Genomic DNA, 57,671 nt, shown 5'->3' on the forward strand with positions numbered 1-57,671 from the left:
TGGAAAGATTGTATGGAACTGGAATATTTGCCGGCATTATTCAACTTAAAACAGCAGATAAAACAGCAGGCACAACAATGGAAAAAAATTTCAATGCTGGCTCGCACTCACGGGCAACCTGCCTCACCTACTACTTTGGGTAAAGAATGGATGGTTTTTGTAGAACGTATAGATAGTCAAATTGCACTATTTACGCAAATTCCTTATACTGCTAAATTTGGTGGTGCTACCGGTAATTTTAATGCGCATGTTGTGGCATTCCCTCATAAAAACTGGATTCAACTGGGGAATGAATTTGTTGATAAAAAATTGGGCTTGCAGCGTCAACAGTTTACCACCCAAATTGAACATTACGATTGTTTGGCTGCTCATTTAGATGCCATACAACGCATTAATAACATATTAATAGATTTCTGTAGAGATGTTTGGACATACATTAGTTTAGATTACTTTAAACAAAAAACAAAACAAGGTGAAGTTGGCTCGTCTGCAATGCCCCATAAAGTAAATCCTATTGATTTTGAAAATGCGGAAGGTAATTTAGGAATGGCTAATGCTATAGCCAACCATTTAGCGAATAAATTACCCATTTCACGTTTGCAGCGCGATTTAACTGATTCAACAGTATTAAGAAATTTAGGTGTACCTATTGCGCATACCATGATTGCCCTTCAGTCAATTGCCAAAGGAATGAGTAAGTTGGTATTGAATGAGGCAAAATTAGCTAGCGATTTAGATGCCAATTGGGCTGTTGTTGCTGAAGCTATTCAAACCATTTTACGAAGAGAAAATTATCCCAACCCTTATGAAGCCTTAAAGGCTTTAACACGAGGAAAAGAAGGGATTAATCAGAAAACCTTGCATCAATTTATTGACGAATTAAAAATTTCGGCAGCATTAAAAAAGCAATTGAAGTCTATCACCCCACATAATTATATTGGTGTAGCACCTGGCTATTAGATTTTTTAAGTTCTACAATCAACCATAACATTCAAATCTTTGAATTTGGGTTTTGGGTGAAATGATTAGAAAAAGGCTGTCTTCAATGAAAGTGAAAGACAGCCTTTGCGTTTATATGAACGGAGGGATTACTAATCTATTTTCAATACAGCCAAAAAGGCCTCTTGCGGTACTTCTACATTACCAATTTGGCGCATACGTTTTTTACCTTCTTTTTGTTTTTCCAATAATTTACGCTTACGACTAATGTCACCACCATAACACTTAGCGGTTACATCTTTTCGCATGGCCGAAATGGTTTCTCTGGCTATTACTTTAGCACCAATGGCCGCTTGTATGGCAATTTGAAATTGTTGTCTGGGTAACAATTCTTTTAATTTTTCACAAAGCTTTCTACCAAAGTCTTGTGCCCTACTGCGGTGAATTAATGCACTTAAGGCATCTACTTTATCACCGTTCAATAAAATATCCATTTTCACAATATCAGCTTCGCGATAGCCAATTGGGGAATAATCGAATGAAGCATACCCACGAGTGCTGCTTTTCAGCTTATCATAAAAATCGAATACAATTTCAGTTAAAGGCATTTCAAATATTAATTCAACCCTTGTTGGGGTTAAATATGACTGGTTAATAAGAATGCCTCTTTTACCCAAACATAAGGTCATGATATTACCTATATATTCCGGTAAAGTAATAATTTGTGCTTTAATAAAAGGTTCTTCAATTCTGTCTAAACGTGTAGGATCGGGCATTTCATAAGGGTTATTCACCACTATCTTATCGCCCTTTGTAGAATATGCATGAAAACTTACGTTAGGAACGGTTGTAATTACGGTTTGATTGAATTCTCGCTCTAAACGTTCCTGAATAATTTCCATGTGTAGCAAACCCAAAAAACCGCATCGGAAACCAAAACCAAGTGCCTTGGATGTTTCCAATTCAAATGTTAGTGATGCATCATTCAACTGCAGTTTTTCCATGCATTCCCGTAATTCTTCAAAATCATCAGTATTTACGGGGTAAATACCTGCAAAAACCATGGGTTTAACTTCTTCAAAACCCTGAATCATTTCACCCGGGTTGGCGGCTAATGTTATAGTATCACCAACTTTAACTTCTTTTGCGTTTTTAATTCCGGTGATTATATAACCCACATTTCCTGCGCTCAAAGAATCTTTGGGTACCATGTTTAATTTTAAAATACCCACTTCATCAGCTATATAGTTTTGTCCGGTTGAAACAAATTGAATTTTATCTCCTTTGCGTAAAGTACCGTTCATTATTCGGAAGTAAACAATAATACCTCTAAAGCTATTGAATACACTATCAAAAATTAAGGCTTGTAAAGGGGCATTTTCATCACCTGCCGGAGGTGGAATTCTTTCAACAATAGCATTCAAAATATCTTGAATGCCTATGCCGGTTTTACCACTTGCCAACAAAATTTCTTCGGGCTTACAGCCAATTAAATCAACAATTTGGTCGGTTACTTCGGGTATCATAGCGCCATCCATATCAATTTTGTTGATAACGGGAATAATTTCCAAATCGTTGTCAATAGCCAAATAAAGGTTACTAATAGTTTGAGCCTGAATGCCTTGTGTAGCATCCACCAACAATAATGCACCTTCGCAAGCTGCTAAAGCGCGGCTAACTTCATAACTAAAATCAACGTGACCGGGGGTATCAATAAGGTTTAAAATATAATCTTCACCCTTATGATTATAGTTAATTTGAATGGCATGACTTTTTATGGTAATTCCTTTTTCACGCTCTAAATCCATATCATCCAATACCTGGTCCATCATTTCTCTCGACCCAATTGTTTGTGTTTCCTCTAACAATCGGTCAGCCAACGTACTTTTCCCGTGGTCAATATGGGCTATAATGCAAAAATTTCTGATATTCTTCATACAACTGCAAAGATATAAGGATAGCGGTCAACTAAGCAACTACCTGTATTTTTTACATTTAAATTACCTGCTTATCCAAAAAAGGTTCATATAAAGTCACTATTTGCGATGCAATTACTGGTTGTGCAAATTGCCTTACTGCAGATTTAGCTATGGCAAAACGATTGAACTTTGCATATTCTTGTAACATTTGCCTGCAAGCATTCAACAAAGCTTTTTCATCACCCGGTGGCACAATTATTCCATTATTTTCATTAATAAAATCGGCTGCACCACCGGCAGAGGATGTAATAACCGGCAATCCGCAACATAATGCTTCAAAAATGACACATGGCGCATTTTCCTGCCAACTAAACAAAACCAATGCATTGGCTTGTTGCATGTAGGCAGCAACACTTTCATAAGGTATGGCATCGGTTAAATGCACATATGCTGATAATTGTAGTTGCTCAATTTCAGCTTCAATAACCGACGATTTTGGCCCGACAATCACTAATTGCCATTGTTGAAATTCATTTTTTAAAAGTGCAAATGTTTTCAGTATTCCGGTTAAATTTTTTTGTGGCAGCAATGATGAAACATGTAAAAAAGTAAACTTATTGGATTGAGTTTCAGCTTTAAATTGGAAATATTGGGTATTCACCAAATTGGGAATAACTGTTACGGTTGATAAATTGAATATTTTTTGTATTGAATTTGCCACGGTGAATGAAACGTTGGTGACAACTGCTGCTTGTTGCATTACTTTACGTAACGCATTTTTATACCAAATAGGCTTTTGGAAATAACTATCTATTGCTGTTTTTGCATACATAGATGCATGTTCTGAAACGATATAAGGCAAGTGCATTTTTTGGCACCATTTTCTAGCAATGATACCTGCACGCATTGGGGCATGCACATGTACAATAGATGGTTTTCCATAGGCCGTTAAATACTTTTTTAAAACTTTTTTATAGCATTGTTTATAAGCACGTTGATACAAAAAAGTATTTAATTTTTTAATAGGTGTAGGCTTGAAAGTAAAATAAACAATCCATTCTTCCAGTTGCTGCTGCTTGTTGATTTCAAATTTATATTTTGAATGAATATTACTGCCTGCCTGCAAAACATGTATAACAGTAATTGGCATTAGCTCAGCAACGGCCCTGGCATTGCGTTGAATGAAATCGCCATTATAAGGTTCAAACGCATCCGGATACCAACTTGCCAACCACAATACCTGCATACTTTAGTTTTTTGTTCGAAAAATTAGCGCAAACTTTCGCCAGTCAAGCTTTTTGAAAAAAAATACATTAACGTTCATTTTTTTAAAATGATACAAAGACCATATTCCTGCAATTGCATAGGCAAATGAAGTAATAGCTGCAGCCCAATAAATATGATAGTAAGGTATAATAAGTATATTTCCTACCAAAGTAATTAATGCTGCCATCGCAGCGCCTTTTATGTTGATGGATATTTTATTCAGTCCACTAAAGTATGCTGAAAGCAAGTTTAACCCCGCCAAGAAAAACAATCCGGGCATTAAAATAAGCATAACATTAGCAACTTTCGAAAAACTATTGCCAAACACTAATGTAATAATTGCATTCCCAAACAACATCAATAGTAAAGCAACAAGAAGAAAAAAAAGAAAAAAAAGTTGAATAATTGTGTTGATGAAAACCGGAAGTTTATTATCCTGCTTCATGGCAGATGCATTAAAAATAACGGGTGCCATAAATTGAGGTATTAAAATAAATATTTGTGCTAATTTAGATGCCTGCATATAATTACCCGCATCAGTGGCTGAAGTAAATTTCTGCACAAACCAATAGTCTAATCTGTACACCAAAAAGAATAATAAATTAGCACCTAATGCTTGTAATGCATAACGATAAATAAGCTGCTTATTTTTTAGTTGTTGGTTATTAAATATTTGCTCATTTTTTATAAACACCAAAGCCATAAACAATAATAAGCCATTTATTCCTGCAAAATAGAAATAGGTTTTAAATAGCACTTGGGCATGGTTGTTATGGAAATATAAAATGCTAATAAATATAATGCATGCTATATTTCCAACTGTTTGTAACAAATTAGGTAATATGAAATGCTGTGATGCGAATAAAGCCGCCGTACAATAGTTTGTCATGAGTGTTCCGGCAATAAAAACATAAAAGCTAACGCGATAATTATGACTAACATTTTCAAAATATTGAGGAAAGAATATTTGCATTAGTATCAATAGGAATATTACACCCATTAACTGCCAAAAACTTAGGGTAATTATTTGTTTTTTTGATATAGCTTTTTGCACTGAATAATAAGTAAAAGCACTTTCTAAACTCATTCCGCCCACCAATACAATGAATGCACCAATTGCTGTAATGTAAAGTAGTACCCCAATTTCAGCAGCATTTGTAAATCGGGCTAAACAAATATTTACCAGTAAAGAACTAATTACCAAAAAAGTTCTAGCAATAATTTGTTGCATTAATTGTTTGGTAATATTCATCGATAAATAATTTGCACTTTTTAATGTACTGTAACTTTTTGTTGGTTCAAATATAAACCCGGTGTACTGCATAAATACATTATTTTCGATAATAAATTATTGGCTAACATGCTATTTTTAAAACATATTAATAAAAAGGCTAAAAGCGAAACAGATACCGGATTAAGTACCGTTAGCAGCTTGGTTGGTGGGCGAATGTTAAACAGGGATGGATCGCCTAATTTGCAGGTGAAGGGAATGCGTTTTTTTGAGCGATTAAATATTTATCATGCGCTATTATCCATGCCGCTTTGGCGTTTTTTGTTGATTGTTGTTATATTCTTTATTGTAATTAATGTTTTGTTTGCCGGTGTTTATTTATGGATTGGCCTAGAACATTTAGGCGGCATTGAAACACATTCGACCACCGAAAAATTTGGTGAAGCATTTTTCTTTAGTGCACAAACATTTACAACAGTAGGCTATGGAAGAATTAGTCCCGTCGGATTTATGGCTAGTTTTGTTGCTTCATTAGAAGCGCTTTGCGGGCTATTAAGTTTTGCCATTGCAACAGGCTTAATGTATGGACGTTTTGCTCGTCCTAAAGCCTACATTCAATATAGTGCGCATGCTTTATTTGCGCCTTTTAAAGATGGCGTTGCGCTAATGATGCGTTTAGTGCCTTACACCAAAAATTATTTAGTAAATGCAGAGGCTCGTTTTACCATATCAATGAAGGTATTTGAAGAAGGTGTTGTGAAAACGCGCTTTTTTAGTGCCGCTTTAGATATAAACAAAGCATCTACACTAATGTCTAACTGGACTTTGGTTCATCCAATTAATCATGACAGCCCGCTTTATGGACTAAAAAAAGAGGATATTGAAGCAGCAGAAACCGAGTTGTTGGTATTTTTAGAAGGATTTGATGAAAGCTTTTCTTCAACAGTTGTAACAAGAACATCCTACACTTATCGAGAATTTGTATATGGTGCCAAGTTCAAACCCATGTATCATCCATCAGAAGATGGAAACAGTACCATTTTATATTTAGATAAGTTAGATGATTACGAACCGGCTACCCTCAATATTCAATTTGTATAAATATTTACTCCCAAAAATGAATCGGATATTGCAAACAATTATGTTCTTCTTCCTGTACTAAGGCTTTTCCAATTTGTTGTAAAATGTTACTGTTGATTGTGTTTTCAATATGCGGGAATAGAATCCGTTCTTCAAAACGTACATGTTTTTCCAATAAATTCACATATTCCGTTAAAATAGCATAGGTAACATGTATTTTTATTTGGTTCATGTATTGTTGTAACGCTGTATGTTCATCTTTCATTTGCAATAAGCCGGATTGCAATACAGGATATGTATTTCCTAAAGAATACAGCAAATCCTCCTCTAATTGAAAATGATGCATTAAATCGTTTTCCCAAAAAGAAATACAAAAGTCTTTCATTACGCTATTGTCTGCCTTTTTGGCTATACCTTTTTTCAATAACAAACAAAACAATAATGCATTGTGGTGTTGCCGCGAAAGCGGCTGCATTGCCTCACTGCGTTTAATAGGCATTAATCTAACGATTGAATAATGGTAATAAATTCTTCCGCATTCAATGAAGCGCCACCTACTAAGCCCCCATCAACATCAGGTTGTGAGAATAAATCTTTTGCATTTGCAGCTTTCACACTTCCACCATACAAAATAGAAATGGTTTGAGCAATGTGATGACCATACTTTAATTCAATTTGTTGGCGAATAAAAGCATGCATATCTTGAGCTTGTTGTGTAGTAGCTGTTTTGCCGGTTCCAATAGCCCAAATGGGTTCATAGGCAATTACAATTTGTTGCAATTGATCGGCAGTTAAATGATACAACGATTGTTTTAACTGCTCGGCAACAAACTCTTTTTCTTTTCCTTCTTCCCGAATAGACAGCGGTTCACCGCAACAAAACAAAGGTTTTAAACCATGGCTTAAACATTGATCAATTTTCTTAGCTAAAACTTCGTTGGTTTCATTAAAATATTCTCTTCTTTCGCTATGGCCAATTATCACATACTGCACACCAACGGATTGTAACATAATTGCAGAAGTTTCTCCGGTATAGGCGCCTGATGTTTTATCGGAACAATTTTGTGCGGCAACAAATACGTTGTTATGCTCAGCACACTTTTTAACTGCCATAGATATATATGGGAAAGGAACAGCAAAAATAATTTCCTGGCCGGGCTTAAGCGCCAGTTTAGTATGTAGTATTTTGGTCAATAATTGATGTGCTTCATCAGCATTTAAGTTCATTTTCCAGTTAGCTGCTGCTATTTGTTTACGCATGGTTGAAAAGAATTAATTATAAAATACATTTATGTAAGTTGTTCAAAGATATGCTGTAACACTTTTATTTCCTGATTTGTAGTGGAAGAATTTTTAAAGCTTTTCCACTGCTGAATTTCTTTTAAAGCCTGTTCAATGGAATACTTTTTTTCAATGCCAAATGAAAAATGTGGGAAATGACGCGGCAATAAACCTGCTCCAAATACATTGCAAGCAATGCCGATAGCTGTTGCAGTGTTAATAGACGCATTAATGGCAATACGGGTATAATCGCCCATTAACACACCACATTTTTGCACAGGGGTACTGTACTTTTTTAGGCTATCATTCCAAACAGTAACCTGTTCACCACTATTTTTTATATTACTGTTACTGGCACCGGCCCCAATATTACACCAGTTGCCAATAATACTATCGCCTAAATATCCATGATGTGCTTTATTACTAAAATCCATGATTATACTATTTTTTACTTCCCCCCCTACTGTGCAATTATTACCTATGCATGTTCCGCCATAAATTGTTGATCCCATTTTAACCACAGAATTTTTGCCAACAACAATGGGGCCACGTAAAAATGAGCCTTCCATAATTAAAGCATTATCTGCAATATATATTGGCCCATCAGCAGCATTCAGACTCACATTTTTTACTGTTGCTCCGGAAGCAATATGAATAGCTTCAGTATTTTCAACATAATTAGAAGGATGGATGATATTGTTTTGCTGTTTAGCAATAACAAATTGAAAATCGGATGCAATAATAGCAGCATTTTTAGCAAGCAAATCAATGGCAGAATTAATACAGATTAACGTTCCATTGAAAGGAATATTTTTTTCAGAGGTACTAATTGAATTTGTGTTAAAATAAGCTTTTGCTTCTTCTAAATTACCTCTATAGGCAATTTTTTCTTTTGCATAAATTAAACCCTGCTGTTTTGATAATTGTTGCAGAGAATTGATTAATTCCATATTAGGCAATACATTCGCAGCAACAAAAACAGCTTCGGGTTGTGTTGGTGGTTCATACAAAGCCGATAAATAATCAATGGTTTGAATATAAACCTTAGTACCTGTTAATTTTTCCCATCGCTCATACTGGGTATAAATGCCATACCGTAAGTCAGCGATAGAATGATTTACAGAAAAAGGATAAAATTCATCTCTCCATGTTGCATCATCAAATAAAACTATGGGTAAATTCATATGTACATTTAATTCAGTGAGTAGCCTTCTAACATAAACAAACTAATCCATCGTTTTCTGTTTTTGTATAATTCCATGTCAATCACCAAATCCTTTCTACTAAGTTCAGTAAAATTTGGAAGCTTCTTTCCATATTTTTCTGCTACTTTTTCCAATTGTTCAATAGCCAAAAAACCTAAACAATACACTGCTGCTAAGGTATAATTAAAAAAACGTTTATTTCTCGGATTGGCTTTTACTTCACGGATGGCATTCTTCAGAAGTTGTACTTGATTGTTATACGCAGTTTTAATATCTGTAACCGAATCGGAATGATTAGCAAAAGTATAAATTCCGGCACGACTGTCTTTAAATGTATCAAACAAATCATTAATCATTTGTATTATGGTGCCTAATAAATACCAACATTTTTTTTCTGCTTCACTACCCACAACTTGCAGATAGTAATAGCACATTAAAACGGCATATCCGCCTTTTCGATGGGTAATTGACAGTAACGTTTCAGTATCAATATCAGCATTAAATTGTAAAAGAGAATCTTTTTGTGCTGTAAACATATGCTCAAATAAACTCAGGTAATCGGTTTTATTATTTACCCTTGCCAATAAATAACGATGAATGGATTGAATTAACATCTCATCTAATGTTTTCGGCATATAAGCATCACCCAAAAAAGTTAGCTTTTCTATTGTTTCTACACTCATTTCATGATGATCAAAAAAATCATCATACATCGAGGCCATTACAAAATAATAAACCAACAATTTTTGTTCTTCTTGTGAAGTAAATCTTTTATGTAATTGGGTGAAAGCATCACAAACAATGGGATTATAAATTGCAAAACTTGTAATTGTTTTTTTTCTGACTTTTTCACTAACGGTATGGCAATAATTTTTTTCAATTTCTGTTATGGTAGTTTGGGCAAATTGTTTTGCCTTACGCCTACTAATGATAAAATGCGTTACTATTCTAAAAACGATTGGTAAGGATGCTATGTATGGCCTAAAATTTTTCACCATTTACAAAGAAACTATTATTTAGCATACTATTTATACTTAACATGAACAATGCCTTTTGTTACTTATTAAACAAAACAAGTTTAGTAACTTGCACTTTCATTATAAAACCAAGCACCATGAGTTTAGGCACATTTCATTATCCAATGCCGGCAAATGAACCGGTTTTACAGTATGCACCCGGTAGCAAAGAAAGGGAATTACTAAAAAAAGCAATAGCAGAATTAAAGGCACAAACAGCCGATATACCCATGTATATTGGTTCAAAAGAAGTAAAAACCAATAAAAAAATTGCTTTACATCCGCCCCATGAAATAAAACATACTTTGGGCTATTTCCATATGGGCGATGAAAAACATGTTCAACAAGCTATTGATGCTGCATTGGCTGCTAAAAATGACTGGGCAGCTATGCCTTGGGAAGACAGAGCCGGCATTTTTTTGAAAGCAGCCGATTTACTGGCAACAAAATATCGTCCTTACATTAATGCAGCTACTATGCTTGGCCAAAGCAAAAATGTTTTTCAAGCTGAAATTGATAGTGCCTGCGAATTGATTGATTTTCTACGTTTTAATGTTCATTATTTAAGTGAAATATATAAGCAACAACCCAATAGTGCGCCGGGAATGCATAATCGTATGGAATACAGGCCATTAGAAGGATTTGTGGTAGCAGTTACCCCTTTTAACTTTACGGCTATTAGCGGCAATTTACCAACTTCGGCTGCCATGTGTGGCAATGTGGTAGTATGGAAACCCGCCAATACCCAGGTATTTGCAGCACAAATGTTTATGCAAATATTGCTTGAGGCAGGATTGCCTCACGGCGTTATTAATTTAATTTATGTGGATGGGCCTGTTTTAGGTAAAATTTGTTTTAACCATCGCGATTTTGCCGGTGTACACTTTACCGGTTCAACCGGTGTATTTAACACAATGTGGGAAACAATTGGCAAAAACATGGCGAATTATAAATCTTATCCACGTATTGTTGGTGAAACCGGTGGTAAAGATTTTGTTTTAGTACATAAATCTGCCGATGTTGATGTAGCCGTTACTGCATTATTACGCGGTGCTTTTGAATATCAGGGACAAAAATGCTCTGCTGCTTCTCGTGCCTATATACCATCTAATTTGGCAGAAAAAATAAAGAAGAAATTAATAGCGGGGGTAAATAGTTTTAAAATGGGATCGGTAGAAGATTTCTCCAATTTTATTAATGCTGTTATTGATGAAAGAAGTTTTGATAAAATCAAAGCTTACATTGATGGCGCTAAGCGTTCAAAAAAAGCAAGTATTTTAGTGGGCGGGGAATGCAGCAAAAAAGAAGGATATTTTATTCAGCCTACCATTATATTGGCAGAAGATCCCAAGTATGTTACTTTATGTGAAGAAATTTTTGGCCCCGTACTTACTTTGTATGTATATCCTGCCAATGAATTTGAAGAAGTATTGGAATTAGTTGACACCACTTCACCTTATGCACTAACCGGTTCTATTATTGCTAAAGATCGCTCTGCCATTGTACTGGCAACTGAACGATTAAGAAATGCTGCCGGTAATTTTTACATTAATGATAAACCCACCGGTGCAGTAGTTGGTCAGCAACCCTTTGGCGGTGCAAGGGCAAGTGGTACAAATGATAAAGCGGGAAGTATTTTAAACTTATATCGCTGGTTAAGTGCCCGTACTATAAAGGAAACATTTAACCCACCGGTTGATTACGGATATCCATTTATGCAGGAACCCTAATCACTAATCAATTTATCTTTATTGCAAAAGCAGCTTTAAATAAGCTGCTTTTTTTATCTTTGAACGTAATAACTGTCTTTTTAAAACAGATAAAAACATTGTAACTTTAAGCAATAATAGTACATTATGGAAAATACTTCTTCTAAAAAATTAAATGAATTACATCAACAATCTGTTGAAGCAGTGAATGATATTTTAAAAGAAAAAAAAGATAAACTTTCTAACGAACAACATGCTGCTTTGCATGAAGCTCATAACGAATGGCAAGTGGCCTGGAACAAACTGTTAAATGCACTAATGGTAATTGACAAATTAGAGATATAAATTTTTTCTAACCATTGTCCATATTCCCGCCCGGATTTCCATTGTCGGGTTTGTCTTTATCATCTTTTTTAAATTCTAACTTTCCAAACTTCCAGGTGAAGTTTAATCCAAACGAACGGAAGGGTACTTGTCGTAAATTATTGGTAGTAAAGTTAGGGCCGCTTAAAATTGTGCGCATATTCACATATTCATTAAACGGATTTACAGCTGTTAAAGCCAAACTGCCTTTTTTATTCCAAAACTGTTTGCGAATAGCTAAACTGTATGTAGTAAATGATGGATAACGCCCCTGAACTTCATTTCTTGCAGAACGGAAATTACCAAATGCCTCGGCTGCCAAATCCTTTTTAAATTGATAACTGGCATTCAAATTAATATGGTAGTTGAAACTATTTGCATTATAACCCGGATCTAGTTGATTAATTTGTTCGCGATAATAAAAGAACATATTGGTGCGTAAATTAAGCGCATTTGAAACATCAATACTGGCGAATAAATTCATACCCATATTGCGTTCAATGCCAATATTTTGACGCGTACTTACAGATACATTGGTAAAAGTTGAGTCGCCCACTTTGTATGTGGGATAATAATAAACATAGGGTTGAATATCATGATTAGAATTTCTGTAAAATGCAGCCACCATAAATGAACCAACATTATTGATTTGTTTGTTGTAAGCTAATTCATACCGATTACCGATTTGGGGTTGTAAATAGGGATTTCCGGTAGTAATATTTTTGGGGTCGCTGGTATTCACAAAAGGATTTAAATCCTGATAACTGGGCCTTTCAATGCGTTTTGAATAACTTAACTTAAGAGTTGAGTTACCAGATAATTTTCTGATGAAATAGAAACTTGGAACAAAAGTATTATATCCGGGCGTTTTAACTTGCGTTGTAGCATTGGAATAATAATCGTTAATTTCAGTTCGTTCATAACGACCACCCACTTGTGCATCAAACAAAGTTCCAACCGGGAAGCTTAATTCACTATACACTGCATAGACTTGTTGATGATAATCTAAGTAATTAGATTGAGAGGAATCATAATAATAAGCTTCGGTGTATGGGTTTAAAGAGTGAATAGTGGCTGTACTGTGTATATCAGTTAAAGTAATTCTGCTACCGGCACCAAATTTTATTTTAGAAGTAAATGGTTGTGTATAATCAATGGTCATTACATGCACATTATTGGTACCGGGATTATCATTTTGTGTTCCAAAAAACTTGGTATCTGAAGGCACATAGTATTGTTCACTGTTTGAATAACCATGATTGGTACCAAAACTTGAATTCCAAGCAATGTCCAATTCCTGATCGGGTTTTGAGAACTTACGTTTATAGTTCAAATTTGCATCTATATTGTGGAAATGAAATCCACCATTTGAATTACTTAATGAAGCAATATTTGATAACAAGTTACCACCATTTAACATGTCGGTGGTAATTTGAGTTTGATTAACATAGCCTGTTCCGGCATAACCAAATAAGTTGTAGTTTACACCGCCGGTTAAATTATTTAGGGAATCTAAATTCCAATCAAAACCTAAACCGGACTGCATGCCGTGCCGAGTAAATTGTGAGGCCCCATTTTGCAATAGCTGAACATTGGTTTTCGCACTCGTATCAATTGAATTTCTATCTACCGAATTGGGTGTTGTAGAACGTAATCTGGTTCCACCACTTATAAAAGCATTGACCCCAAATTTATTTTTGCGTGCTGTAAGATTAAATGAACCATTTTGCAGCAAACTTCCTGCAGTTAATGATAAGTTGCCATTTACACCTTTCGATTGGTTATCTTTCAATATTATATTGATGATACCACCCAAACCGGAAGCATCGTATTTAGCTCCGGGGTTAGTTATTACTTCAATACTTTTTATTTGGCTGGCCGGTATAGCCTGTAATACATCTGAAATATTATTTCCGAAAGCGGTTGAAGGACGACCATTTATTAAGAACTGAATGCTGGAACTACCTGCTAATTGAACGTTTCCATCTACATCAACTGAAACCATTGGAACTTTTTTCAATAAATCTGTTGCTACACCACTTTGAGAGGTTAAATCCTTTTCAGCATTAAAAACCATTTTATCAATTTTATTCTCAACTAACGGTTTTTTGGCACTAACGGTAACGTCTTGTAGTACGTTTTCTTGTTTTGTTAATTCCACTACCGGTAATTGAACAGGCGTGTTTTTTTGTACTGTTACTGTATTAATCGTATAGTCTTTATAACCAAGTGACTGAATTTTAAAAATATAATTACCCGGTGCTAACCCTTTTATAACAAACGAGCCAGTAGCGTCAGTAATCGTACCATTCACTGTGTTTTTGGTGCTTTTGTTTAGTACCGTAACGGTGGCATATTCAATAGGTTGTTTTGTTGCAGCATCAATTACTTTCCCAGTAATATTATTGTTTGAATTGTCGTAAAAAGCATTAGCTTGAAAAAATGAAAATATAAATGCAAAAATTGCCAGTAATTTTTTGTGCATTATGTAACTAATTTGGGTTGCTTAAGAAATTGCAAAATTACTTTGCTATTTTGAAGCAAATCTGTTTTTATTGGGTTTGCAATGTTAAAATGGATGAATGGTAAATTTTATTTGATGTTTATCAAATGCTTCATTATAGAACATAAAAAAAGCCACTTTGGTTTTTAAAAGTGGCTTTAAATGAAAAACAGTTAAGTAAATTTTAAGCAGACTCTTTTTTCTTCTTGGCTGTTTTGGGTGTCAACATTAAAAACATTCTTTTACCTTCTAATTTTGGCAAGCTTTCCGGCTGACTTATTTCAGCTAAGCGCTCTGCAAATTTCAATAAAATTAATTCCCCTCGCTCTTTAAATTGAATAGCTCTTCCTTTAAATTGAACATAAGCCTTTACCTTATTGCCGTCTTGCAAAAACTTTTCCGCATGTTTTGATTTAAAATCGAAGTCATGATCGTCAGTGCCTGGCGTAAAGCGAATTTCTTTTACCTCGCTTTGCTTGGCATTGGCTTTCATTTCTTTTTCCTTCTTCTTTTTTTCGTATAAAAACTTCTTATAATCAATTACTTTACATACAGGGGGGTCTGCATTGGGTGAAATTTCTACTAAATCCAGCTCTTGTTCTGCTGCTATTTTTAATGCTTCTTGTAAGGGATAAATACCAACTGTTACATTGTCGCCTACTAATCGCACTTGTGAGGCCCTGATTCGTTCGTTAATTCGATGTTCTGCTTCCTGATTTTTTTGAAAACGCGGATTCATTTTTCCTCCATTTCCGCCATTGTTACTTCTTGTTGATAATGCCATTAAAAATGGGTTTGATTTTAAATTTTGGTGTAAAAATAATGATTAAAAATTGCCAAGCAAGCTATTTCCTTTCCATAATTTCTGCTACTATGTTCTGAACAAAATTGTCAATTGAAACTGTACCGGTATCACCAACACCCTGTCTGCGTACAGAAAGTTGTTGTTCGTTCATTTCCTTTTCGCCAACAATCAGCATATAAGGAATACGCATCATTTCAGCTTCACGAATTTTTTTGCCTATTTTTTCGTTCCTTTCATCAACCGTTACCCTTACACGTTTAGCTTTTAATTTTAAAGCTACTTCATTTGCATATCCTGCAAATTTGTCGCTAATAGGTAAAATAATAACTTGTTGAGGGGCCAACCATACCGGAAATTTACCGGCATAATGTTCCAATAAAAAGCCAATAAACCTTTCATGGGTTCCTAAAGGTGCTCTGTGAATAATGAGCGGAATATCAGTATCATTATTGGCTGTTGTATATGTTAATGAGAATTTTCTACCAGAATTAAAATCAACCTGATTGGTTGCAAGGGTAAATTCTCTGCCTATGGCACTCCAAATTTGAACATCTATTTTGGGGCCGTAAAATGCTGCCTCATCCGGCACTTCAATAAATGGTGTATTGGTTTCCTGCAACACTTTACGAACCATGTCTTCTGTTTCTAACCACAGCTTTGGTTCATTCACATATTTTTGGCCCAATTTAGCAGGATCATGCAATGACAAACGCATTACAAACTTATCAATGCCAAACAATTTAAAGTATTTTAAATACATATTGTTTACGGCCTTAAATTCTTCCGCAAACTGCTCTTTGGTACAATAAATGTGGGCATCATTCATGTGTAAACAACGTACACGCATTAAACCAAACAGTTCACCACTTTGCTCATATCGGTAACAAGTACCATATTCTGCAATACGATACGGTAAATCGCGATAGCTTTTGGGTTCTGCCGCATAAATTTTATGGTGATGGGGACAATTCATGGCTTTTAAATAATATTTTTCACCATCCATTTCCATGGGCGGAAACATACTATCGGCATAATAAGGTAAATGTCCGCTGGTTAAATACATGCTTTCTTTTGCAATATGCGGTGTTACCACGCGTTTATAACCTGCATCTTCTTCGGTTTCCTTGGCCAATTTTTCTAATTCTTCAATAATAATGGTTCCATTGGGCATCCATAAAGGTAAACCTGGCCCTACATCATCATCCATGGTGAAAATACTCAGTTCTTTCCCTAATTTTCTATGATCGCGTTTTTTGGCCTCTTCCAGCATGGTTAAGTATGCATCTAATTCTTTCTGATTAGGGAAAGTAATGCCATATATTCGGGTAAGTTGCTTATTGTGCTCATCGCCTTTCCAATAGGCACCGGCTATATTTGTTAGTTTAATAGCCTTTATAAAACTTGTATTGGGAATATGGGGCCCACGACATAAATCGGTAAAATTTCCTTGTGTATAAAAAGTAATTTCACCATCGTTTAAATTTTGAAGTAAATCTAGTTTATACTCATCGCCTTTTTCAGTAAAATAAGCCACTGCTTCTTGTTTGGGCATTGCTTTTCGAATATAAACATTGCCCTGTTTAGCTAATTCATTCATTTTCTTTTCCAAAGCCTGCAAATCTTCTTCCGAAATTTTTCTATCACCCAAATCCATGTCATAATAAAATCCATGATCAATGGCAGGGCCTACCCAAAACTTTACTCCAGGAAACATAGATTCAACAGCTTCTGCCATTAAATGTGCTGATGAATGCCAAAGCGTTTGTTTCCCCTCTGTATCATCCCATGTAAGCAATTGTAATGTAGCATTTTCTTCAATGGGGCGAGTTGCATCTATAACAACGCCGTTTACTTTAGCGGCCAAAACTTTCTTTGCTAATCCTTCACTGATTGATTTGGCAATTTCTAATGCAGTAGTGCCTTTGGGAAATGAACGTACGGCACCATCTGGGAAGCGAATTTCTATCATATTTAATTTTAAATGTATTTTTTGCGAAGAACAAAGGTAACAAATTGCATGCAGAGATTTTTTTTTGCTTTAATTTACCTAAAAAAACTTAACGGTTTGTTATGTCATTATGGAAATAAAGAGGCTTAGTTTTGTAAATATGTACCGTTTTGTTGTTTTATTTATTGCTGCCTGTTCAAGTATCATTGCCTTACCTGCACAAAATTTAACGGGCATTTGGCGTGGTTTTTTTATACAAAAAAATTATAATCCATTTTCAGGGCAATTTGTTGAAGATCGTTATAAATATGAAGTTCAAATTAATGAATTACCCAATAAGGCTTTAGAAGGGGTAACCTATTCATATAAAACAACCGTTTTTTACGGAAAAGCGGCATTTAAAGGATTGTTTACACCTTCTACAAAAAATATTATTATTAAAGAAACGAAAATGCTGGAAATTAAAGCCAGCGATTTAAGTGTGCCCTGTTTAATGACCTGCTATTTAGATTACAGCAAGGATGGTAAACAACAAATTTTAAGTGGTACATTTTCAAGTATAGGTGAAAAAGACAAAAATGATTGTGGCAGTGGTACGGTTTATTTAATGAAAGTTGCAGAATCAGATTTTGAACCGGCACCTTTTTTAAAACAAAATCCTCAAGTAAAGCAAAATAATAATTCTGATTTACCAACTGGAAATACTGCCGATATTGCGAATAAAAACATACAAAAAATTCAACAAGCATTAGGATTAACTCCCGATGGCAAATGGGGACCCAAAAGTAAAGCAGCATTAATGAGTAAATTACCCCAATTTCAGGGTGAATTAAATTTTGCCAATACAAACGCCATTAATGCTATTATTCAACAAATTGAAAACATTAACAAGTCTAATTCACCAAAAAAACAAACACAACCCAACTTGGCTATTCAACCTAAGCCAAACGAATTAAAATTGAATTTAATTGATACAACCCACCCAGAAACTAAAAAAGAAGTGACTTTGCCCCCACCCGCAGAAATAACTACAAGGAAAAATAAATTAGTAAAAGAAATTTTTGTAAATGCAGCAGATGTTAAAATTGATTTTTATGACAATGGGGTTATTGATAATGACAGCATAACTGTATTTGATAACAATAAATTGGTTGTTAATCATGCCCGATTAAGTGAAAAACCCATTACTATCAATTTGCATTTATCAACTGAAGCACCAACTCATGAAATTATTACTTATGCCAATAACTTAGGAGATGTTCCACCAAATACCGCATTAATGGTAATTACGGCAGGTAACGAGCGACATGAAATATTCATTACATCCGATGAAAGTAATAATGCCAAAGTAATAATAACTTATAAACCCAAAACGGTACAAGTACAACGAACTTATTGAATAAATAACAATTTTTATTGATTAAATTTTAAAGAATCAACCAAAGTACCACAAACAATTTTACTTCCGGGTAAGTACGGATTTTGAATGGTTGTTGAATTACTTAACCAATCTGCACCCGCATTGTTGAATGCTTTATCACAATGAAAATGATAAACCGGAGCTTTGCTGTATTGAACAGTTCTAACAAGGTCGTACAATGCTTGGCTTATCGTAGCAAAATCTTTTAATTTTTCTTGCAAAGAGGTTTCAGCAACCAATCCCTTTAAATCAGCCTGTATTCCGGTAACATTTTCTTTCGCAGTTTCAATAATAATTGAGTCTGCTTTAAGTAAGTTAAAAGGCAAACTATCACTTGCTATTATCATATTTTCTGCAGCAGCATTGGCATTGTTTAATTGCTGATTGTATAAAGCATTTGATATGTCATAATATTGCTGAAGAAAATTAGTAAAAATTGAATCAAACTGTGTTTGGTGCTTTGAAACCATTAAAGGCGAATCTACATTTGGAGAAACATCAACCTTCTTGTCCTTTTGCTTACAGGCTATTAATCCTATTAAAAGCATTACACTTAAACAACCATTAACTACTTTGCACATAATCTTACTTTATTTAAAGGTTAAATTCAAATGTAGGAAAATAGAATCATAAATATTACATAAAATAATTCCAATATATAAATTTACATTCGCTTCATTCCTACCCTAAATATATCTTTGCCGAAATCATACTGTTTTAAAATGCTGATAGGCTTACAAAATGTAACATTTGAATTTGGTTCAAGAATAATTGTTGAAGATGCTACCTGGCATATACAACCCGGTGACAGAGTTGGATTGATTGGGTATAATGGTACGGGTAAATCAACACTTTTGAAAGTATTAGTGGGTGAATATACTCCTACAAAAGGGGTGGTTGAAAAAGGAAAAGATACCACCATTGGTTACTTACATCAAGACCTATTAAGTTTTGATACGAATGATTCTATTTTAGAAGTTGCAATGGGTGCATTTGAAAAAGTAAAACAACTGGAAAAAGAAATTGAAGCCATTGCGAAACAATTAGAAACAACGGAAACAGAAGCATTACTAATGGAATATACCCATAAATTGCATGAGTTAGAAGAAGCGGGAGGATATACCATTCATCATAAAACGGAAGAAGTATTACAAGGCCTTGGCTTTCAAAACTCCGATTTGCAAAAACCCTATAAACAATTTAGTGGCGGTTGGCGAATGCGGGTTCTGTTAGCCAAAATGATTCTACAACAACCTGATGTTTTGTTATTGGATGAACCTACCAACCACCTTGACTTACCTTCTATTGAATGGTTAGAAAAATATTTAAAACATTACCAGGGAAGTGTGGTAATAGTAAGTCACGATAAATATTTTTTGAATAAAATGGTGAATAAAATTGTGGAGTTATACCAACAACAGCTCCACATTTATGCGGGTAACTTTGATTATTACGAAAAAGAAAAGGAACTACGCATTGAATTACAGCAAAAAGCATATGAAAATCAGCAGGATTATATTCGACAACAAGAACGTTTTATTGAGCGTTTTCGATCGAAAGCCACCAAAGCTGCGGCAGCACAAAGTGCCATAAAAAGATTGGAAAAAATAGATCGATTAGAAAACGTGAACATAGAAAGGCCAAACATTAAAATTAATTTTCAGATAGAAAAACAACCCGGTAAAATTATTTGTGAACTCAAAAACATTCATAAAAGCTTTGGCGACATAACATTATTAAATAATGCACATGCCGAAATTGAAAGAGGCGACAAAATTGCTTTAATAGGCGCAAACGGAAAGGGAAAATCCACTTTACTTAGAATTATTGCCGGAACGGAAACCCAGGAAGGGAATAGAATTTGGGGGCACAATGTTCAAGAAAGCTTTTATGCCCAACATCAATTGGAAGCATTAAACTTAAACAATACTATTTTAGAAGAAATGCAATCCTGTGGGAGTAACAAAACTGATCTGGAATTGCGCAGTTTATTAGGTTGCTTTTTATTTGGCGGTGATGATATTGATAAAAAAATTCGTTTGCTCAGTGGAGGTGAAAAGGCACGTGTAGCATTGGCCAAGGTAATTGTTAGTAGAAGTAATTTTTTAATATTAGATGAACCTACCAACCATTTAGACATGCATTCGGTTGAACTGTTGGCAGAAGCTTTAAATAAATATGAAGGAAGTTATTTGTTGGTGAGCCACGACCGTTTTTTTATTGATAAAACTGCCAATAAAATTTGGGAAATTGTTGATCAACAAATAAAGGAATTCAAAGGCACTTATCGTGAATGGCTGGATTGGAATGAGCGAATGGCTAAACAACAAAATTCAGCTAAAAATTCAGCCCAGGAACCCATAAAATCAACTCCTCCAAAAAATACTGATACAGAGCAGAAAAAACAAAATACCGGTAATGCACAAAAAAAGGAATATGCACAAGTTCAAAAAAAGTTTCAACAAACAGAAGCTTTACTGGAACATTTAAATGAACAAAAGTTGGAACTTGAAATGTCATTGGCACACCCTAATATTTATAAGGAACCTCAAAAAATGGCTGAATTAGAGAAAGCGTATCAAACTGTTGTACAAAAATGGAATGAAGCGCAAGCTAACTATGAAAGCTTGTTTGAAAAATTAATGGAATTAGAAGGTTAATATCCCGGCATTGCAAATTCCAAAACAATTTTATATTGTAGTTTTGAAATAGTTGCATACTGGTTTGTTTTAACCAATTGCATGGTTACAAAAGGTGCATTGTCTTTATCTATATCTGAAAATTTTACAAAAGTTACTTTAGGTTCATTGCTGGTATGTGTTCTTTGTAAAAAGTACACATAACCATTACCCATTGCGGCCTTTACGTTATCAAAAGCTGCCTGATATTCATTAATTGCGTCTGCTAAACCATCAAATCCTGTCTTGGAGTAGCTATAAAACATGGTATCATTTTGCTGTCTTTGACCATCGCATTGAAAAGGCATAATGTCAACCGGACAACCTGATTTTTGAATGGTGTTTTCAATATGATTTACGCCTGATTTAACAGCTAATGCCATATTAAAACTACCTATGGGCTGTTGTTTCAAAACCCAATAATAATAAACAGGTTTAGGCGGTACAATTTTTAATATTACCTTATAACTACTATCCGCACTATTCTTCTTCAACTGCAAAAACATATTAAAATCGAAAAAACCGTTATTAACCGCATAAGCCATTTTTTTCTCAAAAACCAAATTGCTTTCCGGTTGATAATTGCCATTTTTAATAACTAATTTTCTATTTAACGCCTTATACATTTGTGCAGTCAACCTCTTAATTTGCTCTAAGCCTTCATTAATGGAATTGGTATGTGCAAATGTATATTCAACCCAAACTTTACTTTGACTTTCAGAAAAAAGGTAGCCTTGTAAGGCACCGGGTAAAATTTTTTTCAGTTGAAATAAATGAACTTTAAAAGCATATTCTTCCGGTTGTTGCAACACCGGCTTAAATTTATATTGATTGAATTGGTTATTGCTGTTATTTAACACATTCGCCAATTCGGCGGCAAAAGCATCTTTTTTGGCAAAGTTATCTACATAAAACCTTTGCGCATCAGCAATACCAATTGAAAACAATAGCATAAGTATGCTTAAAAATGTTTTCATTGAAAGGCAAATAGGGTGAACGGATATACAAAGATATTCCTATTTTTCAATTCATCCTACTTTTTATCCACAATATTAGAACTGGGCAAGCATGGCTTTTACGAAATCTGAAACCAAATAACTGAGCAACTTTCCGGTAGTATTACTTTGTCTGCCATCCTCCATTCGGGTGGCAGCCTCACATATGTGCAAATAAGCCGGCCGCGTATTCCAAGCCATAAAGTTCAGGTATTGGCGAGCATGAATTGGGCTAATTCCCGAAGGGCTTCCGGCACTACTTAAAGTATTTTCAATAGCATCAACGTCAAGTTCAATACCGCATAATCCGCCTTCAGTAAAAGCAGCAGCATGTGCTAATGCTTGTTGAAAACTTCTTTTTTCATGCAAAAAAATATCTTCATAAGTAATACAGTCAATAAATGGATTGTTTACAATATCCATCCATATATTCTGTGAAATATAATTTTCGTGTAAGCCCAGAATACAATATTTTTCTAAATAACCGTCTTCCTCTGCGTAACGAAAAGCATTACCGCTATGTCTACCTTCCATGGCCCTGTAATCGGCGTGTGCATCTAAATTCACTACATTAATTTGCGGCAAATCAATTATACCTGCTTTATACCAGCCTTTTGCTGCACCTTTTATACAAGGATAGGCATTATTATGACCTCCGCCAATGATGATAGGTATTTTTTTTTGTTGTGTTATTTCATGAATATATTGCTCAACCGTGTCATCAATTGTGTTTACTGCATGTCGGTAGGCATCAATTTTTTCTTCATAATTAAATGCATTTATTTCAATCACATCAACCAAAGAAGAAAAATCAAAATATCCTGCCATTAAAATTTCACGACCATCCAAAAAATCGTTGCTTTGAATGTTTAAAAATGATTGCAGAAAAGCATTCCATGCGGTATTGGTTCCCCCTACTCCTTCATTTGCTTTTACACCAATATCTTCAGGAATTCCAAGTACAACAAAATCCGCATCGGAATCGGCAATAGCATCTCTGAATTGTGCACCCGACAAAACTGTTTGTACGCGTTCACCTAATTTTGTTTCATACCTACGAATACGCACTAACGATAAAATGTCTTCTTTTTTAAACAAATGAAGGTAAGGCATACACTAATTGATTAGTTGTTATAAAATTAGGCGAAACCTATTGCATAATCAATCTTTTTTCTTTTTGAAAATCAAATCAATACCTTTTCCAATAGAGGTTTCAATTCCCTTAGCAATAGGTGCTAACGGAATTCCATCATATTCATTTTCCAGATGAGTATTATTTTGTTCAGGATAGATGATAATTTTATTATTGGCTTCAAAATATTTTTCCAATTTATAAGGTATGTTTTCCAGAAATGGATTATATGACAAGGAGCCTTTTCTTGAAGATACAAATACCAATAAATCTGTTTTCGTAATATTTCTGGAAAGAATTAAAAAGTCTTCCCAATTCAAAAACTCTTTAAAGGCCGGAATAAAATTAATTTTATGGCTTGCACAATATTCTTGAATGGCTTCATAGGTTTTATTGGTACCAAAAATCAATACCGGTATAGTCAATTCTTGTGATAAATAAATTATTTTTTTTAACCATGCACTAAATCCGGTTTCTAACTCTTCCAATGCAGGGATAATTAGTACTATTCTTTTATTGTAAACAAAGGGAGTAGCTAAATGCGTAATGAAAATATTTTTATTGATTTTGCTTAAAATATTTTCAAACTTGTCACTAATTAAACTTTCTAAAATACCATTTTTGTGAGGCCAGCCAAGTATAACATAATCGGCTAACACTTCACGTGTAATTCGCGAAATACCACTTGATACATTGTGGTCAATTGTAGTTAAGGTATTTACTTTATTTTCTGTAGCAGAGGCTTGTTGTATATATGCTTCTAATTTGTTTTTTGAAAGGATAATATTTTTTTCAGCCGTTTCATCATTAGGTACAACTGTTAAGATAGTAATTGGATTGCTTGATTTTTTATCCTTAATTAATAATGCAAGATCTAAAATTCTATCTACCGTTTCAACATTAGCAGTAGGAATTAAAATTTGCTCACTATTCATACTGCTCGATTCCAATATGGCTTCTTCCGTCATTTCTTTATTCAGCAATATTTTCTTGGCAGCTTTTTCGGTAGCAATGGTGGCAAAAACACAGGTTGCTAAAATTAATAATATGGTACCGTTTAAAATATTTTCATCAATAATATTTGCTTTAAAGCCTATTAAAATAATAGCCAGTGTTGCTGCGGCATGCGAGCTGCTTAAACCAAAAATTAATTGTCGTTGCTCTTTGGAATATTTTAGTATGAGTTGCGTTAATAGTGCAGCAAGCCATTTACCCGATAAAGCAACGGCAATTAATGTGCCTGCTACTATTAATGCTGCCGGGCCATGCGTAATTACACTAACATCCACAACCATACCCACTGAAATTAAAAAGAATGGAATGAAAAGTGAATTGCCCATGAATTCAATTCTATTCATTAATGCAGAAGAATGTGGAATTAATTTATTTAAAGCCAGCCCGGCCACAAAAGCACCTATAATTGGTTCAACGCCTGCCACTTCGGCTAAGAAAGCAGCAAAGAAAACAACAGCCAATACAAAAATATAGTGTGAATGTTTTTCACTTTCCAAAACCCTGAAAAACCATTTGGCAATTCGTGGAATTAATAAGAACATGATTGCCGAGAATATTGTTAAAGAGACTAATAATCTTATCCAAAAATCTGCATTCAAGGTTCCGGCATGATTGCCCATAATAATGGCAAAAATGATAAGTACCGCAGTATCTGTTAATACTGTTGCACCAACGGTAATGGCAACAGCCTGATTTTTCGCTATACCCAGTTTACTAACAATTGGATAGGCAACTAATGTATGTGTTGAAAACATACTTGCAGTTAAAAAACTGGCATTAAAATCATATCCCAACAAATAATGGCAAACAGGAAAACCAATACCCAAGGGTACTATAAATGTTAAGAATCCAAATAAAAAACTTTTGTTTTGATTGGCTTTAAACTCATTAATATCTAATTCTAAACCTGCAATAAACATTATATACAACAAGCCAATGGTGGAAAATAAATCAACAGCAGAATTTTTTTCCAATACATTAAAACCATGTGGCCCTATTATTACACCCGCAATAATTAGTCCGATAATACCCGGTATATTTAGTTTTTTCAGTAAAAGAGGAGACAATAAAATGATAAATAATATTAACGAGAATATTAATACAGGATTGTGTAAAGGCAGATGAAACTCATGAGCAAAATGCTTAAAAAAATCATTCATAATGCTAATATTATTAAAATAAAATCTGTGTGTTTCAGCAATATAATTGAAAAAACTTAAAGAAAAATTTGGAAAAATGATTTTAACAATAAAGTATTACAAAAAATCATATCCAATTTCCATTAATCATAACCTTATCAATTACAGGCGTACCAAAATGATAGGGAATATAAGCAACTGACGGTATGGGTTTGGTGAAGATTAAGTTTGCTTTTTTACCAACAGTAATACTACCCAATTCATTTTCAATATTCATTGCAAATGCACCATTAATTGTTGCTGCATTAATTGCCTCTTCAGGTAAGAATTCGTTTTGTATACAAGCTAATGCAACTACAAAATTCATATTACCACTGGGCGATGAACCGGGATTATAATCTGATGCCAAGGCTAAAGCACAATTCTCATTCAACATGTTTCGAACAGGTGCATATTGCATACGTAAGAAAAATGCAGCAGTTGGCAAAATTGTACCTATTGTATTAGAATTGGCTAATGCATGTATGGACTTTTCGTTCATATCTTCTAAGTGGTCAACTGATAGGGCTTTGTGTTTTACCCCCACTTCTACTCCGCCACTTACAGATAATTGATTGGCATGTATTTTTGCACGCAAACTGTATTTATATGCGGCTTCTAAAATAATTTCCGTATCTGTTACTGAAAAAAAGTTATGTTCACAAAACACATCTACAAAATCAGCTAATTGTTCTTTAGCTATTATGGGTAACATTTCATTTATAACCAATTCTATATAACCTTGTTTATTGTTTCTATGCGTTAAGGGAATTGCATGAGCCCCTAAAAATGTTGCTTTTATGGGTATTGGTAATGATGCTTTTAATTGTTGAATTACGCGTAGCATTTTTATTTCATCAGCAACAGTTAATCCATACCCGCTTTTAATTTCAATTGCTCCAGTACCTAATTGCATTACTTCTTCAATACGCTTCTTTGCTGCTTCATAAAGTTGTTGTTCGGAGGTAGCTTGCAAGGCGGCTGCAGAGTTTAAAATTCCGCCTCCTCGTGCTGCAATATCGGCGTAACTTAATCCGTGCAGTTTGTCAACAAATTCCTGTTCACGGGTTTTGGCAAAAACAATATGGGTATGGCTATCGCACCAAGTTGGTAAAACAGAAGCATGTTTCGCATCATAAACAACATCAAAATGCTTTTCCGGTACATTGTTCATGCTACCCATTTCCTCAATAATACCATTCTTAATTACTAAATAGGCATTTTCAATTGTGGGTAATTGCTGCATTTGTTTACCCCTAAGCAATTCATTACTTTGCCGAACATTTAATAAGTAGTGTATGTTAGTAACTAATATCAGCATGTTATATAATTTATGATAATTTTTTTAGCATACAATTATACTTTAATAGCAAATACAATCAATAAATGTTATAACCGGCCGGCCTATGATTTGCTTTTTACACATTGTAAGATACCCAAAAAAATTTGCTTTTTTCGGTTTACTTTCAATGGCAGTTTTCCGAATACCCTTAAGTTTTAACAAACAAATTCATTTTTATAAATTAATGGGTTGTGGTAAAAATGGAAGTTTTGATTTGCAAGCCGATTGGCGCCAATGGGCTGTATTAACTGTTTCAAAGCATCAAAACATAGGCAATAAACAGGTAGGAAAATTTTTAACGCTTTGGTGGAAAACTTTTCGATGTGAAATACTGCAAATTGCTTTGCAACCTATTGAAGGCCACGGCACTTGGGATGGCAAACTTTGTATGGGTAAACTTCCGCCAAAATCAGATTATGATGGGCCTATTGCCGTGTTAACACGAGCTACGCTTTTTACAAAAAAAGCCAAACGTTTTTGGCAGCATGTAAATAATGTTTCAATGGAGTTGAAGCATTCACCTGGATTAATCTTATCTGTTGGGTTAGGTGAAATTCCCTGGTATCGGGGTGCAACGCTAAGTATATGGAAATCAAAAGATGCGATGCGACAATTTGCTTATGCACAGCCATTTCATAAAGAAGTAATTACAAAAACAAGAAAAGAAAACTGGTATAAAGAAGATATGTTTGTTCGTTTTATACCCATAAAATCAACAGGAACTTTAAAGGGAATTGATCCATTTGAGGGAAAGTTGTAAATTGCGCACAAATGGTTATACATAATTACACTATACTACCCTATTTGCTGCACTTTGCATGGATGTATCGTGGGTTAAACCCAATGCCCGATCATTAGCTTGGTTTCACCTGTATTTTACTAAAATTATTCTTTTAGTTTTTTTCTTTTTTAAATTAATTTCTTTTGTTGCTATTATAAAAGCGCAACAACTATTATTATTCATATTAAACTATTTATATATGCAAAATCATAATGCTTTATTTGTTAACTCTGAAATTGGCACTTTAAAACGATTATTGGTACATAGCCCTGACAGCGGATTGGGAAAAGTAGTGCCCTCTAAAGCTCAAGATTGGTTATTTGAAGATATTGTTCACTTAAATACAATTCGAAAAGAAGAGTATGATTATTATACTAAAATTCTTCTACTGTTTTTAGATCCGGAAAAAGTAAAAAATAAAATTCCGGCCATTGATGCAGAAGAAAATAACCGAAACTTTTATAAGCCGGAACATCCTGACTTTTTTCGCTCTGATAAAGTTATTGAGCTGGAGTGGTTGTTAGCTGAAATTTTAATGAATGATTCAATAAAACACAGCTTGGTTGCTTCCGTTTGCGCAATAGAAGGTTGTACGTTTAATACACAAAATACATTGATGCAATATGATGCCGCTTCACTTGCCAAAACATTTATAAGCGGGGCCGCTAAAAACAAAGAAATGCTGTTCGCACCAATTCCTAATTTTATTTTTACACGCGATATTGGCATAACTATAAAAGATCATGTATTATTGAATAAGCCTGCGAAAAAAGCACGTACACGTGAAGCATTATTAGCTAAATACATATTTTTTAATCACCCATTTTTTAAAGATTATCGCAACAACATCATAGAGTTAACAGATTCCTATCAAAATTTACTATTACCCAAAGAAGAGGATGAACGTAAAATTACTTTGGAGGGTGGCGATATTATGGTTATCAGCAACAATCATTTATTGGTGGGTGTAAGTGAACGTACATCGGCTGAAGCTGCTGCAAGAATTACACACACTGTTTTTGAAAAAAACTTAATGGAAAAAGTTACCATTATTAAAATTCCCAAAAAACGTGATTACATGCATATTGATACCGTTTTTACACAGGTAAAACGAAATGTTTGGGTGATGTTGGGTAATTTTTCAAAAAAAGCAGTTTTGCATGAAGATGAAGACATGATTGAAAGAACATTAGAATTAAAAAAAGAAGAGAAAATAAAAATTAAACAATTCAAAAAATCCGATCCCAATAATAGCACACACTTTGATAGTTTGGAAGAATTATTGATAGACATAAGTAAAACCGATTTTCATTGCAAAGAAGAGGACATTAAGATTATTTTTTCAGGGAACAATGAATTTCCATACAGTGCCAGAGAACAATGGACTGACTCGTGCAATTTATTAGCCCTAAAAGAAGGTGTTGTTTTAGGATATGATAGAAATGACAAAACAGCTGAAGCATTTAAAACCGCGGGTTTCAATGTAATTCATGCTAAAGAATTAATACCTAAACTGGTTGCCGGTGAAATAAAAGTTTCTGATATTAATGACACTTTAATTCTAATGCCATCAGCCGAATTATCACGAGCCAGAGGAGGATTTCATTGTATGAGTATGCCCTTGTTACGCGAACAAATAAATTAATTGAACTATGCAAAATACGAATCATCTTTTAATGATAAAACCTGTTCGTTTTACATTTAATGAACAAACAGCTGTGAATAATGCTTTTCAACAAAAAGAAGCGGATAGCGCAGTTGCCATAAGAGCTGCTAATGAGTTTAATCATTTCGCTGAAAAACTTATACAGCATGGTATTGATGTTACCATTGTAGAAGATACACCTGAACCGCATACACCCGATTCAATATTCCCCAATAATTGGATCTCTTTTCATAGCAATGGTACAATTGTATTATACCCCATGTTTGCACCTAACAGACGATTGGAAAGGAAGCCGGGGGTTTTACATGCAATCAGTAAAAAATTTAGTATCCGGCATCAAATAGATTTATCCTACTTAGAAAATCATCATCAATTTTTAGAAGGAACTGGTAGTATGGTATTAGATCGTGAGCATAAAATTGCTTATGCCTGTTTATCACCCCGAACAAACGAACATGCTTTAAAAATTTTTAGTGAAAAAATGGGATATTCCATTCTAGAATTTCATGCAAACGACAAAAATAATATGCCCATTTATCATACCAACGTTATGATGTGCGTAGCAGATAAGTATGTTGTAATTTGTTTAGATAGTATTACCAATAACGATGAAAGAAAAAAAGTTGAAGAAGTTATTCAACAAACCGGTAAAAAAATTATTCCAATTAGTTTTGAACAAATGGAACATTTTGCAGGCAACATGTTACAGGTAATGAATGAAAAAGGGAATAAATTTCTAGTAATGTCAAGCCAGGCTTATGAAAGTTTAACTAAAGAGCAAATTGAAGAACTCAATTCATTTAATACTATTATTCACTCCAATATCAATACAATCGAAAAAAATGGTGGGGGAAGTGCAAGATGTATGTTGGCAGAAGTTTTTTTGCCTTTAAAAAACTAATTTTTTATTTACCAGTTGAAACCGGCATCTGCTGTTGTAGCAGGTGCCTTACTTGTTTTTCGCGCTGTTGTAAGTTACTATATAAAACTAATTGCGCTGCACTTAAATGTTGTTGCAAATCTTTATCAATATTTTTTTGGGCTTGAATGGCTGCAAAATAATCTTCAATAATTATCAAATCATGCCAATTACCAATAGCTTCTTGTAAATGATTAAAATAAGCAAAGTTTACTTCCTCCATTTCATCGCTTTCTGAATTAACCCATCGAATAGCATTCATCCATCGCTTTATTTTTTTTCTGTAATCGTGCCATTCTTCAATAGCTATATTTTTTCTTAATTGTTCTAACAACTCAACTTTTAATTTCTGCATATACTGTTCAGGCAATAATGCATTGGTTTCTTCCACCAAGGGTCCGCATACATCAATTACCTTTTGCAAGGTATGTTTATGTTTAGGAATGTGTTGCAAAAAAATATGCTGTGCATAAATTATTGATCCTTCTAAACCTAAAATGGTTTCCAATTCCGGCATTTTACTTTGTTGCAGCCATTGCTGTAACAATTGCATTTCACGTAAAGTTCCCGCTTCATCGAATATAGATTCTATTAATTTAATGGCTTTTTTAATTCGATGTTTGGGATAAACTGTTTTTAAAAAATGAATAATTGTCCTAAATTTTTTCAATTCTATTCTTAAATCATGTAAAGCTGTATGGCTTGAAGTCAATTCTACCTCATATAAGTTATTAAACAAATTTTTTACCCTTAGCGCATAGTATTTTTGAAAAGGGGAAGCCATAAAACTTAATTTTTCGCTATTAAGTAAATGTTCACATTACAATTTACAAAATTGTATTAAATATACCTATTTTATTGTCGGAAATGAAGAAATATTAATATTTATTTAGCACCAATAAATATAAGTTTCAAAGCTTTTGAAAAATCGGTGGGTTCAAATTGAAACAATCTTTGGGCTTTTTGAATATTTAATCCACCTTTTTTTGTACGCATAACAGGTTCTTTAAAATTTTCACCGGTTACTGGTGTAACAAGTGTATTGGGCATTTTCAGTAATTCCAACATTTTTAAAACCATTTGATATGGAGTTAAATAATTACTGCCTGAAATGTGAAAAATGCCTGTAATATTTTCTTGAATAATGTTATGCACAGCTAAACAAAGGTCATTGATATAGGTTGGAGTTCGAAACTGGTCGTTAACAATGTTAACAGGCTGTCCTTTTTGCACTTGTTGCAAAATAGTGTGTAGAAAATCTTTTCGTACATCATTTATTGAGCTTCCATAAATAAAACTGGGTCGAATAATTGAATAGGGCAATCCGCTTTCCATAACAATTTGTTCAGCCATTAATTTGGTAGTGCCGTAAAAATTAAGTGGATTTTTAGGGTCATCCTCACAATGCGGTCCACCTTCTCCAAACACAAAATCAGTAGAAATATAAATGAAGTGTACAGCATGTGATAATTTTTGGGCAGCTTGTAATAACCTATCAGTTCCCGAAACATTCACCTCTATGGCATATTCACGATTAATATGACATTCATCGGGTTTGCTCAATGCCGCAGCATGCAGAATAATTGTGGGAGAATACCATTGTATAGTTTCATTGATTTTGGTAGTATCTGTTATATTCATCATCCTATAATTGATGGAATTATAAGAATGAATGGATGTTGGCCTGCTTCCGGTTGCCAAAAAATCAATATTCTTATTCAAAAAATATTGCACCAAATGTGATCCAACAAAGCCATTTGAACCGGTAATGAGAATTTTCATAATGCTTTTTTTCAAATAAAACGCTGTTAAGTTGTACTGTAAAATAAGTTTAAAAAAATGGTTTTAAGTAAAGCATATTTTTTTGACAAAAATCAACTATCCCTGCTATTAAGCCCCCAATTGAAACAAATAAAGTTGGCCAATATGAAACATAAATTAAACCTTTATCGGTTCGATGTTGGTATGCCGCTAATTACTTACTTTTGCATCTTCAAATGAAAAAGCATTGTGCTTTAAAAATTATTAAAAAAATCATACTTAGACGATAATTTTTCAATTTAAAATGACAGAGAAGAAAAAAGTTACAAAAATTGGTGTATTAACTTCCGGTGGTGATGCCCCCGGTATGAATGCTGCCATTAGAGCAGTAGTTAGAACCGGCATTTATTATGGATTGGAGGTTTTTGGTATTATGCGGGGTTATAATGGAATGTTGGAAGATGACATTATACCCATGAATAGCAGAAGTGTTGCAAACATTATACAACGTGGTGGTACTATTTTAAAAACTGCCCGCAGTAAAGATTTTTTTGAAACGGAAGGCAGAAAAAAAGCCTATGCCAACTTAAAAAAATATGGCATTGATGGATTGGTAATTATTGGTGGTGATGGTAGTTTTAGAGGAGCACAAAAATTTGCCAATGAATTTGATATTCCCTGTATTGGCATACCCGGTACTATTGATAAAGATATGGCGGGTACAGATTATACAATTGGTTTTGATACTGCTGTGAATACTGCAGTGGAAGCAATTGATAAAATTCGCGATACAATGGATGCACATGACCGTTTATTTATTGTTGAAGTAATGGGTCGTGATGCGGGTTACATTGCTTTGCACAGTGGTATTGCAACGGGTGCTGAAAATATTCTAATACCTGAAACAAAAACAGATATTGAAGCCCTCATTCATTCTTTAACAGAAAAAGAAAAAAGAAAAAAACTGGTTAACTTAATAGTTGTAGCTGAAGGTGAAGAATTTGGCGGTGCTGAAGAAATTGCAAAAGTGATTAAGGAGCGTGTGCCCAATGCCGATACTCGGGTATGTATTTTAGGACATATTCAACGAGGCGGGGCGCCCAGCTGTCATGATCGTTTAGTTGCCAGCCATATGGGTTATTATGCGGTTGAAAGTTTACTGATTGGCCGTCATAATGTAATGGTTGGTGTAATAAATAATAAAATACATTATACTCCTTTAGATATGGCCGTTAAAGAACGGCAAGCCATTGGCCAGGAATGGATGAAAATTGTAAAAATTCTGGCATCATAAAATTTAGCTAAGCAAACAAACCTACCATATGTCAAAAAACATTCAAAAATACCTGTACACCAATATGAACAAAGAGGCAGGTATTGAACATGCTTATCATAGAACAAAGATTGTTGCCACAGTTGGCCCGGCCTGCAATACTTATGACAAATTGTTAGAATTGGTTCAAGCAGGTGTTAATATTTTCCGTTTAAATTTTTCGCATGGCACGCATGAAGACAAGCTGGAAGTAATTCAGCATATACGCAAAATAAATGCAACACAACCCTATAATATTGCCATTTTAGGCGATTTGCAAGGCCCTAAATTGCGGGTTGGTGAAATTGAAAACGGCGGATTAGAAATTAAGGCAGGCGATATACTTACATTTACCTCAAAGGAAAAAGTAATTGGCACAAAAGAAAAAATTTATGTTTCCTATCCCAATCTGCATAATGATGTAGAAGTTGGAAACAAAATTTTAATTGATGATGGAAAAATAGAAGTGGTAGTTGACTCGGTTACTGCTAATGGCGATGTTAAGGTTAAAGTTACTTACGGCGGTGTTTTGTTACCCAAAAAAGGCGTTAACCTTCCTGACACTAAAATTTCATTACCCGCTATGACAGAAAAAGACATTGCCGATTTTGAATTCATCGTTGCCAATGAATTAGATTGGATTGCACTTTCGTTTGTTAGAAAAGCAGAAGATATTATTGACCTGAAAAGAAGGGTTAACGAAAAAAAGAGCAAGATTAAAGTAATGGCAAAAATTGAAATGCCCTCCGCGCTTGCCGATTTAAGAAATATTATTATTGAATCTGACGGAATAATGGTTGCTCGTGGTGATTTGGGTGTTGAATTGCCAGTTGAAAAAGTACCAATGGCTCAACGTGATATTATTCGCAAATGCATTCACAGAGCTAAACCTGTAATTGTTGCTACCCAAATGATGGAAAGCATGATGGACAGAGTTAAACCTAACAGAAGTGAAATTACCGATGTGGCTAACGCTGTACTAGAAGGTGCTGATGCCGTTATGTTAAGTGGTGAAACCGCTACCGGCAATCACCCTAAGTTGGTAGTTGAAACCATGCGAAAAATTATCACTGAAGTAGAAAATACGGAATATAGATACAACCGTGAAGAGGATTTAAAACCACAACCCCACTCACCTTCTTTTTTAAGCGATGCAGTTTGTTATAATGCTTGTAAAATTGCAGAAGATGTAAACGCCCAAGCTTTAATTGGAATGACACAAAGTGGTTATACCGCATTTATGTTGAGCAGTTACAGACCCAAAGCACCACTGTATATTTTCACTAAAGAACGATCATTGGTAAATCAACTCAGTTTAAGTTGGGGAGTTCGTGCTTTTTATTATGGTGAAGAAGAGAGCCTGGATGATATTATCTTCGATCAAATTAATATTTTAAAAGAACGAGGATTTATTAAGACCAATGATGTAGTTGTAAATACAGGCAGTACACCGGTTGACCAACATTTGCCTACCAATGTTTTGAAAGTTACAAAAGTTGATTAATATGTTATAAATCACTCATCATAAAAGATTCTTCATTCGAAGAATCTTTTTTATTTTTAAACAATTCATAAACCTAATATGCCATGCGAAAAATTGTATTACTACTGCTGTTATTACCCGTATTTTCTATTGCCCAGAATGCCGACTCTGTTTGGATTGTTCAAAACTATATAAAAAAAGAAGTTTACATACCTATGCGTGATGGAATAAAATTGTTTACTTCCATATATATTCCGAAAGATAATACCGAAAAACATCCCATATTAATGACACGTACTCCCTATTCATGCGCACCCTACGGTGAACATGAATATAGAAAGTTCTGGCGCAATCATTATAAAACATACCTGAAAGAAAACTTTATAATGGTTATACAAGATGTGAGAGGTAAATGGATGAGTGAAGGTGAATTCGTAAATATTAGACCTTATAATCCCAACAAAAAATCGAAGAATGATGTGGATGAAGCCTCTGACACTTATGACACAATTGATTGGCTAATTCACAACATTGAAAATAATAATGGAAACGTAGGGGTATTTGGTATTTCATATCCCGGATTTTACACAGCTATGGCAGCACTGAGTAATCATCCTGCTTTAAAAGCAGTAAGCCCGCAGGCCCCTGTAACCGATTGGTTTATGGGCGACGACTTTCACCACAATGGTGCTTTTTTTGCAATGGATGCATTCGCTTTTTACTCTTCCTTCGGAAAGCCGCGACCCAAACCCACTACCGTTGGCCCTACCCCTTTTAACTATCCCATTAAGGATAATTACAGGTTCTATTTAACTACAGGTGCATTACCTAACTTAACCAAATTATTAGGTGATAGTGTAGCATTTTGGAATGACTTAATGAATCATCCCAACTATACTCAATGGTGGCAAGAAAGAAATGACAGAAACTTCATGCAACATATTTTGCCAACCACTGCATCGTTAGTTGTAGGTGGCTTATTTGATGCAGAAGATTGCTTTGGCGCATGGAATTTATACAAAGCCATAGAATTAAAAGCCAAAAACAATAATAAATTAGTAATGGGGCCTTGGTATCATGGACAATGGGCAAGCGGTGATGGTACACATTTAGGGAACATTTATTTTGATAGTAACACAGCTGATTGGTATGCTACCAATATTGAAATACCATATTTCAATTATTATTTAAAAGGAACCGGCAGCATTGATAAAATTGCAGAAGCTAATATATTTTTTAGTGGGGAAAATAAGTGGCATCAGTTTAATGTATGGCCGCCTGCTAACATTCAAACATCAAAACTTTATTTACAACAAAATGGGAAATTGAGTTTTGAGCCGGCTAAAACTTTCAATATTTCATTTTCAGAATATACCAGCGACCCCGCAAAGCCGGTACCGTACACAGATGGTGTGCATGAGTATAGAACCAGGGAATACATGACAGATGATCAACGTTTTGCTGCCACTCGTCCCGATGTATTGGTATATGAAACACCTACTTTAACCAACGACGTAACTTTAGCTGGTCCATTAACTGCACATTTAAACGTTAGTATTTCAACAACCGATGCAGATTTTGTAGTGAAATTAATTGATGTTTTTCCGGAAGACTTTGAATACAACAATTCATCTACTTATCCAATGGGTGGCTATGAAATGTTGGTTAGAGGCGAAGTAATGCGAGGCCGTTATAGAAACAGTTTTGAAAAACCGGAACCGTTTAAGCCAAACACACCAACCATTGTTCAATATACTTTACCCGATGTTGCACACACCTTTAAAAAGGGTCACAAAATAATGGTGCAAATTCAAAGCAGTTGGTTTCCGTTAGTGGATAGAAATCCGCAACAATTTGTAGATATATATCATGCCAAAGACAGCGATTTTAAAAAGGCAAATATTCGCATTTACAATAATGATTCATATTTATTGTTACCTGTTTTGCCTAATAATCAGTAAGCTGTTTTACCAACCAATTATTAATTATATAGTACCCAAACTAACGATTATGAAAAAATACTTGCCATTGTTATTCATAAGCTTTTTGTTTTCGAAAAACATGTTAGCGCAGCAAAACATAGTATCCATTATACCCGAACCATCGAACATACAATTAAAAAAAGGAACATTTAAATTAACAACTAACACTCCTATTATAGTAACAGACGATGGCGATTTAAACACGGCGCATTTTTTCAATGATTATCTTTTAAAGTATTACCATTTTAAATTACCCATTCAAAAAAACAGAAAATCGGAAGGTATAATTTTTCAAACCAAAAAGTTTATTCAAGTACCGAATAATCCGGAATATTACAGTTTTCAATCTTCCCCACATAACATAATCATTTCAGGCAATAGTTATGCAGGCACATTTTATGGAATGCAAACCCTTATTCAACTTTTACCTGTAAAAACCAATAAACCATTAACAATTCCGGCAGTTGTAATTGAAGATGAACCACGGTTTGCTTATAGAGGTATGCATTTAGATGTTGGTCGCCACTTTTTTTCTGTTGATTTCATTAAACAGTACATTGATTTAATTGCCCTGCATAAAATGAATACTTTTCATTGGCATTTAACAGAAGATCAGGGATGGCGAATAGAAATAAAACAATACCCCAAATTAACAACGGTAGGGGCTTATCGTAACGGAACAATTATCGGACATGCACCCGGCACCGGAAACGATTGTATTCGTTATGGCGGCTATTATACACAACAAGAAATTAAAGATATTGTACAATATGCCGCTAATCGTTTTATTACCGTAATTCCAGAAATTGAAATGCCCGGACATGCCTCGGCTGCCATTGCTGCTTACCCTGAACTAAGTTGTTTTCCTGATAAGAATACCCCTACCCCCGCCAATAAAAATTTATGGTGCGGCGATACCACCGGTAAACAAGTTCAGCAAGGTTGGGGTGTTTTCGATGATGTTTTTTGCCCTTCAGAATATACTTTTCAATTTTTACAAAATGTTTTAAATGAAGTAATGGATTTATTTCCATCTAAATACATACATATTGGTGGCGATGAATGCCCTAAAACATACTGGAAAGCTTCACCTTTTTGCCAACAATTAATGAAAGAACAAGGACTAAAAGATGAACACGAACTTCAGAGTTATTTCATTCATAGAATAGAAAAATATTTAAACAGTAAAGGCAGGCAAATTATTGGCTGGGATGAAATTTTGGAAGGAGGGCTTGCCCCCAATGCAACGGTAATGAGTTGGCGTGGCGAAAAAGGCGGTATTGAAGCTGCACAAATGCATCATAATGTAATAATGACGCCCGGTGCCTGGTGTTATTTTGATCACAGCCAAAACAAACCGGAAGATTCCTTAACAATAGGTGGTTATACACCGGTACAAAAAGTGTATAGTTATAATCCGATACCCAACAATTTAAGTGTTGATGAAGCAAAATACATTTTAGGTGCACAAGGGAATGTTTGGACAGAATATATGAAATACAACACTAAAGTTGAATACATGATTTTGCCCCGTATGAGTGCATTGAGTGAAGTTTTGTGGACAAAACCCGATAAAAAAAATTGGAAAAACTTTGCAACAAAACTTCAATTAGCAACCAACAGATATCAACTATGGAATGTTCATTACAATGAAAAATGGCAACAAAACGCTAATTAACTATAATAACTGCAAACGTTTGCTTTTATTTTTCTGTTACGATGGATAATTTGTAAATTTAACCTGCAAAAAAACGCAAAATCATATTTTATGTCCACAACTACCAAACCACACAAATTCAATGTTGATTTAATTGACAGTTTTGAAAAAATTCCCGTTCAAATATTCGACAGCACAGAAGACGGTTCATTATTTGTTGCCAGGGAAATTGCTTCATTAATTAAAGAAAAACAAGCTAAAAATTTACCTTGTGTTTTAGGATTAGCTACCGGTGCCACTCCTATTCGCCTTTATGCGCATTTGGTTAACTTACATAAAACGGAAGGGTTAAGCTTTAAAAATGTTATTACATTTAATTTAGATGAATACTATCCTATTGAAAGAGATGCTTTCCAAAGTTATTGGAGTTATATGCATCGTCATTTATTTGATCATGTAGATATTCCAAAGGAAAACATTCATTTACCCAACGGTGAATTATCAAAAGAAGAAGCCAGAAAAGCTTGTGAAACTTATGAACAATTAATTGAAAATGCCGGAGGAATTGATTTACAAATTTTAGGCATTGGGTCCAATGGACATATTGGTTTTAATGAGCCCGGTTCAAGCATTTACTCAAAAACAAGATTGGTTTCTTTAGATAATACAACACGCATCAACAATGCTTACGAATTTCAAAATATTTCCGAAGTTCCCAGAATGGCCATTACAATGGGTATAAGTACCATTTTAAAAGCCAAAAAAATTATTTTAATGGCATGGGGTTCTAAAGCCAGTATCGTTGCAAAAAGTGTGGAAGGACAGGTTACCGAACAAATACCTGCCAGTATATTACAACAGCACAACAATTGCACTTTTGTTCTTGACCACAATGCAGCAGCTGAATTAACCCGCATTAAATCGCCTTGGTTAACGGGTGAAGTTGAATGGACACCTAAAGTAATTAAACGGGCAGTTGTTAATATGGCACTTAAATTAAATAAGCCTGTATTAAGCTTAACAACGCATGATTACAATGAAAATGGATTAAGCGATTTATTGGTTGAAAAAGGTGATGCTTACGACATTAACTTACAAGTTTATTATATGCTTCGCGATAGCATTACCGGTTGGCCCGGCGGAAAACCCAATGTTCATATTCCGGGACATCCGGAAAGAAGCACCCCTTACCCCAAAACCTGCTTAATTTTTTCTCCTCACCCCGATGATGATATTATAAGCATGGGCGGAACCTTTATGCGTTTACACGATCAAGGACACGATGTACATGTAGGTTATCAGGCAAGTGGTAACATAGCCGTAACGGATGAATTTGTTACCAGATTTTTAGATTTCGCAGTGGGTTTTGAAGACTTATTCGGCATTGACAAGAAAAAAACAGAAGCCATTTTGAGTGAAGCCAAACGCTTTTTAGCTACCAAGAAAAAAAATGAAATAGATACACAAGAAATTCGTGCAATAAAAGGATTAATAAGGCGCTGTGAAGCCAGAGCCACTTGTCGTTATGTAGGCATTGGCGACAGTAATGCGCATTTCATGAACTTGCCTTTTTATGAAACCGGTACCATCGAAAAAAATCCATACTCCGAAAAGGATATTGAGATTACAATCGACTTATTACAAAAGCTGAAACCACATCAGGTATATTGCGCCGGCGATTTAGCAGACCCACATGGAACTCATAAAGTATGCTTAGATATTGTTTTAGAAAGTCTAAAACGCATTAAAGCTTCCGGTGAAAAATGGATTGAAGATTGTTGGTTATGGTTGTATAAAGGTGCATGGCAAGAGTGGGATATTACCGAAATTGAAATGGCTATTCCTATGAGCCCCGACCAAGTAATGAAAAAAAGATATGGAATTTTCATACACCAATCACAAAAAGATATGGTTCCTTTTCAAGGCTCAGACAGTCGCGAATTTTGGCAAAGAGCAGAAGACCGTAATGCAACCACAGCACATTTATACGCAAGTTTAGGACTAACACAATATGCTGCTATGGAAGCCTTTGTAAGAATGCATTATTAAAATAAAAACTTATCTTGCAGGGGTGAATACAGAAAATAATGCTTTACCCCTAATATGGAAAAATGCCTGGCAACAACCCACCTTTAAAGCTAAATTATTAATAGGCGTTGCGGTGTTGACAGGCATTTTAATTATTTTCCCCTATTTTTTTCAATTTATTGAAAGTAGAGACGGCTTTGTATTACCCGATAGAATATTAAACGATTTACCTTCAGTAAACTTATCGTTGCCAATATTTTTCGTTATTTGGGTAATGGTTTTAATACTAATTATTGAAGCAATTCGCGATCCTGAAATTTTCTTACTTTTTTTATGGGCTTACATTTTCTTAAATATATCAAGAATAATTACCATTAGTCTAATCCCTTTAAATCCACCTGATAATCTTATTCCGTTAACCGACCCTATTAGTAACTATTTTTATGGATCTGGTTTTATTACAAAAGACTTGTTTTATTCCGGCCATACTTCCACCCAATTTCTAATTTTCCTGGTATTGAAAAAAAACAAATTAAAAAATTTGGCCTTATTATCAACCATGTTAATTGGTGTAATGGTATTAATACAGCACGTTCATTATACAATTGATGTTGTTATGGCGCCTTTTTTTGCTTTTTTGGTTTATAAATTAGCTCAATATTGGGTTTCACCCACATTTCAAAACAATTACGCTGATTAGTTTAAAAGGCTTCGCCTAGTTGCAAATAAAATCCCTGATTATTTCCCTGTCCAATACCATAATCTAAACGCAAGTTTAATTTTTCACTTTTGGTTAGTTGAATACGCAAACCACCACCATAAGCATATTTTAAACCGCTCAAATTAAAATCACTAACACTTTTTCCAACTTCACCGGTACTGCCAAATATTACCATACCCAACCTTTTATATAATGAAAACCGATATTCAGATTGAAAAACAAAAGACTGTTTATCGCGATAACGACCACTATAATAACCTCGCATACTATTAGCCCCACCTAAAGAAGCCAAACTTCGTAAAGGAACAGCATCACCAATATTTGAAAAGCTGTATAACTGAAATGCAAATACCTGCTTTGGAAATGTTTGTATGTATTTTCTTATATCCACTACAACATTTGTATAATTAAATGAGGAACCTATTAAATTATCAAAATGATTGAAATAAGCTTGTGCAAACATGCCTTTATTAGGTGCAAAAGCATCATTTCTGTTATCGTAGGTAAAGCTCATGCCTAAACCACTTACCGTATATCCATTTCTACCGGCAATATTTTCTTTATCAAATAAGCCTCCGGGTATATATTGAATATTGTAAACATGTTGCATTTCGTATAATACGCCACCAAAGAAATGATGTCCTAAATGCTTAAGCAAATGCAAATTCACATAGTACTGATGAAAACTATAATTCTCAACTGACGAGTCAGGTGAATTATTCCCTAAACCCCAAAATTTATCAGGAAAGGAACTGAAAGAAATTTGTTCATTAAGGATATACTTTTCGTTTTTAAAATATTCAGCACCATTAACAGCCGCTACAAATTGTTGTTTTAATGAATACAATAAGATTGATTGTAAATTCGAAGTACGAGAAATAGTATCCGATTTTGACAAATGAAAGGTAGCAGAACCGGCCAAACCAAATGACCAGCTAGTTTCAATGGATTTTGCTATAACAGGAAAATAAAGTATCCTTTTTGAAAAAAGACTGTCCTTTTTACTCTCCTGCGCAAATAAAAAATGGCATATCAAACAATTTAGTAGAAGGATCAGTAATGACTTTTTGAGCATAAATAAGCAGTAAATATAAGCGCAAATACATAATTAAAAGAAAAGCCTACAATTTTGGAAGAATTAATTTATTTTTAGTTCACACAATGGTCACAATTTTATAATAATTAATTAACATTGCAGTTACTTTGATAAATAACCCTCGAATGAACAAATGGAATAGTAACTTTGAATTAGGTGATACTATAACTGCGGAGCAAATGGATTTTTTTGACAAACACGGCATCATCGTGTTTCGTAATTTTTTAACTCCCGAAAAAGTATCCCTTTATTTAGATGAATTAAAAAAGCTTGAGTATGCCTGGCTTGCCGAAGGAAAAGAAAAAATAAATGGTATTCCTTTAAAATTCGGTAAAGATGAGCATAATAACAAAACCATTCAACGGCTTTGTTTTACTTCTTTATTTAGTAAACCTTTACATGAATTATTAGAAGATAAACGCTTAAAAGCACTAATTAAATTATTGGGCAACTATGAAGGAAGAATTGCCGAAAATGAAAAAGATGGTTTAGTTATTAACAATTACATCAATACTCCTAACAGCACATTTACGCAAATGGGATGGCACACCGACAGCCCACGTGATTTGTTTTTAGGCCAAAAAATTATGCCAATGCTCAACGTAGGTATTCATTTAGATACCTGTTTATTTGAAAATGGCGGATTACGTGTACTCCCGGGTACACATAAACAAAATATTTTGCAACTTTTGTTTGGAAAGAAATATTTTGTTGATTACAGTGATGACCCAAGAGAAGTTGGTTTTGATATTTATGCCGGCGATTTAACCGTTCATGATGGTCGTACCTGGCATAGGGTTAAACAATCACCCTTGGTAGGTGAGGCAAGCCGAAGAAGAGTAATGTATGTACCCATTATTACAGGCAAGTTTAAACCCAAACACGAAAAAAGTAAAACTCCCTTTTACCACAGATTTACCAAAGTAGTTCATCATTAACAAATTCAATGTAATGCTTAACAAACATCACATTGGCTAAGTTGTTAAAAGTTATTATGCTTTAACATCAATGCGTATGCATGGTTATTTTTTAGTTACAGGTGCTAGCAAAGGAATTGGCAAAGCCATTGCTGAAATATTAGCTGCTGAAAAAAAGAATTTAATACTTATAGCAAGAAGTGAAGAAATTTTAGCCAATTTAGCGGAAACACTTAAGCAAAAATATGCAATTGAGGTACACTACCTGGTATGCGATTTAGCTAAAGAAAATGCAGCTGAAGATGTATATAATTGGATTAAGGATCATCAGTTTAGTATTGCAGGTTTAATTAATAATGCCGGTTATGGTTTAAGCGGTGCGTTTGAAAAATATCCATTAATGCAGCATGAGGACATGATGCGTTTGAATATGTTTGCACCCGTTCAATTAACATATTTGCTTTTACCCTTGTTAAAACAACAACCGAAAGCTTATATATTGAATGTTGCAAGTGCCGCTGCTTATCAAGCTGTTCCGGGCTTAACCTTGTATGCTGCAACAAAAGCTTTCTTATTAAGTTTTTCCAGAGGTTTGCAATATGAACTAAAAAATACAAACATCAGTGTTACTGCTGTTTGTCCCGGCGCAACCGATACTGATTTCCCAAACAGGGCACAGGTGAGTGAAAAAGCCCAAAAAGCCGCATCTAAACTGAATATGTCAGCAAATGAGGTGGCAAAACTTGCAATTAAAGCTATGTATGCAGAAAAAACAGAAGTTATAACAGGTTTTGTAAACAAATTGGGGGCATTTTTTGCATGGCTCCTTCCTAAAAAATGGGTTGAAAAAACAGCAGCCGGAATTTATAAAGAATAAATTTTTGTTTTTACGTTTTGCTTTTCAGTATTAACCTATTATATTTGCAACCCAATTAATAAAACACTGGCCCCGTAGCTCAACTGAATAGAGCATTTGACTACGGATCAAAAGGTTTCAGGTTTGAATCCTGACGGGGTCACTAAAAACTGTAACTTGCTGGTTACAGTTTTTTTTATTTATATATTATGCAACCTCTACCCATGTGTGGTCCGCTAACAATTGCACAGAAGCTATAAATTGTTTAAAAGGTCCCAAACCTGCTCCCCATTCTTTAGGAGCTACCAATGAAAGTAAATAGTTTCCATCTTTCTTTTCATACAAATGGTACACTTGTCCAATTTGTGGTTTAAAATTTATTTGGGCATCATATATCATTAAACTAAGCTCTTTTCGCTTTCGTATTTCTTGTGCTTGCTTTGCCAACAGTTCAATTTGTTGTTTAATTTGTTCCAACTGCATATTGGTTTGTTCTTCCATTGCAGTTAATGCTTTATGTTTTATAACACCTTGCTTTGTTGGCTTCACCACTACACTGCCTACTGAAGATGCATAAGGTAACACACTCATTTGCTTGTAATAAACTTCTTTATTCACAAAGGCATCACCGTTGGGTTTAACCCCGCTATTCTGCAGCAACAAGTAGCCATTAGGTAAAATAGTATGATGAACAGTTAATACCAATTCTTCATTTTTAAAAAACTGTGTAATAAAATTTGACGCATCAGGTATTTCGGCTTGTATGGTATCGGCTAATTCTTGGTAGTCACATGGTTGTTTACTTCCATCGGGAATTACTGAAAATTGTGCATAATAAGCATCATTTTCATGCGTAATCCAGTTCATGCTTATTTGCAAAGCTTTCCCATTATTTATTGATTCAATTTTATAATGGCCACTTTTGGGAACTATTCCAAATTCATAATTACATTTTTCGGGGAATAGTTGCCAGCTGGCTAAAAAATTATAGGCTTGTACCATAGTGCTGAATAATTAACTGCAAATATTACAATTCAACAATTAATTGGTTGCTTTTTTATAAAGCAACTTTAATAACTACTTTTTTCACCAAACATTTTTTCTGCAAAAAAATACCGGGCATATGTACATCGTGCGGAAAAAATACAGCAAACATTCCCTCCATTAAAGTTGAATAAAATGAAGGTTGTGCATCATAAATAATGCAATCATTATTAATATCAATATGTTTTTGCTTGGGCATTGCCTGAAGAAATCCATGCCCTATTTGTTCATTACCTTTTATCACATAATGCACATCAGTGTATATTAAGTGCGATTCCATATTTTCTTTCTCAGGCTCAACTGTTTCATAACTATTGATAAGTGCAAAAATTTTTGAGCCTTCTATTTCATGTTTCCCTTCAGATAAATTCTGTAAATCATTATTTTGTAAAAATTCGAAGGCTTTAAGCAATGGTGTTGAAAACTTATAATGATTTAGATTATGAAGATAGTCAATGATCATAACGATTAATTTACTGTAACAAAATCAGGTTTTTTTATGTATTGGCTATTGTATTTAAATTGTAAGTTTGATTGAACACCAATATTCCAAGGTGACATTCCTATTGTTGTTCTTGGGAAATATTGAATCCTCAATTCTATTGTTCCAAAAACTAAGTTTTCATTTCTTGTTCTTACTCCACCACCCCAAGCCGTATAAACATCACCATAACTAAATCCTTCGCCAATTGGTTTTAAGTAAGAAATATTTCCAAATGCAAAAGGTGCAAAGCTAAACCCAAAAAACTTCCAAGTATTATAAAAAACCGATTCACAACTACCAGTTACTCTACTAGAACCATTATACCCAATTATATTGTTGAATGAAGGAATACCAAATTGGCTATTTACCCTTAACGGTTCATTTAAAAAAGTATTGATTTGCTGAGTAAAACTTCCATTAATAAAATGACGTACCAACCATCGGCTATTGCCCAACCTGCGAAGGCGTGAGAATGACTCTAAGCTTGCTAAGAAACTAATGTCTTGAAAACTTCCATTATTAAAATATCCACCAAATTTTAGTTCATAATTAAAAAATGCCTGCTTGGGTGTAACTACATATTTCTGCAAATCAACCCCTGCATATGGGCGTGTATAACCCTGCTTGTTTGTCCAACCAAACAAAGCCGATAGATTATAACCGGCAGGAATATCTTCGTTTCTACCAAAACCGTAAATGAAATTGGTTCTGTAATAATCTTGTTTAAACCTGGTAAATGCGCCTAAAACACTTACTAAATTGGCATATTGAAAATTATATTGCGTTTCATATAAATTCGGAATTTCCAAAAAATCGTTTTTTACCAATCGAAGTGCAACAAAATCTTTAGGTTTTCTTGAATTTGTTTCATGTAATAAACGTCTTGCAGAAACGTTGTAACCTGCCCACATGTCATATGAAGCATACCTATACTTAAACATTTGATTATACAATGAATCGCTTACATACTGATTGGTGGTATAATGTAAAGATGCATTTAATGAACCTGTCCACAATGCATAAGGACTAACAAGCGGTAAATCTAATGAAGTATAAACTTGTGTTTCTTCTCTTCTACCGCTATTAAATGCGGGCGCATTGCCTTGATAACCAACTGTAAAATTGGCAAACGTACCGGCAATATTTCTTCGCAAATACTCTGCACCAAAAGCATAACGTGTTCTACGAGTTAAATCATATAAATTTTCAATTTTAACCCTTTGTCCATTCCCTAAAAAGTTTTCATCTTGAACCTCGGCATAAATACTTTGTCCATTTCCACCATCACCGGAACCACTTATAGGGAAGACATCTTTATAAAAAACAGTTAAATCAACAGAGTCATAATCGGGTGAATTACCGGTAATAATAATTCGGGCATCCTGCAAATAGGGCTGATCGCGTAAATAACGTTCATTGTCGGCTACCAAGTAAGGTGACATGGGTTGCCCTTTCTTAAAAAATAAATTTTGGGCTATGAATGATTTTCTTGTTTTTAAATGGATAGAGTTACCTATTTCATCAAATAAATTTTTCTTTTTCAGGGCTGTATCATTTACGGATTCCCCAAATCGAACATCAACAAAATGTATGCTTCGTATAATTGCACCATTGTATAAAGCAAATGGTGTAATGTTATTAATGGTTACAATGGCGGTATCTTCAGGCGGCGGTGTGCTATTCACAATACTTTTTACCAATTTTTCAAAAAGCCCTTTATGAGGTGTTAAAAATTGTAAAGTAGTATCTAACTGCGATTTTTTTTCTTGTGCTAAACAAAAATTACAGCTACATAACCAAATGCACACACATAGAATAAAGGGGCTTATTATATTATATTGAGTAAGCCGCATTGACAGATTTTGGTGATTTTTAGCCAGGCAATATAACCATTTGAAAGTTAAGACAAATAATAAAGTTTGAAAAATTTAGACATGAGTAAAATTTAAACGCTTAACAAATAAAAAAACTCCGAAATAATATTTCGGAGTTAAATGAGGTATTTAAAAAATATTATTTTACCATGAAGCCTACACTTACATCGCCCCATAATAAACTAACTTCACCTGAGGGTGCAATAGTGAAAGTCATTCTTTCCGTAAAAGCATGCTTTAATGGTTTAGCAGTAAAACGCATAACATCATCTTTTTGATTATACTCAGTTCCCCATTGATTCCAGGTTTTATTAAGAATAAAAGTCCATTCATCTTTACCTGGAATACTGTATAAGCTATACTTACCGGCCTTAAGTGTTTTACCATCAATCGAAACATCTTTATTAATTTGAAATACAGTTGCTTCATTAGCACCGGTGCGCCATACTTGTCCGTAAGGAGCAATATCTTTACCAAGGGTTCGTCCCTTAATGGCAGGTTGACTATAATCAATAGTAATGGTTACGCCATTGTGGGTTGTAACGGAAGCTGAAGCGGGCGGACTGGGACGCTTACTTTTGTCTTGTGCACATGCCTGAAAGGCTATAAATGATAGACAAAGTAATCCCATCAAAAAAATAGCTTTTTTCATATATTTTATTTTTGTTGAACAATTGGATAGTGGTCAATGGTTTCAAAAACATTTCGAGGATCTTGTTTTAATAATTGAATAAATGCATTAAGTGAATCAACATATTGCGGTTTTGCAAACATTCTGTCATGTGCCAAAATAACCATCATATTGGGTTGATTGGTATAACCAATATCGAATTTATTATTCACTTCCTTAGCCAACTCAGTAGCACTTTGCTTAGGAATATTACCTTTAACAAATTGCCATTCTACATCCCATCCAATAATTTTATATCCTAAAGAATCTAACTTTTTGGCTACTTTTTCGCTTGTTTTAGGCCCGCGAAATTCTCCATTTCCCGCCCATGTATTTCTGCCGGGAAGGCGAACAATTTTTAAAGGAATTTGCATATCCTGTTGTGCCTTCAAAATATCATTTACTGCACTATCAACATGCGTGTAATAAAAATTATAATTATCGCGAAATGCATGTGTATAACTATGATTGGCCACTAAAAATTGTGGATATGATTTCTTTAAACTATCTAAAATTCTTTTGCGCAAAGGATCAATATCATAGTGTGCGGCAACAGCAAAAAATGTAGCCTTTACACCTTGATTACGGAATGTTTGCGCACAATTTTGTGTACCCGGCGGTTGTGGCGAATCATCCCATGTTAAAAAAATATATCTTTTGGAACTGTCATATTTAATTGGTGTACCAGGAACCAGTGTATTAACAACTGTTTTGCCGGCAGTTGAATCGGAATTTTGAACAGGCTTTTTCCCATTATTACAAGAAAACAATAATAAACTGCCGGTAATAAAGCAGCCATTTAGCAGGTGTTTCATTAATTTCATAAATAAAAAAGTATTAATTTATTAAGCAACTTATAAGAACATGTAAATATATTTCATTCCAATTTGTAACTACTGCTAAAGTTAATATGTGGATAGTTAAAAAAAAAGGCATAATTTTAGAACATTCGGTATTTAATAAAACTTTGGCTTATGACTATTAGCAGAAGAAATTTTTTAGTAAGCAGTTCAATGGCTGCATTAGGAACAATGATATTACCAAAATATGTAAGTGCTTTGGGGAATACAAATAAAATTGTAACCGGTATTCAACTTTATTCAGTACGTGATGACATGAAGGCAAATCCTTTACAAACCTTGCAACAATTAGCATCAATGGGCTATACACAGGTAGAACATGCCAATTATGTTGACAGGAAATTTTATGGTTATTCTGCTAAAGCCTTTAAAAAAATACTAAGCAATTTGGGTATGAATATGCCCAGCGGCCACACAGTTTTAAAACCCGAACATTGGGATGCTGCAAAAAAAGATTTTACTAAAGAATGGAAACACACCATTGAAGATGCTGCCATTGTTGGGCAACAATATGTTATTAGCCCTTGGTTAGACGATTCCATGCGAACAAATATAGATCAGCTAAAAAATTATATGGAAGTATTTAATAAATGCGGGCAACTATGCAAACGCTGGGGTTTAAAGTATGGTTATCATAACCATGATTTTGAGTTTAAAGAAATAACACCCGGCACCACCATTTATGATGTTATTCTTCAAAATACAGATCCCGCTTTAGTTACACAACAATTAGACATTGGCAACTTATATAATGGCAATGCTACTGTTATGCCTATTTTAAATAAATATCAGGGCAGGTTTGCTTCTATGCATGTTAAAAATGAAATTCTTTCTTCAGGTGGAAATGAACATTATGAAAGCAGCTTATTAAATAATGGTGTTGTGCCGGTGAAGGAAGCCATTGATTATGGAAAAGATAAAGGCGGCACTCATTTGTTCATTATTGAACAAGAGTCATACCAAGGAAAAGCGCCACTTGATTGTGCAAAAGAAAATTTAGCCATTATGAAAACATGGGGCTATTAAACAAGTATTTTGTTAAGTAAATAATTCAATTAACTTAATCAAATAAATCGCTTGATAAATATCTGTCACCTCTGTCGCAAATAATACATACAATTAATCCTTTATCTAATTGAGCGGAAAGTTGTTCGGCAGCATATACAGCACCGCCACTGCTCATTCCGGCAAAAACAGCTTCCTCACGAGCTAAACGTTTGGTCATTGTACGTGCATTTTGCTCTGAAACATCTATTAAAGCATCTACTCTATTTCTATCAAAAATTTTGGGTAAATAAGCTTCTTGCCATTTGCGAATACCCGGAATTTTGGAACCTTCCGTGGGCTGACAGCCAATGATTTGAACTGAAGGATTTTGTTCTTTTAAATATCGTGATACACCCATAATGGTACCTGTAGTACCCATTGATGAAACAAAATGCGTTACTTTACCCGCAGTATCACGCCAAATTTCGGGGCCGGTAGTTGCATAGTGCATTTTATAATTATCTGGATTAGCAAATTGATTGAGCATTAAATATCCCCCTTCTGCAACCCTTGCATTTGCATAATCAATTGCTCCTTCCATTGATTGTGCTTTGGGTGTAAGTGTAACCTTTGCACCATATGCCTGCATGGTCAATACCCTTTCGCGGGTAGCATCTTCAGGCATTACCAGTTCTATATCAACATTAAACAAACGAGCAATCATTGCCAATGCAATACCGGTATTGCCGCTGGTAGCTTCAATTAATTTCATACCAGGTTTAAGTTCACCACGTTCTAATGCCCCTTTTATCATACCGTATGCAGCACGATCTTTTACACTTCCACCCGGATTAGTGCCTTCTAACTTAGCAAAAATTTGGACATTTTTATTTTTTGAAATATGTTTCAATTCAATCAAAGGTGTATTACCTATAAAATCTAATAATCCTGCCATACATTTTATTTTGCCATTGCAAGTTAGAAAATGAGTGGATAAATCACACGTTAATTTTACTAATTAGCAAAATTTAATATTGGAACAAAAAAAGCCCGATGTAAAAAACATCAGGCTTTTTTGAACGAATTATCATTATGATTAATAACGATACATTTCTGCTTTAAATGGCCCTTCTTTGGAAATACCCAAATATTTAGCCTGAACATCGGTTAAGGTATCTAAACGAACACCTATTTTACTTAAATGTAAACGAGCAACTTTTTCATCTAATACTTTAGGAAGCACATAAACTTTGTTTTCATATTTATCAGCATTATTCCAAAGTTCAATTTGTGCTAAAGTTTGATTGGTAAATGAAGCACTCATTACAAATGAAGGGTGACCAGTAGCACAACCTAAATTCACCAAACGACCTTCCGCTAACACAATCACATCTTTATTGTCAATGGTATATAAATCAACTTGAGGTTTAATGGTGTTTTTAGTATGTCCATAGTTAGCATTTAACCATGCCATATCAATTTCAATATCAAAATGGCCAATATTACATACAATAGCTTTATCTTTCATTTTACGGAAATGGGGTTCCGTAATTAAATCGCGACAACCTGATGCGGTAACAATAATATCAGCTTCTTCAACAGCTTCAATCATGGGTTTTACTTCATATCCGTCCATTGCAGCTTGTAATGCACATATTGGGTCAACTTCAGTAACAATAACACGGCAACCTGCACCACGTAATGAAGCGGCAGAGCCTTTACCCACATCACCATAACCTCCAACTACTGCTACTTTTCCTGCCATCATAACATCGGTAGCACGACGAATGGCATCTACTAAACTTTCTTTACAGCCATACTTGTTGTCGAACTTTGATTTGGTAACTGAATCGTTTACATTAATGGCGGGAATAGGCAAAGTTCCTTTTTCCATTCTTTCATATAAGCGATGAACCCCTGTTGTAGTTTCTTCCGATAACCCACGAACATTTTTAACCAATTCAGGATATTTATCGAATACCATATTGGTTAAATCACCCCCATCATCCAAAATCATATTTAAAGGTCTGTCTGCGCTACCAAAAAATAAAGTTTGTTCTATACACCATTCGGCCTCTTCAACAGTTTGACCTTTCCATGCAAACACACCAATACCGGCAGCAGCAATTGCAGCAGCAGCATGGTCTTGGGTTGAAAAAATGTTACATGAACTCCATTTTACTTCAGCACCTAAAGCAACCAATGTTTCAATTAAAACAGCAGTCTGAATAGTCATGTGTAAACATCCGGCAATACGTGCACCTTTTAAAGGTTGAGAAGCACCATATTCGGCACGTAAAGCCATTAAGCCGGGCATTTCAGCTTCGGCTAATTTTATTTCTTTACGACCCCAATCAGCCAAGCTAATATCGGCCACTTTATAGGGTAATTTAAAATCAATAGCGTAAGTAGTAGATGACATAATTTTTTATTTAGGATTGCAAAGATAACCTGGAAGCATAAATTTCCGAATTAAACCAATAATTTCAGGAAATATTTAAGAAATATAGCCGTTATTTAGTAAAATTTGCTAAAAACTAAAGACTATGCCGAAGCAAAAAGGACAATCTACCGATTATGAAATACCCAATGGATTAGATGCGGTAGATTTAGAAATTTTACGACTTTTGGAAACCAATGCCCGATTAACCATTAAAGAAATTGCAGACAAAGTTCATTTAAGTACATCACCCGTACACGAACGCATAAAAAAATTAGAACAAACCGGTGTTATTCAACAATATGTTACATTGTTAAATGCCGCAAAAATTAATAAAGGTTTATGGGTAATTTGTTATGTTTCATTAAAGCAACACAACAAAAATGCCGGATTGAAATTTATTAAGGCCATACAGGCAATGCCTGAAGTAAAAGAATGTTATAGTATTTCAGGCGAGTTTGATTTTATGTTAAAAGTGGCTGTTAAAAACATGGAAGATTACTATGATTTTCATGTCAATCAATTAAGTGAAGCAGAAAATATAGGGCATGTGCAAAGTGTTTTTGTAATGGGTATTGTAAAGCAAACGCATACGCTTCTTTCTTAATTCAAGCAAATATTTTATTAAAATGAGCGCTGCATTACATAATCATTCATAAAATAACCGTTACCTATGTCATTATCTTCTTCTCTAATTATTTGAAAACCCATTTTAGCATAAAAAGACAAAGCATTGTTGTGACGATTTACATTCAATATTAAAGCAACTGCTCCTTTTGATTGTATTTCTTGAATGATATGATTCAATAAAAGCTTTCCTAAACCTGTACCCTGCGCTTCGGGTAAAACATATAATTTTTGAAGTTTAAACGTTTGAGGACTGATTTCATTAAAAGCTGCAAAACCAATTGTTTTATCTTCATTAACCGCTAATAAATATTGGTAACCATTTTGAATTTGATGCTCCAGCTCACTTGTATTATACATTAATTGAAGCATATAATTAATTTGAGCCTCGCTTAAAATAGCACCATAGGTGTTGGGCCAGGTTTTATATGCTATTTGCTGAATAATCGGTACATCAGCAGTTGTAGCTTGTTGAATTTTCACACTCATAAACCACCTTTATTTTTGTGCTCTTTTTTACGTTGAAAATATTTTTGAGTAAGCCATCTTCCGGCATAAGCACTTCCTGCACCAATAATAGCAGCTGTTAATACATCACTGGGATAATGTTCACCCAAATACAATCTTGAATAACCAACTGCAGTAGCCCAGGCAAAGGCAGGAACGGTAACATACCATTTTTTAAACGTCAATGCCAAAGCCGTTGCATTAGCAAATGCCAAAGAAACATGGCCTGAAGGCATGGAATACCCGGCTTCACTTGCATCATAAGGATGCACTAACTGTGGGTACGTGGTATAAGGCCTTGGACGGTTTACTGATAATTTTACTGCTTCGGCCAAAGCTGCAGATATGATTACACTTCCACCAACCGCATAGGCTTGCTGCCGTAAAGATTGATTATTTTTTAAGGTGGCATAAAACCAAATTCCTGCAGGAACGCCTACACTTAATGGATAAGCAGAACTTGTTGCCCCTCTCCACACAATGCTATTGGGTTGATTAGGATTAAGCCTTGTTAACAAATCAATATCAACATTTTGAGCATAACTGCTATGCAGTGTTCCTAATAACAGAAATAAAAAAAATAATTTTTTCATGCCGCTTTACTTTGTTGCATTTACTGTAATGATTTCAACGATTCTTCAATTGTTTGAATACGGGCTAAGGCATCGGCTTTTTTCTTTTGTTCCATTGCAACTACAGCAGGCGAAGCGTTTTGTACGAATTTTTCATTATTCAATTTCTTCTCAACACTTTGCAAAAAATTCTTCTGATAAGCCAAGTCTTTCAACAAGTTTTCTTTTAATGCAGTATTATCAATAGCCACAGTTGATACAATATATAGTTTATGCGTTTCAACAGCTACCACAATGCTGTTTGCAATAGTATTATTTACTATTTGAAAGCTAGAAGCATTTACTTGCTTTGAGATAAGGTATTGAATGTTGCTAAAAACTTGAGCGTTGGTTGTTTCTACAAATAGTTCTATGGCATCTTTAGGCTTAATATTATTTTTTACTCTTGCCTCGCGAATAGCAGTTATTACTTGCTTCAACAATTCACCCTCTTCCAAAACTTTTTGATTGTGTTGTAAGATGGGTAACATTAGTTTTACACACAGGTCGCTATTTCTGTTAGCTAACTGATGATAAATTTCTTCAGTAATAAAAGGCATGTAAGGGTGCAACAATTGTAATAATGCATCAAAATATTCAACTGTTTTTGTGTATACTTTTTTAGAGATGGGCTGTTCAAATCCGGGCTTAACCCATTCTAAATACCAACTGCAAAAATCATCCCATATTAAAGAGTAAATAACTTTTAATGCCTCACTGAGTTTAAACTGTTGCATTAAATATTCCACTTCTTGCTGCACTTGTGCTAATCTGTTTTCAAACCATTGCAGCGCAAATGTGGTATCGTTGGTATTTATTTCATTATCGGTAATCCTTACTTCCCACAACTTCACTAGTTTAAGGGCATTCCAAATTTTATTGTTAAAATTTCTACCTTGTTCCAAACTGGCTTCATCAAACAAAATATCATTACCAGCAGGTGAAGCAATCATAATTCCAAACCTAACGGCATCGGCTCCATAAGTATCAATTAATGCTAATAAATCGGGTGAATTTCCCAGGCTTTTACTCATCTTTCTCCCCAATTTATCACGTACAATACCCGTAAAATATACGTTTTTAAATGGCAGTTGATTCATAAATTCATAACCGGCCATTATCATTCGTGCTACCCAAAAGAAAATGATTTCAGGCGCAGTTACCAATGTATTGGTTGGGTAATAATATTGAACGTCAGCATTATTCGGTTGGCTTAATCCCTTAAAAACTTCAAAAGGCCATAACCAAGAAGAAAACCAGGTATCTAAACAATCTTCATCTTGATGAATTTGCTGTAAGGTTAATTGGGGATTATTTTTTTGCAATTCAATTAATGCCTCTTCAGCAGTAGCTGCAACAGCATAATTTCCCGAAGCATCATACCATGCAGGAATGCGATGCCCCCACCATAATTGCCGGCTAATACACCAATCCTTAATATTACTCATCCAATGGTTGTATAAGTTTTTAAACTTTGCCGGATGGAAAGCAATATCATTCTCCATTACTGCCTGCAATGCAGGTACAGCAAGTTCTTTCATCTTTACCCACCATTGCAAACTTAAACGCGGTTCAACAACAGCATCTGTTCTTTCTGAATATCCAACTTCACTGGTATAATCTTCAACTTTTACAATATGGTTAGCTTCTGTTAATTTTTCTACTAATAATTTTCTGGCTTCAAAACGATCTAAGCCCACCCCTATTTGCGCTAGTTCATTTAATGTACCATCATCATTCAAAATATCAATAACAGGTAAATTATGTTTTATACCCAAGGCATAGTCGTTAGCATCGTGTGCAGGGGTAATTTTTAAAGCACCGGTTCCAAAATCCATTGCTACATACTCATCAGTAATAATGGGTATTTCTCTATGAATTAAAGGAACAAAAACTGTTTTACCGTGTAAATGCTTATAACGCTCATCATTCGGATGTACGCAAATTGCAACATCGCCCATAATAGTTTCAGGCCTTACTGTTGCAATAGTAATATATTCGTTTGTTGCTGCGCCATTATTAATAGCGTAGCGGATGTAGTATAATTTTTGGTGTGTTTCTTTTCTAATTACTTCTTCATCACTCAATGCAGTTTTAGCTTTTACATCCCAATGTATCATTCTTTGACCACGATAGATATACCCTTTTTTATACAAATCAATAAAAACTAGTATTACGGATTGATAATAATCATCGTCCATTGTAAAACTGGTTCTATTCCAATCAACACTGCAACCCAGTTTTTTTAGTTGCTCTAAAATTATACCTCCATATTTTTCTTTCCATTCCCAAGCGTATTCTAAAAATTTTTCACGAGATAAAGATGATTTAGCAATACCTTTTTCCCGAAGCATGGCCACCACCTTTGCTTCTGTGGCAATAGAAGCATGGTCTGTACCCGGAACCCAACAGGCATTTTTGCCCTGCATTCGCGCTCTGCGTATTAAAATATCCTGAATGGTATTATTTAAACAATGCCCCATATGTAACACTCCTGTAACATTTGGTGGAGGCATTACTATGGTATATGGCTCACGTTTATCGGGTACACTGTTAAAGTACCCTTTTTGCAACCAATGTTGATACCATTTGTTTTCAATTTCGGTAGGAATAAAATTTTTACTTAATTCAGACATAAATTAGTTACATTGAAATGCTGCAAAAGTAAGGAATTGCAACGGCCATCTGTTAGTAATTGAACGGAATTTGATGCGAAGTTTAAAAAATTGTAATTTCACCCTCACATGTTTGCAATTGTTGATATTGAAACTACCGGAGGGCATGCACACAATGGTGGCATTACTGAAATAGCTATTGTGTTATTTGATGGCAAAAAAATTGAAGGAGTTTACGAAACTTTGATTAATCCGCAAATGCCCATTCAGCCCTTTGTGCAAACACTTACCGGCATAACCAATGCAATGGTAGCCAACGCACCCCTATTTTCGGCTGTTGCGCCACATATATATCATTTATTGAAAGATCGCATTTTCGTAGCACACAACGTAAATTTTGATTATGCTTTTGTAAAACAACATTTAAATGCCTGTGGAATTGAATTAAATACACAAAAGCTGTGCACCATTCGTTTATCGAGAAAAATTTTTCCCGGATTACCCAAATATGGTTTAGGAAGTATTTGTAAAACCCTTCAAATTAATCATAGCCAGCAACATCGGGCATCGGGCGATGCTTTAGCTACTACCGAATTATTCAAGCTGTTAATACAAAACGATAAAAGCGGTAACTTACAAAAAATGATGAAAGGCAGATCAATTGCTACCTATTTACCACCTCACATTCCTGAAGAACAATTTATTAATATACCGGAAAAACCAGGTGTATATTATTTTTATAACCAGCA

The 57,671-nt window shown here is 34.5% G+C and carries 48 protein-coding genes and 1 tRNA gene (2 of these 49 only partly in view); 21 read left to right on the forward strand and 28 right to left on the reverse strand.

Annotated features, from left to right (window positions below):
• Positions 1-960: the 3' portion of an adenylosuccinate lyase gene (gene purB / locus LX80_RS02010; RefSeq protein WP_111293353.1), read on the forward strand. 387 nt of this gene lie to the left of the window's left edge; the window shows 960 of its 1,347 coding nt (coding positions 388-1,347); its start codon lies beyond the left edge, outside the window; the stop codon is at positions 958-960.
• Positions 961-1,091: 131 nt separating this feature from the next.
• On the opposite strand, the gene lepA is transcribed toward purB, so the two are convergent.
• Genes lepA through LX80_RS02025 form a run of 3 tightly spaced genes read right to left on the reverse strand, consistent with a single transcriptional unit; the run spans position 1,092 to position 5,376 of the window.
• Positions 1,092-2,876: a translation elongation factor 4 gene (gene lepA, locus LX80_RS02015; RefSeq protein WP_111293354.1), complete on the reverse strand. Its 1,785-nt coding sequence runs from the start codon at positions 2,874-2,876 to the stop codon at positions 1,092-1,094.
• A 58-nt stretch (positions 2,877-2,934) separates the two neighbouring features.
• Positions 2,935-4,104 carry a glycosyltransferase gene (locus LX80_RS02020; protein WP_111293355.1) on the reverse strand — a complete coding sequence of 390 codons (1,170 nt, stop codon included), beginning with the start codon at positions 4,102-4,104 and terminating at the stop codon, positions 2,935-2,937.
• 3 nt (positions 4,105-4,107) lie between these two features.
• Entirely contained in the window at positions 4,108-5,376 is a 1,269-nt protein-coding gene (locus LX80_RS02025; protein WP_170120353.1) for a lipopolysaccharide biosynthesis protein, read from the reverse strand.
• A gap of 108 nt (positions 5,377-5,484) precedes the next feature.
• Between LX80_RS02025 and LX80_RS02030 the strand changes: the two genes are divergently transcribed.
• Positions 5,485-6,456 carry an ion channel gene (locus LX80_RS02030; RefSeq protein ID WP_111293357.1) on the forward strand — a complete coding sequence of 324 codons (972 nt, stop codon included), beginning with the start codon at positions 5,485-5,487 and terminating at the stop codon, positions 6,454-6,456.
• 4 nt (positions 6,457-6,460) lie between these two features.
• Here the strand turns inward: LX80_RS02030 and LX80_RS02035 are convergent, their stop codons facing one another.
• From LX80_RS02035 to LX80_RS02050, 4 genes are read right to left on the reverse strand one after another with little or no spacing between them, the layout of a single operon-like run.
• The gene (locus LX80_RS02035; RefSeq protein ID WP_111293358.1) at positions 6,461-6,934 is read right to left on the reverse strand and encodes a hemerythrin domain-containing protein; all 474 of its coding nucleotides are present in this window, start codon (positions 6,932-6,934) and stop codon (positions 6,461-6,463) included.
• Positions 6,934-7,695, reverse strand: coding sequence for a triose-phosphate isomerase (gene tpiA / locus LX80_RS02040; protein ID WP_111293359.1), 762 nt, complete (start codon positions 7,693-7,695; stop codon positions 6,934-6,936). The genes LX80_RS02035 and tpiA overlap by 1 nt, the downstream gene beginning before the upstream one ends.
• A gap of 29 nt (positions 7,696-7,724) precedes the next feature.
• Positions 7,725-8,900 (reverse strand): putative sugar nucleotidyl transferase, encoded by a 1,176-nt coding sequence (locus LX80_RS02045; protein ID WP_111293360.1) that lies wholly within the window; start codon positions 8,898-8,900, stop codon positions 7,725-7,727.
• An 8-nt stretch (positions 8,901-8,908) separates the two neighbouring features.
• Complete coding sequence (locus LX80_RS02050; RefSeq protein WP_111293361.1) at positions 8,909-9,919, reverse strand: class 1 isoprenoid biosynthesis enzyme; 1,011 nt, start codon at positions 9,917-9,919, stop codon at positions 8,909-8,911.
• 116 nt (positions 9,920-10,035) lie between these two features.
• Here LX80_RS02050 and pruA point away from each other — a divergent pair, with 116 nt between their 5' ends.
• Both pruA and LX80_RS02060 read left to right on the forward strand, forming a co-directional pair.
• On the forward strand, positions 10,036-11,667 hold the full coding sequence (gene pruA / locus LX80_RS02055) for an L-glutamate gamma-semialdehyde dehydrogenase (RefSeq protein WP_111293547.1): 1,632 nt from the start codon (positions 10,036-10,038) through the stop codon (positions 11,665-11,667).
• A gap of 126 nt (positions 11,668-11,793) precedes the next feature.
• On the forward strand, positions 11,794-11,991 hold the full coding sequence (locus LX80_RS02060) for a hypothetical protein (protein ID WP_111293362.1): 198 nt from the start codon (positions 11,794-11,796) through the stop codon (positions 11,989-11,991).
• 7 nt (positions 11,992-11,998) lie between these two features.
• Here the strand turns inward: LX80_RS02060 and LX80_RS02065 are convergent, their stop codons facing one another.
• The 3 genes from LX80_RS02065 to thrS all read right to left on the reverse strand — a co-directional run bounded on the left by LX80_RS02065 (position 11,999) and on the right by thrS (position 17,286).
• Entirely contained in the window at positions 11,999-14,494 is a 2,496-nt protein-coding gene (locus LX80_RS02065) for a TonB-dependent receptor domain-containing protein (RefSeq protein WP_111293363.1), read from the reverse strand.
• A 202-nt stretch (positions 14,495-14,696) separates the two neighbouring features.
• Positions 14,697-15,296 carry a translation initiation factor IF-3 gene (gene infC / locus LX80_RS02070; RefSeq protein WP_211307673.1) on the reverse strand — a complete coding sequence of 200 codons (600 nt, stop codon included), beginning with the start codon at positions 15,294-15,296 and terminating at the stop codon, positions 14,697-14,699.
• 61 nt (positions 15,297-15,357) lie between these two features.
• Positions 15,358-17,286 (reverse strand): threonine--tRNA ligase, encoded by a 1,929-nt coding sequence (gene thrS, locus LX80_RS02075; protein ID WP_111293364.1) that lies wholly within the window; start codon positions 17,284-17,286, stop codon positions 15,358-15,360.
• Between the two features lie 139 nt (positions 17,287-17,425).
• Between thrS and LX80_RS02080 the strand changes: the two genes are divergently transcribed.
• Entirely contained in the window at positions 17,426-18,664 is a 1,239-nt protein-coding gene (locus LX80_RS02080) for a hypothetical protein (RefSeq protein WP_111293365.1), read from the forward strand.
• Between the two features lie 14 nt (positions 18,665-18,678).
• On the opposite strand, the gene LX80_RS02085 is transcribed toward LX80_RS02080, so the two are convergent.
• The gene (locus LX80_RS02085; RefSeq protein WP_111293366.1) at positions 18,679-19,266 is read right to left on the reverse strand and encodes a DUF3347 domain-containing protein; all 588 of its coding nucleotides are present in this window, start codon (positions 19,264-19,266) and stop codon (positions 18,679-18,681) included.
• 141 nt (positions 19,267-19,407) lie between these two features.
• On the opposite strand from LX80_RS02085, the gene abc-f reads away from it, so the two are divergent.
• On the forward strand, positions 19,408-21,345 hold the full coding sequence (gene abc-f, locus LX80_RS02090; protein WP_111293367.1) for a ribosomal protection-like ABC-F family protein: 1,938 nt from the start codon (positions 19,408-19,410) through the stop codon (positions 21,343-21,345).
• Here the strand turns inward: abc-f and LX80_RS02095 are convergent.
• The 4 genes from LX80_RS02095 to hutI all read right to left on the reverse strand — a co-directional run bounded on the left by LX80_RS02095 (position 21,342) and on the right by hutI (position 27,003).
• Complete coding sequence (locus LX80_RS02095; RefSeq protein ID WP_111293368.1) at positions 21,342-22,340, reverse strand: hypothetical protein; 999 nt, start codon at positions 22,338-22,340, stop codon at positions 21,342-21,344. The genes abc-f and LX80_RS02095 overlap by 4 nt on opposite strands.
• Positions 22,341-22,415: 75 nt before the next feature.
• Positions 22,416-23,471: a formimidoylglutamase gene (locus LX80_RS02100; protein WP_111293369.1), complete on the reverse strand. Its 1,056-nt coding sequence runs from the start codon at positions 23,469-23,471 to the stop codon at positions 22,416-22,418.
• 48 nt (positions 23,472-23,519) lie between these two features.
• The gene (locus LX80_RS02105; RefSeq protein ID WP_111293370.1) at positions 23,520-25,664 is read right to left on the reverse strand and encodes a cation:proton antiporter; all 2,145 of its coding nucleotides are present in this window, start codon (positions 25,662-25,664) and stop codon (positions 23,520-23,522) included.
• Between the two features lie 106 nt (positions 25,665-25,770).
• Complete coding sequence (gene hutI / locus LX80_RS02110) at positions 25,771-27,003, reverse strand: imidazolonepropionase (RefSeq protein ID WP_111293371.1); 1,233 nt, start codon at positions 27,001-27,003, stop codon at positions 25,771-25,773.
• 148 nt (positions 27,004-27,151) lie between these two features.
• Between hutI and LX80_RS02115 the strand changes: the two genes are divergently transcribed.
• From LX80_RS02115 to ctlX, 3 genes are all read left to right on the forward strand, one after another.
• The gene (locus LX80_RS02115) at positions 27,152-27,784 is read left to right on the forward strand and encodes a spheroidene monooxygenase (protein WP_245897927.1); all 633 of its coding nucleotides are present in this window, start codon (positions 27,152-27,154) and stop codon (positions 27,782-27,784) included.
• A 220-nt stretch (positions 27,785-28,004) separates the two neighbouring features.
• Positions 28,005-29,450, forward strand: coding sequence for an arginine deiminase family protein (locus tag LX80_RS02120; RefSeq protein ID WP_111293549.1), 1,446 nt, complete (start codon positions 28,005-28,007; stop codon positions 29,448-29,450).
• Between the two features lie 7 nt (positions 29,451-29,457).
• On the forward strand, positions 29,458-30,372 hold the full coding sequence (gene ctlX, locus LX80_RS02125; protein WP_111293373.1) for a citrulline utilization hydrolase CtlX: 915 nt from the start codon (positions 29,458-29,460) through the stop codon (positions 30,370-30,372).
• Between the two features lie 4 nt (positions 30,373-30,376).
• Here ctlX and LX80_RS02130 read toward each other — a convergent pair whose 3' ends face one another.
• Both LX80_RS02130 and LX80_RS02135 read right to left on the reverse strand, forming a co-directional pair.
• Positions 30,377-31,174: a CHAD domain-containing protein gene (locus LX80_RS02130; RefSeq protein ID WP_111293374.1), complete on the reverse strand. Its 798-nt coding sequence runs from the start codon at positions 31,172-31,174 to the stop codon at positions 30,377-30,379.
• A gap of 101 nt (positions 31,175-31,275) precedes the next feature.
• Positions 31,276-32,172, reverse strand: coding sequence for an SDR family oxidoreductase (locus tag LX80_RS02135; protein WP_111293375.1), 897 nt, complete (start codon positions 32,170-32,172; stop codon positions 31,276-31,278).
• A gap of 283 nt (positions 32,173-32,455) precedes the next feature.
• Between LX80_RS02135 and pfkA the strand changes: the two genes are divergently transcribed.
• The 6 genes from pfkA (at position 32,456) to LX80_RS02165 (ending at position 41,313) form a co-directional block, all read left to right on the forward strand.
• Positions 32,456-33,445, forward strand: coding sequence for a 6-phosphofructokinase (pfkA, locus tag LX80_RS02140; RefSeq protein ID WP_111293376.1), 990 nt, complete (start codon positions 32,456-32,458; stop codon positions 33,443-33,445).
• Positions 33,446-33,473: 28 nt separating this feature from the next.
• Positions 33,474-34,967 carry a pyruvate kinase gene (gene pyk / locus LX80_RS02145; protein WP_111293377.1) on the forward strand — a complete coding sequence of 498 codons (1,494 nt, stop codon included), beginning with the start codon at positions 33,474-33,476 and terminating at the stop codon, positions 34,965-34,967.
• Between the two features lie 83 nt (positions 34,968-35,050).
• Positions 35,051-36,907, forward strand: coding sequence for a CocE/NonD family hydrolase (locus LX80_RS02150; protein WP_111293378.1), 1,857 nt, complete (start codon positions 35,051-35,053; stop codon positions 36,905-36,907).
• A 49-nt stretch (positions 36,908-36,956) separates the two neighbouring features.
• Positions 36,957-38,606 (forward strand): beta-N-acetylhexosaminidase, encoded by a 1,650-nt coding sequence (locus tag LX80_RS02155; protein WP_111293550.1) that lies wholly within the window; start codon positions 36,957-36,959, stop codon positions 38,604-38,606.
• A gap of 90 nt (positions 38,607-38,696) precedes the next feature.
• Entirely contained in the window at positions 38,697-40,634 is a 1,938-nt protein-coding gene (nagB, locus tag LX80_RS02160) for a glucosamine-6-phosphate deaminase (protein WP_111293379.1), read from the forward strand.
• A 22-nt stretch (positions 40,635-40,656) separates the two neighbouring features.
• Positions 40,657-41,313: a phosphatase PAP2-related protein gene (locus LX80_RS02165; protein ID WP_111293380.1), complete on the forward strand. Its 657-nt coding sequence runs from the start codon at positions 40,657-40,659 to the stop codon at positions 41,311-41,313.
• A 1-nt stretch (position 41,314) separates the two neighbouring features.
• Here LX80_RS02165 and LX80_RS02170 read toward each other — a convergent pair whose 3' ends face one another.
• Positions 41,315-42,232 (reverse strand): BamA/TamA family outer membrane protein, encoded by a 918-nt coding sequence (locus LX80_RS02170; RefSeq protein ID WP_211307674.1) that lies wholly within the window; start codon positions 42,230-42,232, stop codon positions 41,315-41,317.
• A gap of 323 nt (positions 42,233-42,555) precedes the next feature.
• On the opposite strand from LX80_RS02170, the gene LX80_RS02175 reads away from it, so the two are divergent.
• The 3 genes from LX80_RS02175 (at position 42,556) to LX80_RS02185 (ending at position 44,366) form a co-directional block, all read left to right on the forward strand.
• Positions 42,556-43,368 carry a phytanoyl-CoA dioxygenase family protein gene (locus LX80_RS02175; RefSeq protein WP_111293382.1) on the forward strand — a complete coding sequence of 271 codons (813 nt, stop codon included), beginning with the start codon at positions 42,556-42,558 and terminating at the stop codon, positions 43,366-43,368.
• Positions 43,369-43,444: 76 nt separating this feature from the next.
• The gene (locus tag LX80_RS02180) at positions 43,445-44,224 is read left to right on the forward strand and encodes an SDR family NAD(P)-dependent oxidoreductase (RefSeq protein WP_111293551.1); all 780 of its coding nucleotides are present in this window, start codon (positions 43,445-43,447) and stop codon (positions 44,222-44,224) included.
• 68 nt (positions 44,225-44,292) lie between these two features.
• Positions 44,293-44,366 (forward strand) — tRNA-Arg (locus LX80_RS02185).
• A gap of 44 nt (positions 44,367-44,410) precedes the next feature.
• On the opposite strand, the gene LX80_RS14565 is transcribed toward LX80_RS02185, so the two are convergent.
• The 5 genes from LX80_RS14565 to LX80_RS02210 form a co-directional block, all read right to left on the reverse strand.
• On the reverse strand, positions 44,411-45,205 hold the full coding sequence (locus LX80_RS14565; RefSeq protein WP_211307675.1) for a DUF2452 domain-containing protein: 795 nt from the start codon (positions 45,203-45,205) through the stop codon (positions 44,411-44,413).
• Between the two features lie 55 nt (positions 45,206-45,260).
• The gene (locus tag LX80_RS02195) at positions 45,261-45,710 is read right to left on the reverse strand and encodes a YhcH/YjgK/YiaL family protein (RefSeq protein ID WP_111293383.1); all 450 of its coding nucleotides are present in this window, start codon (positions 45,708-45,710) and stop codon (positions 45,261-45,263) included.
• A 5-nt stretch (positions 45,711-45,715) separates the two neighbouring features.
• Positions 45,716-47,584: a BamA/TamA family outer membrane protein gene (locus LX80_RS02200; RefSeq protein WP_111293384.1), complete on the reverse strand. Its 1,869-nt coding sequence runs from the start codon at positions 47,582-47,584 to the stop codon at positions 45,716-45,718.
• A 160-nt stretch (positions 47,585-47,744) separates the two neighbouring features.
• Positions 47,745-48,257, reverse strand: coding sequence for a DUF2911 domain-containing protein (locus tag LX80_RS02205; RefSeq protein WP_111293385.1), 513 nt, complete (start codon positions 48,255-48,257; stop codon positions 47,745-47,747).
• A 5-nt stretch (positions 48,258-48,262) separates the two neighbouring features.
• Complete coding sequence (locus LX80_RS02210; protein ID WP_111293386.1) at positions 48,263-49,099, reverse strand: polysaccharide deacetylase family protein; 837 nt, start codon at positions 49,097-49,099, stop codon at positions 48,263-48,265.
• A gap of 150 nt (positions 49,100-49,249) precedes the next feature.
• Between LX80_RS02210 and LX80_RS02215 the strand changes: the two genes are divergently transcribed.
• Positions 49,250-50,161 (forward strand): sugar phosphate isomerase/epimerase family protein, encoded by a 912-nt coding sequence (locus tag LX80_RS02215; RefSeq protein WP_111293387.1) that lies wholly within the window; start codon positions 49,250-49,252, stop codon positions 50,159-50,161.
• 34 nt (positions 50,162-50,195) lie between these two features.
• Here LX80_RS02215 and cysM read toward each other — a convergent pair whose 3' ends face one another.
• Positions 50,196-51,077, reverse strand: a complete 882-nt coding sequence (cysM, locus tag LX80_RS02220; RefSeq protein ID WP_111293388.1) for a cysteine synthase CysM — start codon at positions 51,075-51,077, stop codon at positions 50,196-50,198.
• Between the two features lie 141 nt (positions 51,078-51,218).
• A complete protein-coding gene (gene ahcY / locus LX80_RS02225; protein WP_111293389.1) occupies positions 51,219-52,544 on the reverse strand; it encodes an adenosylhomocysteinase in 1,326 nt (441 codons plus the stop codon).
• A gap of 124 nt (positions 52,545-52,668) precedes the next feature.
• On the opposite strand from ahcY, the gene LX80_RS02230 reads away from it, so the two are divergent.
• Positions 52,669-53,169 carry an Lrp/AsnC family transcriptional regulator gene (locus LX80_RS02230; protein ID WP_111293390.1) on the forward strand — a complete coding sequence of 167 codons (501 nt, stop codon included), beginning with the start codon at positions 52,669-52,671 and terminating at the stop codon, positions 53,167-53,169.
• A gap of 17 nt (positions 53,170-53,186) precedes the next feature.
• On the opposite strand, the gene LX80_RS02235 is transcribed toward LX80_RS02230, so the two are convergent.
• From LX80_RS02235 to LX80_RS02245, 3 genes are read right to left on the reverse strand one after another with little or no spacing between them, the layout of a single operon-like run.
• On the reverse strand, positions 53,187-53,678 hold the full coding sequence (locus tag LX80_RS02235) for a GNAT family N-acetyltransferase (RefSeq protein WP_111293391.1): 492 nt from the start codon (positions 53,676-53,678) through the stop codon (positions 53,187-53,189).
• The gene (locus tag LX80_RS02240) at positions 53,675-54,289 is read right to left on the reverse strand and encodes a phosphatase PAP2 family protein (protein ID WP_111293392.1); all 615 of its coding nucleotides are present in this window, start codon (positions 54,287-54,289) and stop codon (positions 53,675-53,677) included. The genes LX80_RS02235 and LX80_RS02240 overlap by 4 nt, the downstream gene beginning before the upstream one ends.
• Before the next feature lie 20 nt (positions 54,290-54,309).
• Entirely contained in the window at positions 54,310-56,943 is a 2,634-nt protein-coding gene (locus tag LX80_RS02245; RefSeq protein ID WP_111293393.1) for a valine--tRNA ligase, read from the reverse strand.
• A gap of 108 nt (positions 56,944-57,051) precedes the next feature.
• Between LX80_RS02245 and LX80_RS02250 the strand changes: the two genes are divergently transcribed.
• On the forward strand, positions 57,052-57,671 hold the beginning of the coding sequence (locus tag LX80_RS02250) for an exonuclease domain-containing protein (protein WP_111293394.1). The gene runs 703 nt beyond the window's last position; only the first 620 of its 1,323 coding nucleotides appear in the window; its start codon is at positions 57,052-57,054; the stop codon falls past the right edge of the window.

It is taken from the genome of Hydrotalea sandarakina (assembly GCF_003254115.1).
Classification (GTDB): Bacteria; Bacteroidota; Bacteroidia; order Chitinophagales; family Chitinophagaceae; genus Hydrotalea; species Hydrotalea sandarakina.

Excerpts from the sequence above, each read along its gene's own strand:
- lepA (WP_111293354.1), bottom strand. The coding sequence starts at position 2,876 with ATGAAGAATATCAGAAATTTTTGCATTATAGCCCATATTGACCACGGG.
- LX80_RS02020 (WP_111293355.1), bottom strand. The coding sequence starts at position 4,104 with ATGCAGGTATTGTGGTTGGCAAGTTGGTATCCGGATGCGTTTGAACCT.
- LX80_RS02025 (WP_170120353.1), bottom strand. The coding sequence starts at position 5,376 with ATGAATATTACCAAACAATTAATGCAACAAATTATTGCTAGAACTTTT.
- LX80_RS02030 (WP_111293357.1), top strand. The coding sequence starts at position 5,485 with ATGCTATTTTTAAAACATATTAATAAAAAGGCTAAAAGCGAAACAGAT.
- LX80_RS02035 (WP_111293358.1), bottom strand. The coding sequence starts at position 6,934 with ATGCCTATTAAACGCAGTGAGGCAATGCAGCCGCTTTCGCGGCAACAC.
- tpiA (WP_111293359.1), bottom strand. The coding sequence starts at position 7,695 with ATGCGTAAACAAATAGCAGCAGCTAACTGGAAAATGAACTTAAATGCT.
- LX80_RS02045 (WP_111293360.1), bottom strand. The coding sequence starts at position 8,900 with ATGAATTTACCCATAGTTTTATTTGATGATGCAACATGGAGAGATGAA.
- LX80_RS02050 (WP_111293361.1), bottom strand. The coding sequence starts at position 9,919 with ATGGTGAAAAATTTTAGGCCATACATAGCATCCTTACCAATCGTTTTT.
- pruA (WP_111293547.1), top strand. The coding sequence starts at position 10,036 with ATGAGTTTAGGCACATTTCATTATCCAATGCCGGCAAATGAACCGGTT.
- LX80_RS02060 (WP_111293362.1), top strand. The coding sequence starts at position 11,794 with ATGGAAAATACTTCTTCTAAAAAATTAAATGAATTACATCAACAATCT.
- LX80_RS02065 (WP_111293363.1), bottom strand. The coding sequence starts at position 14,494 with ATGCACAAAAAATTACTGGCAATTTTTGCATTTATATTTTCATTTTTT.
- infC (WP_211307673.1), bottom strand. The coding sequence starts at position 15,296 with ATGGCATTATCAACAAGAAGTAACAATGGCGGAAATGGAGGAAAAATG.
- thrS (WP_111293364.1), bottom strand. The coding sequence starts at position 17,286 with ATGATAGAAATTCGCTTCCCAGATGGTGCCGTACGTTCATTTCCCAAA.
- LX80_RS02080 (WP_111293365.1), top strand. The coding sequence starts at position 17,426 with ATGTACCGTTTTGTTGTTTTATTTATTGCTGCCTGTTCAAGTATCATT.
- LX80_RS02085 (WP_111293366.1), bottom strand. The coding sequence starts at position 19,266 with ATGTGCAAAGTAGTTAATGGTTGTTTAAGTGTAATGCTTTTAATAGGA.
- abc-f (WP_111293367.1), top strand. The coding sequence starts at position 19,408 with ATGCTGATAGGCTTACAAAATGTAACATTTGAATTTGGTTCAAGAATA.
- LX80_RS02095 (WP_111293368.1), bottom strand. The coding sequence starts at position 22,340 with ATGAAAACATTTTTAAGCATACTTATGCTATTGTTTTCAATTGGTATT.
- LX80_RS02100 (WP_111293369.1), bottom strand. The coding sequence starts at position 23,471 with ATGCCTTACCTTCATTTGTTTAAAAAAGAAGACATTTTATCGTTAGTG.
- LX80_RS02105 (WP_111293370.1), bottom strand. The coding sequence starts at position 25,664 with ATGAATGATTTTTTTAAGCATTTTGCTCATGAGTTTCATCTGCCTTTA.
- hutI (WP_111293371.1), bottom strand. The coding sequence starts at position 27,003 with ATGCTGATATTAGTTACTAACATACACTACTTATTAAATGTTCGGCAA.
- LX80_RS02115 (WP_245897927.1), top strand. The coding sequence starts at position 27,152 with ATGGCAGTTTTCCGAATACCCTTAAGTTTTAACAAACAAATTCATTTT.
- LX80_RS02120 (WP_111293549.1), top strand. The coding sequence starts at position 28,005 with ATGCAAAATCATAATGCTTTATTTGTTAACTCTGAAATTGGCACTTTA.
- ctlX (WP_111293373.1), top strand. The coding sequence starts at position 29,458 with ATGCAAAATACGAATCATCTTTTAATGATAAAACCTGTTCGTTTTACA.
- LX80_RS02130 (WP_111293374.1), bottom strand. The coding sequence starts at position 31,174 with ATGGCTTCCCCTTTTCAAAAATACTATGCGCTAAGGGTAAAAAATTTG.
- LX80_RS02135 (WP_111293375.1), bottom strand. The coding sequence starts at position 32,172 with ATGAAAATTCTCATTACCGGTTCAAATGGCTTTGTTGGATCACATTTG.
- pfkA (WP_111293376.1), top strand. The coding sequence starts at position 32,456 with ATGACAGAGAAGAAAAAAGTTACAAAAATTGGTGTATTAACTTCCGGT.
- pyk (WP_111293377.1), top strand. The coding sequence starts at position 33,474 with ATGTCAAAAAACATTCAAAAATACCTGTACACCAATATGAACAAAGAG.
- LX80_RS02150 (WP_111293378.1), top strand. The coding sequence starts at position 35,051 with ATGCGAAAAATTGTATTACTACTGCTGTTATTACCCGTATTTTCTATT.
- LX80_RS02155 (WP_111293550.1), top strand. The coding sequence starts at position 36,957 with ATGAAAAAATACTTGCCATTGTTATTCATAAGCTTTTTGTTTTCGAAA.
- nagB (WP_111293379.1), top strand. The coding sequence starts at position 38,697 with ATGTCCACAACTACCAAACCACACAAATTCAATGTTGATTTAATTGAC.
- LX80_RS02175 (WP_111293382.1), top strand. The coding sequence starts at position 42,556 with ATGAACAAATGGAATAGTAACTTTGAATTAGGTGATACTATAACTGCG.
- LX80_RS02180 (WP_111293551.1), top strand. The coding sequence starts at position 43,445 with ATGCATGGTTATTTTTTAGTTACAGGTGCTAGCAAAGGAATTGGCAAA.
- LX80_RS14565 (WP_211307675.1), bottom strand. The coding sequence starts at position 45,205 with ATGGTACAAGCCTATAATTTTTTAGCCAGCTGGCAACTATTCCCCGAA.
- LX80_RS02195 (WP_111293383.1), bottom strand. The coding sequence starts at position 45,710 with ATGATCATTGACTATCTTCATAATCTAAATCATTATAAGTTTTCAACA.
- LX80_RS02200 (WP_111293384.1), bottom strand. The coding sequence starts at position 47,584 with ATGCGGCTTACTCAATATAATATAATAAGCCCCTTTATTCTATGTGTG.
- LX80_RS02205 (WP_111293385.1), bottom strand. The coding sequence starts at position 48,257 with ATGAAAAAAGCTATTTTTTTGATGGGATTACTTTGTCTATCATTTATA.
- LX80_RS02210 (WP_111293386.1), bottom strand. The coding sequence starts at position 49,099 with ATGAAATTAATGAAACACCTGCTAAATGGCTGCTTTATTACCGGCAGT.
- LX80_RS02215 (WP_111293387.1), top strand. The coding sequence starts at position 49,250 with ATGACTATTAGCAGAAGAAATTTTTTAGTAAGCAGTTCAATGGCTGCA.
- cysM (WP_111293388.1), bottom strand. The coding sequence starts at position 51,077 with ATGGCAGGATTATTAGATTTTATAGGTAATACACCTTTGATTGAATTG.
- ahcY (WP_111293389.1), bottom strand. The coding sequence starts at position 52,544 with ATGTCATCTACTACTTACGCTATTGATTTTAAATTACCCTATAAAGTG.
- LX80_RS02230 (WP_111293390.1), top strand. The coding sequence starts at position 52,669 with ATGCCGAAGCAAAAAGGACAATCTACCGATTATGAAATACCCAATGGA.
- LX80_RS02235 (WP_111293391.1), bottom strand. The coding sequence starts at position 53,678 with ATGAGTGTGAAAATTCAACAAGCTACAACTGCTGATGTACCGATTATT.
- LX80_RS02240 (WP_111293392.1), bottom strand. The coding sequence starts at position 54,289 with ATGAAAAAATTATTTTTTTTATTTCTGTTATTAGGAACACTGCATAGC.
- LX80_RS02245 (WP_111293393.1), bottom strand. The coding sequence starts at position 56,943 with ATGTCTGAATTAAGTAAAAATTTTATTCCTACCGAAATTGAAAACAAA.